This is a genomic window from Chryseobacterium sp. WG23 (genome assembly GCF_024586575.1).
Taxonomy (GTDB): Bacteria; Bacteroidota; Bacteroidia; order Flavobacteriales; family Weeksellaceae; genus Chryseobacterium.
Genome location: NZ_JALCZE010000019.1, coordinates 1 through 53,262, shown reverse-complemented (window position 1 = coordinate 53,262; position 53,262 = coordinate 1). Strand labels below are relative to the sequence as shown.

At 35.6% G+C, this 53,262-nt stretch carries 44 protein-coding genes; 19 read left to right on the top strand and 25 right to left on the bottom strand.

Annotated elements, in window-relative coordinates:
• Window positions 1–425: 425 nt before the first annotated feature.
• Window positions 426–674, top strand: coding sequence for a hypothetical protein (locus MP477_RS22485; RefSeq protein ID WP_257192254.1), 249 nt, complete (start codon window positions 426–428; stop codon window positions 672–674).
• A 439-nt stretch (window positions 675–1,113) separates the two neighbouring features.
• Complete coding sequence (locus tag MP477_RS22480) at window positions 1,114–3,981, top strand: pitrilysin family protein (protein ID WP_257192253.1); 2,868 nt, start codon at window positions 1,114–1,116, stop codon at window positions 3,979–3,981.
• Window positions 3,982–4,030: 49 nt separating this feature from the next.
• Here the strand turns inward: MP477_RS22480 and MP477_RS22475 are convergent, their stop codons facing one another.
• Both MP477_RS22475 and MP477_RS22470 read right to left on the bottom strand, forming a co-directional pair.
• Window positions 4,031–4,831: a hypothetical protein gene (locus MP477_RS22475; protein ID WP_257192252.1), complete on the bottom strand. Its 801-nt coding sequence runs from the start codon at window positions 4,829–4,831 to the stop codon at window positions 4,031–4,033.
• A gap of 171 nt (window positions 4,832–5,002) precedes the next feature.
• On the bottom strand, window positions 5,003–7,141 hold the full coding sequence (locus tag MP477_RS22470) for a S46 family peptidase (RefSeq protein WP_257192251.1): 2,139 nt from the start codon (window positions 7,139–7,141) through the stop codon (window positions 5,003–5,005).
• Window positions 7,142–7,595: 454 nt separating this feature from the next.
• On the opposite strand from MP477_RS22470, the gene MP477_RS22465 reads away from it, so the two are divergent.
• Complete coding sequence (locus tag MP477_RS22465) at window positions 7,596–8,084, top strand: copper resistance protein NlpE (RefSeq protein WP_257192250.1); 489 nt, start codon at window positions 7,596–7,598, stop codon at window positions 8,082–8,084.
• 30 nt (window positions 8,085–8,114) lie between these two features.
• Here the strand turns inward: MP477_RS22465 and MP477_RS22460 are convergent, their stop codons facing one another.
• Window positions 8,115–8,762: an MgtC/SapB family protein gene (locus MP477_RS22460; protein ID WP_230040857.1), complete on the bottom strand. Its 648-nt coding sequence runs from the start codon at window positions 8,760–8,762 to the stop codon at window positions 8,115–8,117.
• 146 nt (window positions 8,763–8,908) lie between these two features.
• Between MP477_RS22460 and MP477_RS22455 the strand changes: the two genes are divergently transcribed.
• Genes MP477_RS22455 through MP477_RS22435 form a run of 5 tightly spaced genes read left to right on the top strand, consistent with a single transcriptional unit; the run spans window position 8,909 to window position 11,776 of the window.
• Window positions 8,909–9,466 carry a YdeI family protein gene (locus MP477_RS22455; protein WP_230040858.1) on the top strand — a complete coding sequence of 186 codons (558 nt, stop codon included), beginning with the start codon at window positions 8,909–8,911 and terminating at the stop codon, window positions 9,464–9,466.
• Window positions 9,467–9,491: 25 nt separating this feature from the next.
• Window positions 9,492–9,890, top strand: a complete 399-nt coding sequence (locus MP477_RS22450) for an immunity 22 family protein (RefSeq protein ID WP_230040859.1) — start codon at window positions 9,492–9,494, stop codon at window positions 9,888–9,890.
• Between the two features lie 30 nt (window positions 9,891–9,920).
• Entirely contained in the window at window positions 9,921–10,547 is a 627-nt protein-coding gene (locus tag MP477_RS22445; protein WP_257192249.1) for a hypothetical protein, read from the top strand.
• Between the two features lie 27 nt (window positions 10,548–10,574).
• Window positions 10,575–11,039, top strand: a complete 465-nt coding sequence (locus MP477_RS22440) for a hypothetical protein (RefSeq protein WP_257192248.1) — start codon at window positions 10,575–10,577, stop codon at window positions 11,037–11,039.
• Between the two features lie 11 nt (window positions 11,040–11,050).
• The gene (locus MP477_RS22435; RefSeq protein ID WP_257192247.1) at window positions 11,051–11,776 is read left to right on the top strand and encodes a hypothetical protein; all 726 of its coding nucleotides are present in this window, start codon (window positions 11,051–11,053) and stop codon (window positions 11,774–11,776) included.
• Between the two features lie 93 nt (window positions 11,777–11,869).
• Here the strand turns inward: MP477_RS22435 and polA are convergent, their stop codons facing one another.
• From polA to tssO, 20 genes are all read right to left on the bottom strand, one after another.
• A complete protein-coding gene (polA, locus tag MP477_RS22430) occupies window positions 11,870–14,704 on the bottom strand; it encodes a DNA polymerase I (protein ID WP_257192246.1) in 2,835 nt (944 codons plus the stop codon).
• 591 nt (window positions 14,705–15,295) lie between these two features.
• Window positions 15,296–15,703, bottom strand: coding sequence for a type VI secretion system tube protein TssD (tssD, locus tag MP477_RS22425; RefSeq protein WP_257192245.1), 408 nt, complete (start codon window positions 15,701–15,703; stop codon window positions 15,296–15,298).
• A gap of 502 nt (window positions 15,704–16,205) precedes the next feature.
• Window positions 16,206–17,477: a PAAR-like protein gene (locus tag MP477_RS22420; protein WP_230040865.1), complete on the bottom strand. Its 1,272-nt coding sequence runs from the start codon at window positions 17,475–17,477 to the stop codon at window positions 16,206–16,208.
• Complete coding sequence (locus MP477_RS22415; protein WP_257192244.1) at window positions 17,474–18,454, bottom strand: hypothetical protein; 981 nt, start codon at window positions 18,452–18,454, stop codon at window positions 17,474–17,476. The genes MP477_RS22420 and MP477_RS22415 overlap by 4 nt, the downstream gene beginning before the upstream one ends.
• Window positions 18,455–18,479: 25 nt before the next feature.
• A complete protein-coding gene (locus MP477_RS22410) occupies window positions 18,480–19,532 on the bottom strand; it encodes a LysM domain-containing protein (protein ID WP_257192243.1) in 1,053 nt (350 codons plus the stop codon).
• A gap of 82 nt (window positions 19,533–19,614) precedes the next feature.
• Window positions 19,615–21,786 (bottom strand): type VI secretion system Vgr family protein, encoded by a 2,172-nt coding sequence (locus MP477_RS22405; protein WP_257192242.1) that lies wholly within the window; start codon window positions 21,784–21,786, stop codon window positions 19,615–19,617.
• Between the two features lie 214 nt (window positions 21,787–22,000).
• Window positions 22,001–22,414 carry a type VI secretion system tube protein TssD gene (gene tssD / locus MP477_RS22400; protein ID WP_230040876.1) on the bottom strand — a complete coding sequence of 138 codons (414 nt, stop codon included), beginning with the start codon at window positions 22,412–22,414 and terminating at the stop codon, window positions 22,001–22,003.
• Window positions 22,415–22,944: 530 nt separating this feature from the next.
• A complete protein-coding gene (locus tag MP477_RS22395; protein ID WP_230040878.1) occupies window positions 22,945–23,808 on the bottom strand; it encodes a lytic transglycosylase domain-containing protein in 864 nt (287 codons plus the stop codon).
• 71 nt (window positions 23,809–23,879) lie between these two features.
• Entirely contained in the window at window positions 23,880–26,378 is a 2,499-nt protein-coding gene (locus MP477_RS22390) for an ATP-dependent Clp protease ATP-binding subunit (protein WP_230040880.1), read from the bottom strand.
• A 231-nt stretch (window positions 26,379–26,609) separates the two neighbouring features.
• Window positions 26,610–27,281 carry a hypothetical protein gene (locus MP477_RS22385; RefSeq protein WP_257192239.1) on the bottom strand — a complete coding sequence of 224 codons (672 nt, stop codon included), beginning with the start codon at window positions 27,279–27,281 and terminating at the stop codon, window positions 26,610–26,612.
• Between the two features lie 216 nt (window positions 27,282–27,497).
• Window positions 27,498–28,121 carry a hypothetical protein gene (locus MP477_RS22380; RefSeq protein ID WP_257192238.1) on the bottom strand — a complete coding sequence of 208 codons (624 nt, stop codon included), beginning with the start codon at window positions 28,119–28,121 and terminating at the stop codon, window positions 27,498–27,500.
• Between the two features lie 53 nt (window positions 28,122–28,174).
• Window positions 28,175–28,795, bottom strand: coding sequence for a hypothetical protein (locus MP477_RS22375; RefSeq protein WP_257192237.1), 621 nt, complete (start codon window positions 28,793–28,795; stop codon window positions 28,175–28,177).
• A gap of 53 nt (window positions 28,796–28,848) precedes the next feature.
• A complete protein-coding gene (locus MP477_RS22370; protein ID WP_257192236.1) occupies window positions 28,849–29,475 on the bottom strand; it encodes a hypothetical protein in 627 nt (208 codons plus the stop codon).
• A gap of 6 nt (window positions 29,476–29,481) precedes the next feature.
• Window positions 29,482–30,939, bottom strand: a complete 1,458-nt coding sequence (locus MP477_RS22365; protein ID WP_257192235.1) for a hypothetical protein — start codon at window positions 30,937–30,939, stop codon at window positions 29,482–29,484.
• A gap of 2 nt (window positions 30,940–30,941) precedes the next feature.
• Entirely contained in the window at window positions 30,942–32,867 is a 1,926-nt protein-coding gene (locus tag MP477_RS22360; RefSeq protein WP_257192234.1) for a type VI secretion system Vgr family protein, read from the bottom strand.
• Window positions 32,868–33,040: 173 nt separating this feature from the next.
• Window positions 33,041–33,448: a type VI secretion system tube protein TssD gene (gene tssD / locus MP477_RS22355; RefSeq protein ID WP_047494621.1), complete on the bottom strand. Its 408-nt coding sequence runs from the start codon at window positions 33,446–33,448 to the stop codon at window positions 33,041–33,043.
• A 536-nt stretch (window positions 33,449–33,984) separates the two neighbouring features.
• Window positions 33,985–36,390: a type VI secretion system protein TssR domain-containing protein gene (gene tssR, locus MP477_RS22350; RefSeq protein WP_230040897.1), complete on the bottom strand. Its 2,406-nt coding sequence runs from the start codon at window positions 36,388–36,390 to the stop codon at window positions 33,985–33,987.
• A 48-nt stretch (window positions 36,391–36,438) separates the two neighbouring features.
• Window positions 36,439–37,350, bottom strand: a complete 912-nt coding sequence (locus MP477_RS22345; protein ID WP_230040899.1) for a PKD domain-containing protein — start codon at window positions 37,348–37,350, stop codon at window positions 36,439–36,441.
• 52 nt (window positions 37,351–37,402) lie between these two features.
• Window positions 37,403–37,927 carry a type VI secretion system transmembrane protein TssO gene (locus MP477_RS22340; protein ID WP_230040901.1) on the bottom strand — a complete coding sequence of 175 codons (525 nt, stop codon included), beginning with the start codon at window positions 37,925–37,927 and terminating at the stop codon, window positions 37,403–37,405.
• An 11-nt stretch (window positions 37,928–37,938) separates the two neighbouring features.
• Window positions 37,939–38,451, bottom strand: a complete 513-nt coding sequence (gene tssO / locus MP477_RS22335) for a type VI secretion system TssO (RefSeq protein ID WP_230040903.1) — start codon at window positions 38,449–38,451, stop codon at window positions 37,939–37,941.
• Window positions 38,452–38,654: 203 nt separating this feature from the next.
• Here tssO and MP477_RS22330 point away from each other — a divergent pair, with 203 nt between their 5' ends.
• The 11 genes from MP477_RS22330 to murC all read left to right on the top strand — a co-directional run bounded on the left by MP477_RS22330 (window position 38,655) and on the right by murC (window position 50,340).
• Window positions 38,655–39,326, top strand: coding sequence for a response regulator transcription factor (locus MP477_RS22330; RefSeq protein WP_230040905.1), 672 nt, complete (start codon window positions 38,655–38,657; stop codon window positions 39,324–39,326).
• Between the two features lie 249 nt (window positions 39,327–39,575).
• Window positions 39,576–39,866 (top strand): HU family DNA-binding protein, encoded by a 291-nt coding sequence (locus MP477_RS22325; RefSeq protein WP_002984212.1) that lies wholly within the window; start codon window positions 39,576–39,578, stop codon window positions 39,864–39,866.
• A gap of 367 nt (window positions 39,867–40,233) precedes the next feature.
• Window positions 40,234–41,793, top strand: a complete 1,560-nt coding sequence (locus MP477_RS22320; RefSeq protein ID WP_257192232.1) for a ribonuclease E/G — start codon at window positions 40,234–40,236, stop codon at window positions 41,791–41,793.
• A gap of 73 nt (window positions 41,794–41,866) precedes the next feature.
• A complete protein-coding gene (locus MP477_RS22315) occupies window positions 41,867–43,297 on the top strand; it encodes a T9SS type A sorting domain-containing protein (RefSeq protein ID WP_257192231.1) in 1,431 nt (476 codons plus the stop codon).
• Window positions 43,298–43,384: 87 nt separating this feature from the next.
• On the top strand, window positions 43,385–44,815 hold the full coding sequence (locus MP477_RS22310) for a T9SS type A sorting domain-containing protein (protein WP_230040917.1): 1,431 nt from the start codon (window positions 43,385–43,387) through the stop codon (window positions 44,813–44,815).
• 186 nt (window positions 44,816–45,001) lie between these two features.
• Entirely contained in the window at window positions 45,002–46,294 is a 1,293-nt protein-coding gene (locus MP477_RS22305; protein WP_257192230.1) for a T9SS type A sorting domain-containing protein, read from the top strand.
• Between the two features lie 97 nt (window positions 46,295–46,391).
• Window positions 46,392–46,868, top strand: coding sequence for an OsmC family protein (locus MP477_RS22300; protein WP_257192229.1), 477 nt, complete (start codon window positions 46,392–46,394; stop codon window positions 46,866–46,868).
• Window positions 46,869–47,078: 210 nt separating this feature from the next.
• Window positions 47,079–47,708, top strand: coding sequence for a CoA pyrophosphatase (locus MP477_RS22295; protein WP_257192228.1), 630 nt, complete (start codon window positions 47,079–47,081; stop codon window positions 47,706–47,708).
• A 27-nt stretch (window positions 47,709–47,735) separates the two neighbouring features.
• Entirely contained in the window at window positions 47,736–48,542 is an 807-nt protein-coding gene (locus MP477_RS22290) for a 1-acyl-sn-glycerol-3-phosphate acyltransferase (protein WP_047494666.1), read from the top strand.
• 16 nt (window positions 48,543–48,558) lie between these two features.
• The gene (locus MP477_RS22285) at window positions 48,559–48,996 is read left to right on the top strand and encodes a hypothetical protein (RefSeq protein ID WP_230040932.1); all 438 of its coding nucleotides are present in this window, start codon (window positions 48,559–48,561) and stop codon (window positions 48,994–48,996) included.
• Window positions 48,997–49,002: 6 nt separating this feature from the next.
• Window positions 49,003–50,340 (top strand): UDP-N-acetylmuramate--L-alanine ligase, encoded by a 1,338-nt coding sequence (murC, locus tag MP477_RS22280; protein ID WP_257192227.1) that lies wholly within the window; start codon window positions 49,003–49,005, stop codon window positions 50,338–50,340.
• Between the two features lie 152 nt (window positions 50,341–50,492).
• Here murC and MP477_RS22275 read toward each other — a convergent pair whose 3' ends face one another.
• Window positions 50,493–51,554 (bottom strand): nitronate monooxygenase family protein, encoded by a 1,062-nt coding sequence (locus MP477_RS22275; protein ID WP_257192226.1) that lies wholly within the window; start codon window positions 51,552–51,554, stop codon window positions 50,493–50,495.
• A 175-nt stretch (window positions 51,555–51,729) separates the two neighbouring features.
• Complete coding sequence (locus tag MP477_RS22270) at window positions 51,730–52,605, bottom strand: aldo/keto reductase (RefSeq protein WP_230040939.1); 876 nt, start codon at window positions 52,603–52,605, stop codon at window positions 51,730–51,732.
• Between the last annotated feature and the right edge of the window lie 657 nt (window positions 52,606–53,262).

Here is a 53,262-nt window from a genome sequence, read left to right as displayed (position 1 = left end):
TTCTATAACCCTTAATCTTCTATACTCCTGCGCTCCCGTATTGGGACTGCAAAGATACAAATCTTTTTTACTTCCGCAACTTTTATTTCTAAAAATTTTGAAGCCTTTTTTTAGACTTATTTTCTTTTCGAGTATACCGTTTTATGCTTATCTAAAAGCTCTTCTGCGCTTACTGAGTCTCTTTCGTTTTTCAGTGCGGCAAAGGTAAGCCAACTTACCTATACCAAACAAGTTTATGTAACACTAAATTCATATTACGTTCATTTTTTATCTTAACACGCTGGAAGGTAAGGTGAAAAGTTTTAAACAAATGTTTGAGGAGTTATGAGTTATGAGTTATGAGTTGTGAGTGATAGGTGATAGGTGATAGGTGATGGAAGTTATTCCATATATATGGTATTGTTCTTTTACTATATATTATTTATATGATCGGGTTGTCTTATCTGAAGGTCCTGGATTTGGTTTTGGCTAAAGCCAATGGATGGGGGTTGTTTTATGTGGGCGGGCTAAAGCCCATCCCTATTGAACAGGTGTTTCGGAAAGAATGGGTTTATTATTGGCGGATGGCTACTGGCGGATGGCTATTGATCATTCACTATTGGCTATTGACCATTGACCGTTCACTTACTACCTTTTTATCAGGTTTCTTTTGTAATGTATCACTCCTACCCTAGCCCCGATAGTAACGGGTACCCCGCAGCATAGCTTGGAAAATGGAGGGATACAGCGCAGGGAGCCATGGCGCGAGGAGTATGAGTGGATAGCGGGAAAAAGCTCCTCTTGAGTTCGAGAGTTCGAGAGTTTGAGAGTTCGAGAGTTGGAGGGTTGGAGAGTTGGAGGGTTGGAGAGTCTGAGAGTTGGAGAGGTTTGAGTCTGAGAATGAAAGGTGGAGGGGTTGGGAGTGAAATGAAGTTATATATATTATATAATAGTTTATTGATATATATGGTGTGTTATCCCCTGCTGTATACTTATATTGGCTATATGCTTTACTCTTATTCACTTTTTCAACGATCATAATAGATGTAATAGTCATAAAAAAGGGGAAACATTTTTTTTGATTGCTTACATTTGTAGTACATTCTGAATTTAAAGGATGAAATGAGTTTATCTATGATTGACAAGAAATATACGGAAACAGTTCATACAGATATGAACCACTACGAATATACTACAGTAACCCACGATGAAAATAAGGTAAGAGTCTACATGCTGAAGAATGGTTTAAAGGTTTTCCTTGCCCAAAATTTTGATGCACCAAGAATTCAGACTTTCATTCCGGTAAGAACGGGAAGCAATAATGATCCGGCAGACAATACGGGATTGGCCCACTACCTTGAACATATGATGTTTAAAGGTACTTCTAAGATAGGAACTCAGGACTGGGAAAAAGAAAAGAAACTTATTGATCAGATTTCAGCACTTTATGAAGCCCATAAAGCAGAGCAGGATCCTGAAAAAAAGAAGGAAATCTATAAAAAAATAGATCAGATCTCTCAGGAAGCCAGTCAATATGCTATCGCCAATGAGTATGACAAAGCTATTTCGTCTTTGGGTGCTAGCGGAACCAACGCCCATACCTGGTTTGATGAAACGGTTTATAAGAATAATATTCCCAACAACGAGCTTGAAAAATGGCTGAAAATAGAGAAGGAAAGGTTTTCTGAAATCGTATTACGCCTTTTCCATACGGAGCTGGAATCTGTATACGAAGAATTCAACAGAGCCCAGGATAATGATTCCAGACTGGTGAACTATGAACTGATGGATGCTTTGTTTCCCACCCATCCTAACGGGCAGCAAACTACCCTAGGTAAGCCGGAACATTTAAAAAACCCTTCTATGGAAGCTATTCATAAATATTTTGATGAATATTATGTTCCTAATAATTATGCAATGGTATTGGTTGGAGATTTTGATTTTGAAGAAACAATCCAATTAATTGATCAGTATTTTGGGGCTATTCCTTACAGAGAGCTTCCTGAGAAAACTCCGGTTATTGAAAAGCCCATCACTGAGGTTGTTACGAAAACGGTAAAAAGCCCCACTACTCCAAGGGTTCAGCTGGCCTGGAGAACGGATAGCTATGGTACAAGGGAAGCCATGCTTGCTGATATTGTAGCCAACATCCTTAGCAACAGAGGGGAGGCCGGTTTATTGGACCTCCATATTAATCAGACTCAAAAAATGTTGTGGGCACAGGCTTTTTCTGTAGGATTAAAACAATATGGCTATTTTTCTATTGTAGCTGTTCCCAAGGAAACACAGACGTTGGATGAAGCGAAGGAAATGGTGCTGGAAGAAATTGAACTGATCAAAAAGGGAGATTTCCCTGATTGGATGCTTCCTGCTATTATTAATGATTTCAAACTTCAAAGAATGAAGGGCCTTGAAACGGCAGAAGGCCTGGCCACGACTCTTTATGACACCTATATAAAGGGAAGAACCTGGGAACAGGAACTTAATGAAATGGATGAATATTCCAGTTTCACCAAGGAAGATGTGATACATTTTGCCCAGGCATTCTTCAAAAACAATTATGTTGTTGTTTATAAAGAAAAAGGGGTTAATGATAAATTGGTACGGGTAGAAAATCCAGGCATTACTCCTGTTAAAATCAACCGTGATGCCCAATCTGAATTTTTACAAGAGATTTTGGCTGACCAGCCTGAAGATATTAAACCTGAATTTATCGACTACCAAAAAGAAATTGCTACAGATCACGTTCGGGATAAAAAGCTAAGCTTTGTTAAAAATAAGCATAATGATATCGCCCAGGTACATTTCATTTTCCCTTTCGGAAGTGATAATGACAGAGATTTGGGAACTTCAACTCAATTTCTGCAATATGTGGGAACTCATAGGTTTTCTCCTGAAGATTTAAAGAAAGAATTCTTTAAAATAGGGGTCAGTAATGATTTTAAGACGACCAATAATCAGCTACTGGTCACGTTAAGCGGACTGGAGGAAAATATTGAAAAAGGGATCAGCCTTTTGCAGCACTGGATGTATGAAGTAAAACCGGATCAGGAGATTTATACTCAATTTGTGGATACTATCCTGGAAAACCGTGAGGCTGTAAAGAAGGATAAAAACCGAATTATGACCGCCTTAACCACCTACACCAAACTGGGTAGTACTTCCCGGTTTTTGGATATTATTTCCAAGGAGGAGCTTGAAAGCAGTAAAGCAGAAGTTTTTACTGACCGAATGAAGAATCTATTCAAATATCCATATGAAATTTTTTTCTATGGAAAAGATTTTGAAAACTTTAAAGGATATATTGGAAAGTATATAGAAGCTGAAAGTCTTCAGATTCCGGCACCGAAGCTTTATCCAGAACCCAATACAGGAGGAAACGTATTTTTCATTAATTATGACATGGTTCAGATGGAAATGAGCAAAGCAGGAAAGGGAAATCCTGTCAATCCATCCAATTTTGGGAAAGTAAATGTCTTCAATGAGTATTTTGGAAGAGGATTATCCTCCATTGTTTTCCAGGAAATCCGTGAAAGCAAGAGTCTTGCCTATTCTGCTTATGTTTCTTACAGTGCCCATTCAGAACTGAACCATCCTGATTATATTACCACTTATATTGGTACTCAGCCGGATAAACTGATGATTGCTGTAGATACGATGAATGATTTGATGAGTGAGCTTCCGGAAGTTCCCTCTCAGTTTGAAAATTCAAAGAATGCCGCTTTAAAACAAATCGCTTCAACAAGGGTTACAAGGACTAATATATTTTTCAATACATTAAGACTGAAAAAACTGAATATTACTCACGATTTCAGAAAAGACATCTATGAGCAGATTCAGGTGCTGAAGTTTGAAGACCTCAAAGAGTTTTATCAGGCAGAGATCAAACCTGTACATTTTAATACGGCTATTATCGGTAAAAAAGAAAACCTTAATATGGAAGCCGTAAGTAAAATGGGAACTTTTACAGAAGTAAGTTTACAGGATATTTTTGGACATTAATACATCTTCTATATTTAATAAAAAAGAACGGAAATATCTCCGTTCTTTTTTATTGATATTTAGCAAAAGAATCTTTCACAATTTCTTTGGCATTATTTTCTACATTTTGATAGGAATAGAAACCGTAAACTGTATCAAAGCTGAGCTCTTCAAATCGTTTTTCAATTCTTTTAATTTCATTCTGCGGGAGAGGAATTCTGTTCGGATAGCTTCTCATGGTCGCAAAATGCTTCATGGATGGGGATAAATACATCGTATCTCCAATTAAAAGCGTTCCTTTTTCACTCATCCAGGGAATTTCCAGGATCGAACTTCCATCAAAATGTCCACCTATATTATGAAGTGTTAGCTGATTCCAAAGCTTCATATGATCTCCTGTCCAGTATTCTACCAATCTTCCACCATTCACCACCCATTCTTTATCTTTTTCATGGATATAGATTTTACTGTTAAAAGTTTCTGCCCACATTTTCATAATTGAATAATAGTGAGGGTGAGAAATTGCAATCGCTTTTAATCCTCCTTTTGATTTAATAAATTCTACCACTCCTTCATCCAGTAATGGGATACAATCCCACAATATATTTCCATCTTCTGAAATCACAAAAAGAGCACGCTGACCAATAGAAAACCGAGGGTTTACCACAAACTCATACAGGTTATTATTGATTTTTTTTATTTTGACACTGTGCTCTTCTAAAAGTTTCTCGTGGCTGATCCAGGATTGCCCACTTTGGGGTACTGCCTGTCTTTCATCTTCACATATAATACAGGCATTATCCGTATAACTTTCCGGATATTGTGTACCACATTCAGCACACATTTTAAGTTTATTATCGCTCTTATTCATAAGATTTTTATTTAAAATTACATAGATATAATATATTGCAATTCACTTTATCCATAGAATTAACCTATACATAAAATCTTAAATTTCCCTTACGCATTAAAGATTACGATATCTTTATCAAATAAAAAAACCTATTTAATTTTTGATTAAATAGGTTCTTATCATTATTCTTTATTTGATTACTTTCATTTCATCAACAAGCCATTTTGAATCGGCAAATTTTTCAATGATGAACAGGATATATTTTGTATCCACCATGATGTTTCTGCTGAAACGGGGATCATAATTGATATCACTCATTGTACCCTCCCATTGCCTGTCAAAGTTAAGGCCTACTAAATTTCCGTTAGCATCCAGCGCAGGGCTTCCAGAATTTCCTCCGGTAGTATGGTTTGTTGCAGTAAATCCAACAGGAACATCTCCGGTCTTATCTTTATAGGCTCCAAAATCTTTCTTATTATAAAGATCGATCAGTTTTTTAGGAACATCAAATTCATAATCTCCCGGCACATACTTTTCTATTACTCCGGCTAAGTGAGTCTGATATCCGTAAGAAACAGCATCTCTTGGTGCAGAGCCTTTTACTTTTCCGTATGTTACACGAAGGGTAGAATTGGCATCCGGAAAGAATTTTCTGTCTTTATCTGTTTCCATTTGTTGTGCCATAAACTTCTTCTGCAAAGCATCAATCTTGGCCTGAAGTGAAGTATATTGCGGATCAGCAGTTTTCATGTAAGTTTCTCTCATAGAAACGTACAATTGATAAACAGGATCTTTCTTCAACATTTTAATCAGCTTATCCTGATTAGAGAATCCTTTTTCAATATCAGCAGTCAGGGCAGCCCCGTTTACTGCTGTTCTTCCTGTGATGATAGAGCTTTTAGACATCTCTTCCACTACAGGGATGTTTGCATTTTCGTCTTTAAATTTATTAAATCCTGCCGGCAAAAACTGGGGTGCTGTTTTATTGGCATATAAAGCCAATAATTTAGCCGTTACTTTAGAATCCAGTTCTGCACTGTAGTCTTTATAGAAAGAGGATAATTTTGTTTTTAATTTTGCAAGTTCCTTTTCATCCATTCTCCCTGCTTCTACAGCAGTTATAAAGTCATAATAGTCACCTGCAAGCTTCAATGTTTCAGCATTTTTTACAACTTCTGTATAATAAGCGTTGTTTAATGCGTAAGGAGCCTGATCATTGTAAAATTTATTCAATTGATCTAAAGTAGACTTGATCTCAGGGTTTTTAGCGACAAGAGAACCTTCATACATTACTTTCTTTTCTACTGCATTGGATTTTTTCAATCCTTCTACCTCACCGATCCATTTTTTCCAATAATTGGCTACTGATGCATATTTTGAAGCATATTTGATACGTGTTTCACTATCGACACGCATTTTTTCGTCCAATGTTTTTAAAGCCACATCACGTACAGCAATTCTTGCAGGATCAATATCCTTCATGATCTTCTCTACAGCTACTGCAGGAAGATATTCTGTAGTTTTCCCTGGGAATCCGAATACAAAAGTGAAGTCATTTTCGTTTTTGTCTTTTATAGAAACCGGTAAATAATGTTTGGGAACATAAGGAACGTTATCTTTTGAAAACTCCGCAGGCTTATTGTTTTTGTCTGCATAGATTCTGAACATTGAGAAATCTCCGGTATGTCTTGGCCAAACCCAGTTATCTGTATCGCTACCGAATTTTCCTATACTTTGTGGTGGAGCTCCTACAAGACGGATATCTTTATAGGTCTCGATGGTATAAGCGTAATACTTGTTTCCATAGTACATTGGCTTTACTAAGATCGATTGGTATGATTCAGTTTTCTGAGAGTTTTTGTAAACCTCAATATTGTTATTGATCTTTTTAGTAAGCTCAGGTTCTGTAAGGTTATCTGTACCCTCCAACACCTGGTATGTCACTTCTTTTATATCTACAATAAAGTCTACTTTTACTCCTGGATTAGGTAATTCACCAGTCATATTTTTAGCCCAGAAACCATTTGAAAGCAGGTCGTTCTGAACTGTAGAATGTGCCTGAATCTGCCCATAACCACAGTGGTGATTGGTAAGCAACAGTCCTTTAGGCGAAATAATTTCTGCGGTACATCCACCGTTAAACTGTACTACTGCATCTTTAATACTCGGCTTCTGAGGGTTGAAAATGTCTTTGGCAGAAATCTTCATTCCCAAATCCTTCATTTCCTTCTCATTCAGTTCTGTAGGAATCCACATTCCTCCATATTGTTGTGCAAATGCCATTGCAGCCGGCAAAAGAAATACGGATAAAAGTATCTTTTTTGTCATAATCATAATTTTGCCCGAATTTACGAAGAAAAATACGAACAGGCTTCATAAAACGGGTGTAAAGTTGGAATGGATATTTTTAGAGAATGGAGATAGTAAATTTCAGATGACAGACTTTTGAAATTGAGATAGAACTGAGGTATTGAATATGACCATATCAATAGTGAATTTTTTGCTCCGCAAAGTAAATAGTGAATGTAGTATCCGTAAAAATTCACAAGCGAAGCAAATTGACCATTGACCATTACCCATTCACACTGTAATTTTATCAATAGCGAATTTTTTGCTCCGCAAAGTAAATAGTGAATGTAGTTTCCGTAAAAATTCACAGGCGAAGCAAATTGACCATTCATCTACTCTCCCACTCTCAAACCCTCAAACTCTCCCACCTGATATGGCTTGGTTTTTGTTCGATGCCAGTCAGTTTAAAATTAACAATATTTAAATAATTATTATGATGAAAAACAAAATGTTTATCCTGGGAATCGGGGCTGCTTTATTTCTTGCTTCTTGTTCTAAAAAAGATACAACAACTGAAACAATAGGTTCTACAACAGATTCTACCAGTGTGCAACCTACTCCTACAGACAGTATTTCAAAGGCCACTCCTACTGCTGCGGGTGACACTTCTGAAAATGCATTGGATTGGAATGGTACTTATGAGGCTGTTGTTCCGTGTGCTGACTGCCCTGGTATCAAGACTTCTTTAACATTGAATAACGACAAAACATTTATTATCAATGAGGAGTATCTTGAAAGAAATTCAAAGAGTCAGGATAAAGGATCTTTTGAATGGGATACCACAGGAAGCATCATTACACTGAAAGGTAAAACAGCCAACTATAAATATAAGGTTGGAGAAAACATACTTATCCAGCTGGATATGGACGGAAAAGAAATTGACGGTCCCAATAAAGATCTATATGTCTTCAAGAAAAAATAAAGGCTCAGGCCTTTATTTTTTTGCTTTATATTAAAACTGATAGGCTATGATTTTCTCATCATCCATCAGGCAACTGATGACTTCTTCATGATGGTTATTTTTTCCTGTAAGTCTCCAGGTAACGGATAAATTCCCTTGTGTATACTGCTGTTTGATCATCATATATTGCAGGTGATGTTCTTTAAAAATAGCCTCACAATGTTTCACATCTTCCGAACCTGCTACTGATATTTTATACTCCCTGATCTTATGATAATTGTCTATAAAGGTCTGAAGATAGGTAAGAGAACTCAAAATCAAGAGAACAAGCACTGTTCCTAACAGGGAAAAATAAACATATCCTGATCCTACCGCCATTCCTATTGAGGCTGTAGCCCAAATTGTGGTGGCAGTGGTGATCCCATCGATCTTGTTATCGCCTTTAAAAATAACCCCGGCTCCCAGAAACCCAATTCCTGTAATAATATTGGCTGCAAGGCGGTCCGGATTGGCAACTCCTATTTTAATAGAAAGAATGGTGAATAGACAGGAACCAAAACAGACTAAAATAAATGTACGAAGGCCAGCCGACTTATTACGGTATTCACGTTCAGCACCAATCAGCAATCCAAGGATAACTGAAATAAAAATCAGTATAAGTTCGTTTTTAACGGTATAATGGTCCTGAAGAAATTCCATTTAAAAAAAATTAAGTGTAGAATAAAATTACGACAAAAAAATTTACGGAACTATTTTTGAATTCAGACTTTATCCGGATATTAAAAATTCCTTTTTAACGGAAAACTTTTGTAATATTACAGTCTCAATAGGAAGCCAATTATAGTATGGAAGCTACTTTTTTTGCTACAAAAGAAGAATTCAGAGAATGGTTGGAAAAACACCATACAGAAGAAAAAGAGCTGTTAGCAGGATTCTATAAAACCGGAAGTGGGAAACCTTCTATGAGCTGGTCTGAATCTGTAGATCAGGCTTTGTGTTTTGGCTGGATAGATGGTGTAAGAAAATCCATAGACCACGAAAGGTATTCTATACGGTTTACCCCAAGAAAATCCGGGAGTATCTGGAGTCTTATTAATATCAAAAAGGTAGAAGAGCTTTCAAAGGCAGGCCTTATGACCCCTTCAGGTCAACAGGCATTTGCACTTAGAAAAGAAGAAAAATCCGGTATTTATTCTCATGAAAAGGAGAATATACTGCTGGCTCCAGTTTATAAAGACCAGTTTATGGCTCATACAACTGCCTGGAATTTTTTTGAAGCCCAGCCTCCTTCTTATAAAAGGGTAATCATCCATTGGATTATGAGTGCAAAACAGGAAAAGACAAGGCTTTCAAGATTGGAAAAAGCAATTGACAAAAGTGGACAATTAAAAAGATTAGAATAAATTTACAATACAAAAAAAATAATTTATGGATAAGGAAACTTCTCACTTCTGGCTGGGATATTTTAAAAATGAGGAAGACTTTTATGACTTTGTAGAAGAGGATGAAAATTTTTATATAGAAGAAGAAACTGATGACCAATATGTTTCAAAATTTGCAGAATCACAGAATATAAAATGGTTTGATGACGATTTTATAGAGTATGGTTTTGAGAATGAAAATCTGGGAATTTATGAAAAGTTTTCAGAGTATTCGTATGCAGACCAATGGCTTCCTGTACTGGAAAGCAAACTCAATGAGCTTAGCCTCGATACTCCGGTCAACGCCATTATCTTTGCCAGCAGATTTGTGATTCCTAACCCTGTTTCTGTAGAGCAGGATGACAACAAGCTGTATTATATTGGTGAGATTGAGTTTGACGTTTAAATTACAACATAGGTTTTCACATCATTTCTTATGAACAGGAAATTCATACTTATTAATATCATCTTGATTCTGCTCATTATAGCGGTGTATATTTTTGAATATTATGTAGAGAATTATCCGATGGTGTTTAACCTCATCTATAGTAGTAAAGAATGCAGATTAGAATACCTGGCTGTAATACTAAGTGTTACAGCTTTGGTTTCTTATCTGATAAGCAGCTTGGATATTAAAGGTTTAAGTTTCAAAACTAAATTTTTAAGGATCTTTCCGATGGTCAATTTTCCGGTTCTGGCATTTTTTATTTATTTATCAATCAACGGATGGGTAGAAAAACAAAGAAAAGTCTCAGCAATAGAAAATAGGTATTCCCAACAGGCTGCCCAGGATATTAAAAATGATCAGGTTACTATACAATTTGGCGGAGGGTTTCCATTATTATTACATGACCCTGCAACGCTCAATAAAATTGACAGTATTCGGAAAAGGTATGGAGTAAGATATATCAATACCGGTTGTGTGATTGACGGCTTTGAAACCACAGGCCAGGAAAAATATTCAGAAATAGTATATCCCTATCTTGACCGGAGAAACGGCAAAGGGTGGGAAGACAGAATGCAGAAAGAGATTAACACTGTGAAGAAAAATTCTCATCCTTAAAGCCATCCGACTCATAAACATCTTATTTTGAAAAGTACAGCTTCTTCTAAAGCCCCAAGATTATTTCCTTTTTTACAGAGACTTTCTATTTCTATAGCTCTTATTTTCGCAATAACCAGTCTGCAGATTTACTGGTCTGTGGGACAGTTTTCCGACCATACCTCAAGTAGTTGTCTGGAATGCAGTCTCTTTGAAGATACTATTTACATGTCTGCTGTTACGAGTGTATTCTTATCGGCTATTTTCCTTTTATTTTCCTTTGTAAAAAAGATTTTCATTAAGGTAGCTATTGAGTTTCTATTATTAATAAGTCTGTGGATATTCTGGAACTACAGCATTTTTGTGGACAGAGAGTCTTCGTGGAGTACCTATGACTTTAGCTCGGAATTTTATTATACAATAGATCTTTCGGTTTTACCCGTTCTCAGCCTTGGATGTTTATGCATTTTATTGCTGCATTATAAAGAAATAAAAGTTAGATTTAGTTTATAAAAAATGATACCTTGAAAAACCTTATTCCTATTCTTACCTTGTTTTTTTTCATTCTTCTTTCTTGTGATAAAAATAAGGAAGCGGTGGATAACAAAAAGAATTCTGCCTCTCCTACAGTTAAAACCGATTCAGTACAATCTCATACATTGGCTCACCAGAAATTTTCAACAACAGGAAAACAGCCCTCGGATTTTGTTTCCAATACATATGAAGTTCAATATGAAACTGAAGGTGACCTCAACCTGGACGGCCTTACAGATATCGCTTTGGTTCTGAGAAAGAAAACGGATACCCTGGACCGCAGAAAGATGCTGATCCTTTTAAAAAATCCCGATAAAACCTATCGACTGGATAAAGCCTCTGATACTGTTTTTCCTGAAGAGTATAATGAAGCCGGTTATAGAATATATAACACGGAGGATATCAGTATCGATAAAGGAATATTAAATATCAATCTATATGATATAGGTCCCAATGGAAACCTCTTCAGTCAATTCAAATATTTTAATGGAGATCTTGTTCTCACTTCTATTGAAACCTATAATATGGGTGCAGGTTCTCATTCCGGGTTATATTATGAGCCTATGAAGGGTAAAGTAATAGAAGAAACAGTAAATACGATGGAGGAAAACATGCCCTCGGCATCTAAAAATTTTCAGGTAGCTAAAGAAAGGTTTTTATTTGAGGATGCATCGCCAAAGGATATTATTGTAAAAACCTATAATTCTATGAAATAAACAGACTCAGAAGATATCTGAAACAAAAACTCCCGCTTTTATAGGCGGAAGTTTATATGATGTAGCTGATTTTAAAAGTATACTGTCCTTCTTTTAATGCGCTTCCAGCCAGTTGTCTCCTACTCCAATTTCTACCAGTAAAGGAACCTGTGTTTTTAAGGCATTCTCCATTTCTTTTTTTATCAATTTTGAAGCCGCTTCTACTTCATCTGCAGGGGTTTCAAATACCAATTCGTCATGTACCTGAAGGAGCATCTTTGTTTTTAACTGCTGTTCTTCAAGTTCTCTGTCTATTTTGATCATCGCAATTTTTACAATGTCTGCTGCGCTTCCCTGAACCGGAGCATTAACGGCATTTCTTTCTGCATGTCCTCTTACAACAAAATTGTTGGAATTGATATCTTTTAAATGGCGTTTTCGCCCCAGAATAGTTTCTACATATCCCATTTCACGTGCTTTATTCACCTGTTCTGCCATATACTTCTTCAGTTTTGGATAGGTCTCAAAATAGGCTTCTATCATCTGCTTAGCTTCCGTACGGGACAATCCGGTCTGTTCTGCCAAAGCAAAAGCTCCCTGTCCGTAAATGATTCCAAAGTTTACCGTTTTTGCCTGGCTTCTCTGTACTTTAGACACTTCCTCCAATGGAATTTTAAATAGCTTAGCTGCTGTAGAAGCGTGAATATCTTCTCCGTCCTGGAAAGCTTTGATCATATTATCTTCTCCGGAAATCTCGGCAATAAGACGAAGTTCAATCTGTGAATAATCGGCAGAGATGATTTTCTTCCCTTCTCCGGAAACAAAAGCTCCACGAATCTGCTGGCCTCTTAATGTTCGGATCGGAATATTCTGAAGGTTAGGATTCACACTTGCCAGACGGCCTGTAGCGGCTGTAGTCTGTGAAAAATTGGTATGTACCCTGTTATCTTCTTTCTCAATCTGTGAAGGAAGAGCGTCTACATAAGTGGATTTTAATTTCTGATAGGTTCTGTATTCCAGGATATGCTTGATGATTTCATGTTTTGAAACCAGCTTTTGAAGTACATCTTCTGAGGTAGCATACTGTCCTGTTTTTGTTTTTTTAGCTTTAGGGTCAAGCTGCATTTTCTCAAAAAGAATTTCCCCGAGCTGTTTAGGTGAATTCATATTGAATTCTTCTCCTGAAAGTTTAAAGATGGCGCTTTCCAGCTGCTTCAGGTCATTTTCAAGATCAATACTTTCCTGTGCCAGCCACTTTTCATCCAAAGAAATTCCGGAAAGTTCCATTTTCGCGAGAACTTCCATCAGAGGCATTTCAATCGTATAGAAAAGCTCTTCTAAATTTTCTTTTTTCAGCTGTGGAGCAAACAGCTCATACAGCTGGAAGGTAACATCTGCATCTTCTGCAGCGTAATCTGTTTGTGTCCTAAGATCAGCATCTCTGAAAGTTCCCTGATTTTTACCTTTTTTTCCGATAATGGTTTCAATAGAAACTGGTTTATAGTTCAGATACACTTCTGAAAGATAATCCATACCATGCCTTCCATCCGGATTCAGCAGGTAATGGGCAATCATGGTATCGAACATAGCCCCTTTAACGGTGATGTCGTATTGTTTTAATATTTTATAATCAAACTTTAAGTTGTGAGCAATTTTCAGCAGATCTTCTTTTTCAAAAAACGGTCTGAAAATCTCCAGTGTTTGCAAGACTTCTCCTTTATCTTCAGACAAAGGAATATAATAAGCCAGACCTTTTTTATAAGAGAAACTCATTCCTACCAGTTCTGCTTCCAGTTCATTTAATGACGTGGTCTCTGTATCAAAGCAAACGGCCTGTTGTTTCAATAAATTATTAACCAGTGCCTTTTGGGCTTTTGGATTATCTACAAACTGATAAAGGTGGTCATTCTGCTCAATGGTGGATTTCGTGGAGGTTGCCTGATCCAGTTCTTCGAAATTAGCAAAAAGGTCAAGCTGCATGACCTGTCCTTTTACTTCAGTACCTGCCGGAGTTTGTTTTACTTCAATTTCGCTTACCACTACTGTTTCTGTTGCTGCAGGCGCAAAAGCTCTGTACAGGTTTTCATAGAGTCTTCGGAACTCAATTTCTTCAAAAACCTCCTTTACTTTTTCAAAATCCGGAGTCTCCAGGTCATATTGTTCCTGATGGAATTCTACAGGAGCATTACAAATAATAGTAGCCAGCTTTTTAGACAAAATTCCCCGCTCTGCAGAAGCTTCTACCTTTTCTTTTAATTTTCCCTTCAGTTTATCAGTGTTTGCCAATAAAGTTTCGATATTTCCGAATTCTTTCAGGAACTTCATTGCTGTTTTTTCTCCAACACCTTCCAGTCCCGGGATATTATCTACAGCATCTCCCATCATAGCAAGGAAATCGATAACCTGCTTGGGATCTTCAATTTCATATTTTGCCTTTACTTCTTCTACTCCCAGAATTTCTATATCTCCCCCTTTTAAACCCGGCTTATAAATTTTAATATGATCAGTAACCAGCTGTGCAAAATCTTTATCCGGTGTTACCATAAAGGTGGTATAGCCTTCTTTTTCTGCTTTGCAGGCAATAGTTCCTATCACGTCATCCGCTTCATAGCCTTCTACTCCCAAAATAGGAATATGCATCGCCTCCAAAATCCTGTGAATGTATGGAACAGCAATTTTGATTGCTTCAGGAGTTTCACTTCTGTTAGCTTTATAATCTGCAAAATCATCAGTTCTTACACTTGCTCTTCCTACATCAAAAACTACGGCCAGATGGCTTGGTTTTTCTCTTCTGATCAATTCAATCAAAGAATTTGTAAAACCGAAGATGGCAGAAGTATCCAAACCTTTGCTCGTGAGTCTCGGATTTCTGATCAGTGCGTAATATCCTCTGAAAATCATCGCATAAGCATCGATGAGAAATAGCCTTTTATCTTGTGTTGCGTCCATATTGTCTATAATGAACAAATATATGAAAATAGGAGCAAAATTCGAGATATGAGTTGTGAGGTTCGGGATGCGGGATGTGAGTTTTTGGTCTCCGTTTTTAAAATTTACAATAAAAGCTGTTGGTATTGGCTTCTATCTCTTATCTCGCACAGAAATCATAAAGTCACATAAGATTTACAACACTTTAGTTATCTGAGGTATCAGCTTTATGCATTAATAAAGTTGTGAAAATAATCTCACGTAATTTTAAAGAAAATCAAAGATTTTTTGCTTAAGTGTACTTTTTATTTTCAATCAGTTTAAACTTAAAATAAACTAAAGTGTTTATAGCATTTCACTCAGTTTTTGTGACTCAATTTTTAATTAGTTTAAACAGGTTGAGTATTATTACACTAATTAAAATGAAATAATGTTTTAGAATAAAGCTTTATGCTAAAAAACAGATGATCTGCAAGGTTCATTTTTTTACTTGGAAAAATTGTGACAGGTCTAAGCTATCCCCAGTTTAAAAAAAACCGTATACTGTTATAAAAAGCAAAACAGCATACTCAAGAGTACACTGTTCTGTATTATTTTTGTTTGGTTTATGGCTTATTTACCTGGCCATAATCCTGCATACTGAGAAGTACCGTAGTCGATTATTTCAGCACTTACTACGAAACTGATCAACATACTGTTGCTGTCTACTGCATCGAAGTCTACTTCGTGTTGAATTACATATCCGTTTTCCCAGTTCAAAGTAATTAATGTTCCTTCTTCGTGAGATTTGTTGAATGTAATTTCTCCTTTAGTAGGCTTATACTTTCCGTTCAATAAACTTTCAAGGATATCAGACTTTTCAGTTGCTTCTACTGTTACTTTAATTAATGCGTTAGAAGGATCTGATGCTACACGTCCGGATACATCAGTAGCTCTGGATACACTGTAGTTCATTTTTAATAATTTTTGTCCTTCGCCACCGTTGAATTTTAAAATTCCTCTTGAATTTCTTTCTGCCATGATTTGTAAATTTTAATCGTTAGTAATAAATTGTTATTCAATAATTATATAGCAAAGATAAAGACCCTGGTATGGAAAAAAAAGCTTTTGATAAGAAATCTGAAATTTTGTAGTAGTTCTACGATTTTATGTCGTAATTCTACGACAATAGAGTTAAATGGCTCCCCAATCGCTTATTAATAAATATTTTATCCATAATTCAAAAACAGCAATAACATATACATTAATACATTTTTATGGGAAATATTTTAATATAAAGACTCTATTATTTTGATTTTTAAAATTATTCTGGCGGGTACTTTTTGTACAGGTTTGGATAAAAGACAATATTTAAAATTGAATGTTTGAATACCCAATTATCTATTTAATAATTCTTATTCTTAAATATAAGGACCCCATCCAACTAAAAATATCTACCTTTTAATCTTGTCTATATGATTAAATTGAAGATTGCAAAAAAAATATTCTGATGCTTTATCTAAAATACAAAATATATTTATTGTTAATTTTGTTCGGCTTTGATTGTTACCCCACCTCCTGATTGGTTTTCAAATGAATCCGCTAATACATTAAAAGTCCATTCATTAAGAGGAGATACCAGTAAGGGAAGTATAAGCCCTACCCCATTTATTCCTCCAAAGCCTTTAGCGGTCTCAGCTTTCATGCCTTTGTTGGTTTCTGCCTTATGTTCATTAATTACTCTATTACCTTTATTGCTTGTTTTTATTCTTGGAAGAATTTTCCCGCTGTTTTTTCTCTTCATTGCTTCTACAGCCTGAGCTCCCGATCTGGTTTTCTTCATTTCAGCTACTATTTCCGCAATTCTCGCCTCACGTTGTGCACGGGTACCTTTCAGTTCCATGATTTCTTTGATATACTTTTCGTTCTGTTTTTGTCTGTACTTGTCATAAGAATGATAAAGAAGGTTTTCGGCTGCACTTGTTTGTGATGTCCCTATATATGGATCATCAGGTGTATCCACAGTAAAGGGTCCTTCTAATTCTTTACGGGAAGCCAGCATCTGATCGTAAGCAGTACTTTTGTCATCGCTACTGAACATTCCCTGCATTCCCTGTGCTTCCAAATAGGAAATGGGCTGAAATATAAGATATGCACCTACTATTCCTACTGCAGCTTCTTTTCCTCCTGCAAAAAGGCCTGCCCCTAATCCGCCACCGGTAGCAGTGAAGGCTGTTCCACCAGAAAATCCTATAGCGTAACCGAAAAGTCCACTGATTACAGCTGTTAAACTTACTTCGCCCCAATTTCTGAAAGCCACATTTTTCGCAGCAGCGTTCGCTTCTCCTTCATCTAAAAATGGTGTAAGAATTCCCGGGCCAGCAGAACAGGTAAGAAATGATTTTTGTGTAAGCGCTTTATGTCCTTCGAATTTAACACTTGCGTGAGGATTAACCCATTCTACAAGATTAGGATTACATTTTGTACTATTTGATGCTATAATCACTGTTGCCGCAACAGCCAGTGCTCCCAGAACGACAGCTCCCACTCCCAAAGTACAAACTGAAAACGCTACAGCAAGTCCAAGGGCTAAACCAGCCACTAAAAATGACCATGCAGCAGCTTTTCCCCAATTGCTTTTACACTCGAAATCATCCTTTAGTACCATATCTACTTCTGTAAGCAATGGTTGTTTTTCCGATTTATAGACAACAGAAAGATTCCACATTTTAGGATCTACAAGCAAAACTCCCGGGGAGGGATCCATCTGATAGCTACAGACTACATGTGTTTCCTGAGGAAGATACCTACTCATAATTTATAAATTTTCTTTATTTGGTTTTTATTTGTACCTACAGCAATTTCAGGGGAAAACACATTGAATTCCCAATAATCACTAATAGAATTTACAATCTTTGGAGTCACAAAATTCAATGAATATGTATTTTTATCTTTTGTATAAAACAATATCCGCAAAACTTTATGATCACCCGCATTCTCTACAATATGTACTTCATTTACCTTTTTTTTCGGTAAAATAATTTGCCCGGAACCTTTAAAAATCAATGTATCTGCTGACAGTTCAATAGTTTTAACTCCAGAAGTAAAATAAAAGTACAGATATACCAGAAAACAATATAAGAATAGGAAAGGAAGTGTTACCAAAATCTCTAAAAACACATTCCCAGTCCTTGTAATTACGCCAATATCATTTTTGAAAGGTTCCATTATATTCCTAAAAAGCAGCATAAATGCAAAGCCTGATACACAGAAAATAATGAACTTCATTTTTGGGTTTTTAATCAAAAAAGAACTCACCGGAATCTGCTCAGCACTGGTTATTGTCTTACTCGTTTTACCTCTCTGTAAATCCATTAAAAAGTCATTATATTCTTCTGCACTGCTTTGAAAAGGATGTTTTGAGACTGTAATTTTTTCGGCCTTCAATGGGAGAAGAATTTTATTATTCTCTATTTTTATTTCATTTTTGGATATTGTATAATTATTCTTTTTGTACTCAATACTGACTGATTGATCATCAACTTCCCTGATACTGCCGATTGGTGAAAAACTATAATCCAGAATTTTATAGAGAACAATACAGTGAAACAAATAAAACACAAAGAGTACAAAATACAGAAAAGTTCTATCTATTTTAAGACTTGGAGTATGAAGTACAAAATCAAGATATTCCCATCCCGGTACAAAATAAGAATATATAAGAACAATAAATAGTGCTGCAAGCACAACACCTATTTTTTTGCCATTGTTTAAAGTCTTTATAAAAATCATTTTTTTCTAGAATTATTAATGTTCCTTATATCTTTCTCAGATTAAATATGCATTCGGATTTTATATTATTCTCTATATTTTCAATAATTGACAATTCTGCTTTTTCCAGAGTTTTTGTCTTCAGATTATAAGTGAATAGATTTCTTAAATCCAGCTTATATTCAGAAAACTTATATTTTATAAGAGGCTGATGATACTTTTCATATCCTTTGGTTACTTTTTCCAAGAGTTCCTCAGATTCCACTGTTTCCCAAACTTTTCTAATAGTAATGAGGTCTTCTTCTTTTTTAATAATATCATATCTCACAGTCATAGGTACAAGTACATCAGGAAAAAGCTGAGATTGATAAGTGTATTCTTCTCTTTCCATATTTTCTTCGCTGCAATAAAGATATTTGTCCAATAATGTAAGGTAAAAAAGATCTCTGTTATAGTCCTTTTCATCATTATATTTATCAGAAAACTGAAAATCTCCTTCTTGCAGAAGCTTTACATATTCCTGCGGCTTGGTCTGTTTTATAACTTTTACAAATTCAATTTCATTGAGTCTTTCATTTTTAAATTTGTCCCAATTTACTTTTAATTTATCTTTATCAACAAGTCTGGAAAACCTCCCCAGCTTATCGATTTCTACCAAACAGTTATTTCTGATATAATCAACTTCAGACACGAAATCAAAAACACGTGACAATGCCGGTGGATTAAACTCATAAAAGAAGTCGCAAAGCTTAACCTGTACCAAGTGATGTGGCAGATTAAATTTCACATCATATTCTTTTTTAAGCTGGGAATAACTTTTTACCTCATCCTCAATTCTGGTTATATTCAGTTGTTCAGTTCTGTATCTGCTTTCTTGTTCAAATACGGTATAATCAATATTTTTTTTCTCCTCTTTATTCTTTTGATAAGGGATGATAACAGTCTTAATATGAATAGGCAGGTAATCCCCAAAAAATTGCTGGGTAAGGGGCGAATATAAATTATGAAAGGCTAGCAGCTCTTTGCCCGTCATCTGATATTTTTCTGCTATTGATTCTAATGTATCTCCTTTTTTTATCTGATGCGTACTGTATTCCATACAATGGATTTCTGGTTATTTTATAGTTAAAAATATGTATAAGATCAACGATATGTTTATCTGAAGATCTTATTTATATGCGTTAATTTATATCTACCTGGGTACCTTTGATTGTAACATTGTTATCTACAACCATTCCTGGACTTCCTTTTGCTTTTCCAACGTTGGTAATACTGACCCCCTCTATGTTCACTGTATCAGCTTTCACCGTTATCTGATCTTTTGTAATCTCAATGCTGCTACTTCCAACTTTTAAAGTAACTTTTTCTGCTCCTTTAAGATCAATTACACCATCATTTCCCATTGTCAGTATGCTTTGACCTTCTCCTACGTTTGTTGTATGTTTACAGCCTACATTGGTAGTATTTTTATTCTTAACTGTTTTTGTATTATCATTTCCTACGGTTACCGTTTTATTGTTATTTGTATTGGTTTCCGCATTTCCCGCTCCGTCAAAAAACATATTGGCTCCGCCCTGGTCTTTAAGATTCATTGATCCTGCTCCATTATCATATTTCAGTTCGGCTCCGCTTCTTCCGCTAAAGCTCATCACATTGTTTCCAGCTCCACCTCCTGCGCCGATGCCGCCATGAAACATTCCTCCCATCACGAATGGACGGTCAGGATGCTGATGTACAAAATTGATGATCACCTGGTCTCCCACTTCAGGAATTGACATAAAGCCCCGGTTTTTATTCACCTTATCACTGCTTCCGGCATCCGGAGACATTACGCGGATGAATTCTGTAGTATCAGGACCATTCTGCCAGTCAAACTGTACCTTAACCCGTCCCTGGTCTTGGGGATCTGTATTGGAAATTACTTTTGCAAACTGAGCTTCAGCTCTTGGAGTTTCAAATTCCGGGCGGGGGATAAATCCTGTATCTGCAGCAATGGCCTCAAATTTACCGTCATAATATCCTCTGGCATCTACTTCATGAGTGACTTCAAGAATCATCAGCTTGGTAAAATAGGACGTTTCATTGCTTCCGGATTTACGCATTTCAATATCAGCGGGGCATCCCGGATATAAGAACGGAACTGTGGTAGTTCCTGAAGTAATAAAAACTTCAGAAGCTTTACTTCCTGCCGTTCCTTTCTGAGAAGCATCGATATCCATAAAGGATGTAGCTTTTATAGGTGCTACTCTCAAAGAGGGTGTTGTAAATGTTTTTTCTGATATTTCGTAAGCACGCCGTGCAATATCTGAAGTATGGCTTATTTTTGAATTTCCGGTAATCAATTTTTCATTTTTGCTGCTGTTGTACCCATAAAATGTTGGGTTGACATGCTGTGCTCTCATTTTGACAGCAATATCACTCACACTGCTGCCATAGGTAAGTTTCACAGGTTTCTCCTGTGGTGGAAGCTTTCCAAAATGCAGTACTTCACCATCATAATAAAACTGTTCGCCATAGGCTTCAGCTATTCTGGCAAGATAGTTATAATGAGTCTCTTCATATTGAGAGCTGTAGGAAACGTTTCCATGCTGGGCATCTACCCGGAAATCAAATTTGTTCTGACCCAGTCCTTCTCTGATTACCTGATCTGCAATACTGTTCAGGCTGACAGGCTGACTTCCCCCAAAACTCTGGATATGGGGTGCAGCATCTAAAAGTACCGTAGGACTGTATCCTTTAAGGACAATATTTCCCAGGCTTCCTTTTTCCTGGCTGAAGCCTACTTCTGTAATGACTCCTACAAAGTTACGTTCAGCTCCTTTTTCAATATCTTTATATTTAAAGACTACTGTAATTCTTTTTCCCAGAAAATTCTGGGCTTCTTCTAAATTGTGGTTTTCCGCATTTCCTAAGGTATCATGAGCCAGTGTTAAGCTGAATTCATGATGTTTAGCAGCGCTCTGAACCAGCTTAAAATGTTTGAAATGCTTAATCATCCTCCCTTCAACAATAACATCCAGCTTTACCACACGGTTGATACCGGCAATAAAGCTTTCAGCAATGGCTGGAGCATTATGTATTTTTGAAGTGGGCTGTTTTGCCCATACTTTATTTTCAATGATTGAAGGTTTATTAGAAACCAGGGTCTGATTCATAAACATATCTGCACCCTGTGCAGCGCTTAAGCTTTGTTGTCCTGCTTTTGCTGCCTTCTTTACTTCTTCACCCGCTTTATTTAATTTTCCTTCTGCCTTTTGGATAGTTTTTTCCTTTACTGTGTTTTTCAACTTGCCGGCATCTGCCTTTGTTGTATGTTGGCCCTCTACTTTAATTGATTTATCATCCTGAAACATAGCGTCTTTGTTTGAATTAAATAATTATTGAATAAACTACTGCTGTACAGCATACATGGAATCAAAAATAGCAGAACATCTTATACTCTTTTTTTCTAAAAAATGATTCCTAATGTTCTTCTTAGTGTTTATAATGGAAAAAACAGAACAGCATACCCTCACGAGCGCGCTGTCCTGTACCAATTTTATTTTTACTAAGATGATGAATATCGGCTTATTTACCCGATGAAGGCCACAGTCCTGCGTACTGAGAAGTACCGTAATCAATTGTTTCTGCGCTTATCACGAAACTGATTAACATACTGTTGCTGTCTATAGCATCGAAGTCTACTTCATGCTGAATTACATATCCGTTTTCCCAGTTCAAAGTAATCAATGTTCCTTCTTCGTGAGATTTGTTGAATGTAATTTCTCCTTTAGTAGGCTTGTACTTTCCGTTCAATAAACTTTCAAGGATATCAGACTTTTCAGTAGCTTCTACTGTTACTTTTATTAAGGCATTAGAAGGATCTGATGCTACACGTCCGGATACATCGGTAGATCTCGATACGCTGTAGTTCATTTTTAATAATTTTTGTCCTTCGCCTCCGTTGAATTTTAAGATTCCTCTTGAATTTCTTTCTGCCATGATTTGTAAATTTTAATCGTTAATAATATTTTGTGATTCGGTGATTGTATAGCAAATATAGAGGGTCTTTTTTTCTAAAAAAAACTTTTGAATACAAATCTGAAATTTTGTAGTAGTTCTACGATTTTATGTCGTAATTCTACGACAATAGAGTTAACAATTATATATAAAAACATGATATACAATGATGTATAAATACATAAAAACATCGATCAAAATAGGCATTTTCCACAGCAATGAGAAATATTAAGGTTTTTTAATATAATTTAGCATGCTTTAACAGATCTGAATTATAAAAATTTCGAAAATATTATTCGTTTATTTTTTTTTAACCTTATAGATTTTAAAACCTCTAAGGCTGTGAACTGGCTGCAGGCTATTTTTACCAGGCTCCATTTTTACTGATCATATATTTGGCTCTTCAATTTCCATTTTACAGATTAGGTTTCAAAAAGATCGAATTAAAACAATACAAAATCTGACTATTATCATAATCAGATTCTTTACTTTTTGATATTTGCTATAAATTGTTACTGGGCACTTCCACCTTCTTTTATAGATCGCATAAGTATTTTATTTTTCCTCAAAAGAAAATCGGGCATAAGGTCTGTGGGAAGGTAGAAAGGACTTTCTCCTTTTTTCTGCAATTCTTCTACTATTCCCGGATTCCAGGCAAGGATTTTATCTACTTCCACATCCAGCTCATCTGCAACAACCTTTAAATTAAAGCCGGCATTGATTTCTGTTTCCGAAAGCGCTTCATTTGTTACATTGCTGCCGCCATTTTCAAAAAAGACTTTGTTAATTCTGGAGGCATTATAATTACTGAGGACACTCTGAAGTTCTCCTGTCGCATAGCAGGCGTTCAGGTATTTTTTTACATGGTTGATCGTCTCTTCGGGAAGGTATTTTGAAAACTCATGATATTGCGAAGAGCCTGCAGCCTGCATTGCTTTTGCTATATTTCCTTCTCCACAATTATAAGCTGCAACAACCGTTACCCAGTTGTTATACTTTTTATAAAGGTTTCCTAATGATAATACAGCTGTTTTTGTACTTTTATAGACATCGGTACGGTTCTGTTCTGTAAGTCCATATTGATTGGCATGTGCTGTCATAAGCTGCCAGATTCCTACTGCTCCGGCACCTGAGGTAATATTTCTGTTAAAATGGGACTCAATCAGGGCCAGGTTTCTCAGATGTTTGGGAAGTCCTTTCTGAAGGAGTAACTGCTCAATAAATTCCACAAGATCTTTATTAGAATTTATGATTCCTTTATATTTTTTCACGCTGCTTTCTGAAGTATCAGAGGCCGTTAAAAACTGTCCGTTTACAAATATACCGGTTCCTACCAGCATTAAACCTGTAAAGATATTTCTGACAATAGTTTTCATTTTAAATATGTTTATAAAGCTAAAAATAAAAAGGCTAAAGAGCAGATTTGCCAGTCAGCCTTTTTACTTTATTATGAGTCTACTTTCCAGCTCAGTTTGTCTTCTTCTGTATTCCAATCCACATGGATGGTCTGGCCGGATTTCACTTCTTCTCTTACAATCATTTTGGAGATAGGCCTTGCCAATTGGGCACGGATCACTCCGGAGATCTGTCTTGCTCCGTATTTACTGCTGAACCCTCCCAATGCAAGGTTTTTCACAGCCTCATCACTAATTTTTAAGGCTATTCCTAATCTCGTCAATGAAGTATGAAGTGATTTCAGCTGGATATTGAAAATTCTTTCTGCAATAGACTCTGTGATCGGTGCAAAAGGAATAATCTCTGTAATTCTTGCCAAAAACTCGGGTCTGAATCTTCCTGAACCTGACATGATCTGCATCAGTGAAGATGACTCCGGAATTTTTCCTTCTTCAAACTGTTTTACAATTTCTTCACTTCCGATATTGGATGTAAAGAGGATTAATGCATTACTGAAATCTCCTTCTTTTCCAAGTTTATCATGAACCTTTCCTTCGTCCATGATCTGAAGGAATACATCAAAAACAGAATGGTGAGCTTTTTCAATCTCATCAAATAAAACAACAGTATATGGCTGCTGTCTTATTTTGTTAACCAGCATACCTCCTTCTTCATATCCTACATATCCGGGAGGCGCACCGTATAGTAACGCGGCAGAATGTTCTTCTTTAAACTCTGACATATCAAAGCGTACCATTGCTTTTTCATCGTTGAAAAGCAATTCTGCCATTGATTTTGCAAGCTCAGTTTTACCGGTTCCTGTAGGTCCTAAAAGGAAGAACGAACCAATGGGCTGTCCCGGTTTATTCAATCCGCTTCGGTTTTCAACAATAGCATCGGAAAGGATTTTCAATGCATGATCCTGCCCTACTACTCTATTTAACAGAAGGGATTCCATGTTCAGGAGTTTTTCTTTTTCCTGAGCCTGAATTTTACCGATTGGGATATTGGTTTTAGCAGCCATCACAGCAGCCAGCTCTAATCTTCCTACTTTTTCTCTTTTCTTCGCTGCATGCTGCAGAAGCTCTTCGTAAGTATCATCAATAATTTTATGAATCTGCTCTACCGGCATTGAATTGTCAATAGCAGGTTGTTCGCTCAGTGATCCCCATAAAATAGGGCTTATTTTATCACGCAACAGATTATAAGTCCAGATCAATTCATCAGCCTGGTCTTTATTGTCTGTATATTCTTCTTTTAAAATCTCTTCATAGCTTGCTTTCCAGCTTTCCAGTTCTTTTTCTGAAAGTTCGTCAAGCATTTTAATAGCAGCCATGGTTCTGTCTAATAAATCGATGGCTGCATCGGGTAATTTTTTACCTTTTGCATATCTTTTAGCCAGACGTACACATTCCGGAATGGCAGTTTTTTCCACTTCAATACCATGGTGCTTTTTATAGCCATCAAGCAGTACATCGATCATTTTCACGCAAGTCTGCTCATCCGGTTCATTAACCGTCAGCACTTCAAAACGACGGTTGAAAGCCTGTTCCGGTTCTATAATTTTTCTATATTCTTCCTGGGTAGTAGCTCCAATGACCGTAATTTCACCTCTTGCCAATTCCGGTTTCAGAAGATTGGCAACGTTTCCTATGCTGCCTTTCGGGTCTAAAAGGGTATGAATTTCATCAATGAAAAGGATTGCTTTTTCAATTTTCTTACATTCATTGATTATTTTTTTGAGGCGGTCTTCTATTTCACCTTTATAAGAAGTTCCGGCCAGTAAAGCTCCTGTGTCCAGTTCTAAAAGAGTTCCGTTTTTAAGCATTTCAGGAACATTCCCTTTGGTGATTTCAATAGCAAAACCTTCTACTAAAGCTGTTTTTCCAACTCCCGGTTCACCAATAATAATGACATTCGGCTTACTTCTGCGGCAAAGAATCTCTACCAGCATTCTAAGTTCTTTGTCTCGTCCTATTATATTTTCCAGATCTCCGTTTCTGGCCTGTGCTGTTCTGTCTACACAATAGCTTTTAATAGATGGAAAAGAAGAGTCTGAAAAATCTGAACCATTTGAAAATAAAGAAGCAAAATCTCCATTTTCAGATACGGTGAAAGGAGTATCTTTTCTATACAGGTTAAATATCTCATGTTCTCTCAATGGAAGTGATTTCAGCTGCTGAAGAGTAAATACAACCTGTGGTTTTACAATAGCAGTAAGGATACAGATCGGTGTGATCTCATCCAAACCTAATTTTAAACGGATATCGTCTGCTTCTTCCACAAGGGTATCAATGGCATCATCCTGAGCCACTTCATCAGGAAGGTGGGCTGTTTTAGGATATTCTTCAATACGGACATCTGCCCATTCGTAGAAATATCCCGGATCTTTATCGATGCTTTTCAAAAATTCATTAAGTCCGATATCTTTGTGCATTAAAGCCTGAAGAATATGAGGTCCACCATAAGTAGCATTATAATTTTCCTTCGCTATAGACTGAGCAATATGAAATAGCTGTTTTACTGTTTCGTTGGTTACTAGTACTCCCATTTATAATTTTTCTTATATTAATATTTGCGCTCTGTTTTGTAAGACTTATGATCTCATGGCGGAGAATCAGAAGCCATTATTTTTTATCTGCCTAAAATTAAATATTTTATTCTAAAACGAGATAAAGATAGTTAATTCTTCAATTAGAGAAGTAACCATGCTATTTTTTAATTTTCAGGACAGGTCTGCGTTGTCAAATGATTGCCTTTTTTCTATGTAGAATACAACATTTTATATTTTTAGAAAATAAAGTAAAATTAAACTTACCCATTGCAGGCCAATAAAGATATAGAACAACATAGCAGAAGGCTCTGCCAGTTCCTGAAGTTTTTCAATAAGTGCCACTTTAATGATATCTGAAAAATCTGCATTATCCGCAGATAAGTTCAGTTCATCGAATTTTATTTTACCTAAAGCATAGCTTACAGCGCGTTTTACTATTTTATTTTCTGAGCTGTTTTTAAACTCATTCAACAGTTTGACTTTTGCAATGGCAAAATCTGAACCGGTCCGGATAACAGTAGGCTGCTTTGCCTTACATGTCCCAATCACCTTTTCAATAAAAGGAACTACAATGGTTTTGGAATGATCCTGCAACAGTTTACTGATCACCACAGACATCGCATATTTTGTGGCAAATATAACAGTAAAGAAAGGGGCTATGATGATCAGCAGATAGAAAATACCCGCAGAAACCGGTTTTGCCGTAATGGTAGCCACTAAAAAAGCCAGTGCACCACTGTGTCCTAATGACGAACCTAAACTGTCTGCTAAAATATAAATTCCCAGTACAAGGGTAATGATGGTGGAAAAAACTCCTATTGCGTAAATCTGCAGGACACTGAAAATAAATGCTGCAGATAGTTTTGAAAAGTATTTTAAATGGGTAGTAATGGTACTCATTGGCAGATTTTGTTTAATTGGTTTTATGGTTTTGTTTTTGTTGGCAATATAGTATAAAATAAAAAAAGAGATATAGAATAAATATTGGCTATGTAACCCTTTGATTCCGCTCTTCATATCAAATGGTATGGAGATTTTCCTTTTCATCACTGGAATCGTCGATATGGATTCTTCACCTACGTTTATCTTAATTAAAAATTCTTTGTTGAGATAAGATTAATTGTTAATAAACTTCGATTCTTTTCTCGAAATTTCTTTACCGGAAATACCATCTAAAATAATATTTTCAACTAAACTTGGCTTTTTAAGCCATTCTATCTCCCAAATAGGTTTTTCATTTTCTATTCTTCGGGTAATGATGGTATGAAAACCTGTACTTTGTAATACAGGACCTTTGGTTAAAGGAATTCCTTCTTTCATACAGAATTTTAAGATATCTTCAAATGAAAATTTGTAAGGTTTGTCATAATCTACTTCCTTGATTAAATTTCCCTTTTCATCAAATTCGAACCATTTACCAATTTGAAAACCATCTCCATTAAAACCAATTCCCTTTGACTTTATATTCCCATTAGAATAATATGATTTTGAGATTGTATAATAGGAATTCTTAAAAGTCTCAAGATAATATTTTCCTGAACTTGCAATATTAATTTCAATATAATTGCCATTTGGTAAAAACTCTCTTAATACATCAGAATTGTTTTGAGAAGATTTTTTTATCTTACTAGAGTCAAATTTTTCAAAATTATTATCAATTAAAGGCAACATATTTTTTGTATTTTGTGATTTGCAAGAAAGGATTATTAGTAAACTTAAAAAAACAATATTTTTTTTCATAAAATTCTGTTTTATATTATTATCGTTTATTCCTGTTCCTGTAACAACAAACATTAATTGTTAGTAAACTTCGATTCTTTTCTCGAAATTTCTTTGCCGGAAATACCATCTAAAATAATATTTTCAACTAAACTTGGCTTTTTAAGCCATTCTATCTCCCAAATAGGTTTTTCATTTTCTATTCTTCGGGTAATGATGGTATGAAAACCTGTACTTTGTAATATAGGACCTTTGGTTAAAGGAATCCCTTCTTTTTCACAGAATTTTAAGATATCTTCAAACGAAAATTTGTAAGGTTTGTCATAATCTACTTCATTGATTAAATTTCCTTTTTCATCAAATTCGTACCAAGTACCCTTAAGAAAGGTACTCCAGGGCAAATTAAGAGTTATACCTTTAGTCTGTATGATATTATTTAAGTAATATACTTTTACAATCTTGAATAACGAATTATTAGGTGTGAATTTATAGCTAATATTGGTTTTATTTTTCATTATTTCAATAAAACCAGAATCTGTCTTTTTATTTACATTTTCTAATTTATCAATATCAGGAAACTTATTTGCATTGAATATTTCACTATGATTATCTATTAAAGGCAACATACTTTTTTTATTTTGTGATTTACAAGAAAAGATCATTACTAAACTTAGAAAAAACATTATTCTTTTCATAAAATTCTGTTTTATATTATTATCGTTTATTCCTGTTCCTGTAACAACAAACATTAATTGTTAATAAACTTCGATTCTTTTCTCGAAATTTCTTTGCCGGAAATACCATCTAAAATAATATTTTCAACTAAACTTGGCTTTTTAAGCCATTCTATCTCCCAAATTGGTTTTTCTTTTTCCATTCTGCGGGTAATCGTTGTATGAAAACCTGTACTTTGTAATACAGGACCTTTGGTTAAAGGAATCCCTTCTTTTTCACAGAATCTTAAGATATCTTCAAATGAAAATTTGTAAGGTTTGTCATAATCTATTTCCTTTATTAAATTTCCTTTTTCATCAAATTCATACCAAGTACCTTTTTGAAAACCTCCCCACACATTAAACTTCAGCCCTTTTTTTCTTATATTATCAGAGGGATAAAAATCTTTAAAAATCATAAAATATGATTTTGGAGGTGATTCATAATAGGCAGATCCTGAGTTTATTTTAATCCTTTCTATAATTGTCCCATCATTTAGTTTTTCATAAACAGAACTTGATTTGTTCTGATGGAGTTCATTATATCTGATATTATCAAATGTTTCAAATTTATTATCAACAATAGGCAACATATTTTTTGTATTTTGTGATTTGCAAGAAAGGATTATTAGTAAATTTAAAAAAAACATTATTTTTTTCATAGAATTTTATTTTGCATTGTCATTAGCGATTATCCACTGCCACTTCCAAAGATTATAACGTGTTTCCGGAATGTGATGTGAATAGTCCATAATATTTTCTGTTTTGGCATATTCATAAGTAAATTGTGCCTTTGCATCAGCCTCTGAATTGGTAAAACTATGTGGCAATGCAAAACTATGTAGAAATTCGTGAGCTGCTGTTTGATTATTTTTTGTAGGAAATAATACCACAAAATTCCCAGAACTATACCCATTAAGCCCCCTAACATTTCCTGATGCATCAACAAAACCTCCATTTTCACCTAAATAAATAGCGACATAGTATTTGTTATATTTTGTTTCAGGAATATTATTACTTTTTAAGTTTTCTTTCACTTTATTGTAAACATAGTTTTGTAATGCAACAAATCCGGAAGGAGCATTGCCAGCAGGCTCATAATAAGCTGCTATTTTCCCTCCAATCACATATCTACCTCCAATTTGAAAATGAGCATCACCAGACATATCTACAGTTTCGGTTTCTACATCTGCTTCTATAAGTGCTTGTCTCAAGTAACTTTCAAATAATTCCTTTTGACCAGTAGAATTCCCTGCCTTTTTACCATTTATATCGGTTTCTAAATTAATAATAAGTATTTTTGATTTTTTCCTTTTTGCAGCATGATTAGCCCAAACATTTAATCTGCCCGCTACTTCAGAAACTTCAAGACCAGCACTGTCTTTCTTAACGGCAATCACTTCTATAATCTGATCATCTGAAAATTCTTCCAGACATTCTATAGTTACAAAATCTTTAAGATCATGTTTACCTTTTGTTTTAGGTGTAATCTCCATGGGAGAAATTTTAAAAAGTTTATTTTCTTTAAATCTTAAAGTATCCGGTTCCTCATCAACTTCAATATTCAGGCTTAAAATAGCTTTGGTATTTTTAAAATTGGAAGCGGTAAGCTGGTTCGTTTTAGTATCTTTAATTTGTGAAGGATAAAGTGATAGCCAGGAGCAGTAATAATTTTCAAGCGTACCATCCGCTTTTTTCTTCCACGGAATACTGTATACACCATATACCTGCTTTAGCTTAGAATATAAAGTAGGAGCCTTTTTAAAACTTCCATCATATTCATTAATATCTCTTTCTAATGTGGCATAAGTGGCATCTGTATATTGCTTCGCTACAATATCTTCATAATTAACATCACCAAAATTGGATGTTTCACCTAATCTCATCCAGTCAAAACCATATTCTTCACCTTTCCATCCATTTTTACTACGAAAATGTACAACACATTTTGCTTTTATTTCTGGAGGAGGAGGATCATTTGGTGTACCATGACTCACCCCTTTTTTATCACCTTTTTCTGTAAACCATTTATAGGCACGCGAAATAATATTCTCCTGAGAATACATATTGTGGTCTTCATGAGAGATTTTATTATAAGTACCTTTTACAATTCTTGTTCGGCTCATGATTAATGTGCTTTAGATTTCTCCCCACTATTATTTTGTACTTCCTTCTGTGCATGTTTATTAATCGAAGCATTAGAACTTATGTTCATTTCTTTTTCAGAAATCTCATTCCGTCCTTTCTTTGTTTCACTGTGCACATCTCCTTCAATAATTTCAGTCAGTTTTCCCGTAATAAATGTACTTGCATCACCCATTACGGAAGTCAGCTTCATTGCTCCCACACTTTTTGTATTATTCAGGCCAATACTGTCCGATTTATTCATCCCCACCGTTGTATTCATGCTTTCACTCACATTGATATTCATGTTCTTACAATTCAGGGTCATGGTTTCCGGTGCGGTAATATTAATATTGCTTCCTGTAGTATCCAGGTGAATCTCATTTCCGCTCTTATCCGTGATAATGATGCTTTCATCTTCTGTGAAAACTACCTTGTGGCCGCTTCTGGTTTGGATCGATTTTACACGGTTATCTGCTCCGCCTCCAAGGCCTATTCCCCCATGGAACATTCCGCCCATAACGAATGGTCTATCGGGGTGGCTGTGAACAAAATTAACCATCACCTGGTCTCCTACTTCAGGAATGGCTACATATCCCCGGTTTTGAGTAATTTGATCAGTTCCTCCCGCATCAGGACTCATCATTCTTATAAAATGGGTAGTATCATTCATCTGCCAGTCGAATCTTACCTGAACCCTTCCCTGTCCTTCAGGGTCGGCATTGGAAATGACTGTGGCAATCTGAGGTTGTGCGGCAGGTACTTTAAATTCCGGTTTCGGCAGGAAACCTGTATCGGCAGCTATAGATTCAAAACTGCCGGTATAATGTCCAATGGTATCAATTTCATGTACAGCTTCTGTCACCATCACTTTAGTAAAATAGGAGGTTTCATTGCTATCCGGTCTTCTCATATGGATATCTGCCACACATCCGGGGTGCAGAAAAGGGACTGTTGTAGATCCTGAAACTGAAAATACACTTACGGCTTCACTTCCGGAAGTACTTTTTTGGGAATGTTCTACATCCAAATGGGTAGATGCCTTTATAGGGGCTACCTGAAGTGCCGGAGTTTTATAAATTTTTTCGTTATGGCTGTATGCTGTCTTGGCAAGATCTCCCACATGGGTAACAGGTGTATCACCGGAAGTCAGTTTTTCATTTTTACTGCTGTTGTAGCCATAGTATTGAGGCTTGGTATGTACCGCTTTTAATTCTACTTTGATGTTATCTGCATTACTTCCGTAGATCAGTTTTATCGGTTTATTCTGTGGCGGGAGTTTTCCAAAGTGCAAAACTTCGCCGTCATAGTAAAACTGCTCGCCATAAGCTTCTGCCATTCTTGCAAGGTAGTTGTAATGGGTTTCATCATATTGGCTGCTGTAGATAATCTGGGAGTAATCGTTGGTATCAATTCTTATATCAAAACGTTCTTTGTCAATCCCCTGTTTGATAACATCTGCAGCAATAATTCCCATATTAACGGGCTGGCCTCCGCCAAAGCTCTGAATATGGGAAGCTCCATCCAATAATATGGTAGGACTATACCCTGACAATACAATATTTCCGAGGCTCATTTTATCCTGGCTGAAACCTACTTTTGTAATAATCCCCACAAAGTTTCTTTCCGGGCTTTTCTCAATGTCTTTATAGGATATAACTGCTGTAAGGCGTTTTCCTAAAAATTTATTAGCTTCTTCAAGGGTATGATTCTGCTGTTCTTCCAAAGCATCGTGGGCAAGGATAAGAGTAAATTCATGGTGACGATCTGCCCGTTGCTTAAGAGTGAAATGTTTATAGTATCTTATCATTTTACCTTCCACAACCAGTGATAATTTCACTAACCGGTTGATCCCTGCATGATGGTTTTCGGATATGGCATCTGCATTTTGTGACGGACGGAAGGAAGATCCGTTTAAGTCAGTTTTCATATGTATTTTGTGTTTGTGTTTGTTTAAAGATAGTAATATTTCACGAAATAATCATTTAGTATTTTCTATCGAAGTGATAAAAATGAATTTCCGTAAACCTTTATCTTAGAAAAAAAGACCGTCTTTGATAAGGACAGTCTTTTTTCGTATGAATGTGTGATAATGTGTCAATTTTAGCTGCTTGGCCAAAGTCCTGCATATTGAGAAGTACCGTAGTCGATTGTTTCAGCGCTTACTACGAAGCTGATCAACATACTGTTGCTGTCAATAGCATCAAATTCTACCTGGTGTTGGATGACATATCCGTTTTGCCAGTTCAAAGTAATTAATGTTCCTTCTTCGTGAGATTTGTTGAATGTAATTTCACCTACAGTAGGCTTATACTTACCATTCAGTAAACTTTCAAGAATATCAGACTTCTCTGTTGCTTCTACTGTTACTTTGATTAATGCGTTAGAAGGATCTGATGCTACACGTCCGGATACATCGGTAGATCTGGATACGCTATATTTCATTTTTAATAGCTTTTGTCCTTCTCCTCCATTGAATTTTAAGATTCCTCTCGAATTTCTTTCTGCCATGATTTGTAAATTTTAATCGTTAATAATATTTTGTGATTCGGTGATTGTTCAGCAAATATAGAGGGTCTTTTTCTCTAAAAAAAACTTTTGAATGTAAATCTGAAAAATTGTAGTAGTTCTACGATTTTGTGTAGTAATTCTACGACATTAGATTTATAAACATCCAGGTAACTCTCTCCAGTAAAGGGATTTAAATAATTTCAATTTTTAAGTTAAAAAAGTAATTTTCCACTTAAAAGAGAAATAGAACTCTTTTCAAGGCATAAAAATTAAATTTACAGCACTAAAATGAGCCTCTAAATTTGTTTTTTGATTAAGAATTATGAATCAATATTTAAATGTTACTTGATGTATCCATACATCCTAGTAGGTCAAGCAAAAAACTAATATTCAATCTTAGGTATATACCATATCCTGCCTCCCAACTCTTAACTCTTAACTCTTAACTCTTAACTCTTAACTCCCTTCCTCCCCAAACAGACACAAAAAAAGCAGAAGTAGGTCTCTTCTGCTTTTGATATTATAAAAATAAACAATTAATGTTTAGTGTATTCCGGCTGCTCTGTTGGAATTCTTGTTGGGGTAAAGTACTCGTTAAGCCAATAGAACGTCTGTCCGTTCTGCTGAATTTTCACTGCCGGGTTATTTCTGTTGGCAAGCATTCTATCTGCAAGGTCTTTATAATGATGGAAATAATTCTTCACGGTCTCACTAGGAACAATTTTAGATTTTCTCCAGCCTTTAAGCTTATATTTAGCCATCAGTTCTTCTTCTGTAAGATCAAATCCGGTACTCATTCCTATTGCATAAGACATCGGCTGTTCGTAAAGAGCTCCTTTATCAAGAAATTTTATTGTTGGATTGTATTTCTTCAGAAGTTTTACATATTCTTTAACCGCTTTTGACTGGTTAAATCCAGGCTTGTCAGCTTCTGTATTCCTGTATACTTCAGTATAGAAAGCTTTAAGATTATCATATTCCGATTCAGAAATAAGGATTCCTTTTTCTATTACCGGTGTGAATTCTTTTAAATCTTTCGGGATATATCCTTTTACCAGGAACGGGCTTCCATAGTTGATCAGCTGAGCTGCAATTCCTGCAGATACAGGATTGGTAAGTCCCGGATACAGATATTTATATTTTAAGTCAACATCCGTCTTTCCTGCTCCTACGGAAGAATGGAAATACTCATTAAGCGACTGGTCAATAGCCTCATTATCGGCAGTAACCTGTGCTATAAGGCTATCCACAGATTTTTTCAGGTATCCCGGAGTTGCAATATCCCCTTTTTTAGGAAAAATAACATAGCCCTGAGACATACTCTGCTTAGGATAGGCCAATGAGAAGAACCCTTCATCCCCTTCTACAAGGCTGAAATTATTCTTGGTAAGAACATCATATTGATTGATGATCTTTTGTTTTTTAAGCTCTGCAATATTTTTCGCCGTATTGGTTACTATATTTTCGGCCATCAATACGAAGTCGTTATAAGTATCTGATGATCTTGCGCTTGTCTGGAACATAATTAGCCTTGCCTGAGCCTGGGTAAGAGAACTGATCACACTGTACATATTTCCGCTTTGGTTGGCAGAAGTTCCTACAGTTACTACAATATTTGTTTCATCCGGAACGTTTGAAAGAAGATTTCCTGCCGCAGAAAGTGCCTCTCCTACCGGTTGATAACCACTATTACTGCTACAGTTCATTTCATTTGTTTTTTCAGTAATGAATGTTGTGATTTTACTGTAGTCTGCACTTAAGTTCGAAACTGAAGTATTGCTTCCGCAAGGGTTATTTTTATACAAAACCACTCCATACTTAACGTTACTGAAATAAGATGGTTTTTCAAATCTAAGCTGTAAATCCTGTAATAATGATTTTACAATAGGTGCGTATGGTGCATTAGGCGCACTTACATCCAGTGCAAAAACAATATTGATATTTTTATCCCTTTCTGTAATTTCCCTGTAACGGTCAAAATAAATAGGTTCACCTAAAACATTGTAAACATAGTTTTTACTGTAATCTAAAATATTGGTAAAATATTTTGTTTTGATATCAGGAGTAGGAGCTTCATCCAACGGCAGATTCACCGGATAAATATTTTCCAAAGGTGATCTTTTGTTGATATCTGAAATAAGAATAGCTGTTTTATTAGTGGCATCTGAGGCTGATCCACCCGGATAACCTTCATGTATCCCTAATTCGGAATCATTAATTCCTGTGGTGTTTTTCAGCTTTATAGCAGAACGTTCTCCCCATGTAGAGATTACATTGGAGCTCACCCATCCGTAAAGACCTGTACTGATACTGTCTATGTCAAGAGAAGGCTTTTTACCTACCAGAAACCTCTTATTATTCTCAGCCTGCTTATAAACATACACCATCTGTCCGTTAGGAATTTTCACATTGGCAGTTTCAATAAGACTTGGTGAGTTAAATACAATGATAGAGTCATTCTTATAGTATCTTTCGGCACTTCTGATCACCTCGCTGTTATTAGGTACTACAGCTGCTCTTACAGGATATCCTGTTCTTTCACTTTTTAAAGAATTGTTCCATAACAAAAGGTCAGACTCAGGAATCCAGCCATATGTCTTAATAGACTTTGATGAAACTTTCTTCATTAAAGCATCCGGAACATATTCGGCCACCTTTACCATTCCGTCTCTATGTTTTAAAACCATTAAAGGTTCTAAAAATTTAACTTCTTTATATGATTTTTCGTCATTTTTATCTAAATAAGCTGTATTTCTTGACCGGTCTGAAATCACAATCCATGGAACGGATTTCTTGGGATATCCATTGACAACAGTTGAATTATCTACCTTTCCATACTGAGATGGCTCGGGAGTTTTCTTTGACGGAAGCTTTACCTGGCAACTCGTCAACAATACTGAAAGTCCTATATAATATGCTGCTAGAGGAAATGTATTTCTCATCCTATTTTATCTTTTTATGATTGGCGCATCCGGCAGGGCCGGAAGGTATTATTTGCTTTGGTTAATATCTACTTTAGTTACACAGCTTTGTGTATCATCAAAATTCACCTTTACGGTTTGGATCACGGTATTCTTGTCAAACTGAAGACCTGCACAGTACATATAGAAATTATTTACTTTGCTGTCATTTACTTTTACCACGGTGTTCTCATTGTTGCACAGGTAAGTTTTCAGCAAGTAGTTGTAGTGCATATTAAAACTGTTTCCATTGGCAATCTGCTGTAAATGATATTTAAAGTCGTTATCTATTTTATCAAATACATCTCCTACAGATACTTCATCCTCTTCCAGAGCATTGTAAGCAGGAAGAATTTTGATATTGTGATAGATAGGTTCCTGATTTTCTTCAGTGTATAAAGTCACCAGGTAATCACCCGGTTTCTTATAAGAATAGATTGCCAGCTTATCTTTCGAATCTGTATTTCCAGTTTCTCCAAATTTCCACGCAAACTGTTTAGCTTCAGAAATGGCACGAAATTGTACGTTTTCATTCTGCATTGCCTGGGTAGGGGCTTCAATGGTCGATTTGATTTTTGAGGTATCTTTAGCCTTCTGAAGGCTTCTTGCTGCCACCATTACAGGGAAAGATTTCGTGTACTTATTGTCAACGATTAAGCTGACCTGATAATATCCCGGTCTGTTGTAAAAGTGAATACCACTATTTTTGTCAGAGGTTGTACCATCTCCAAAATTCCATCTTTTGGTTTTTGCAAATTGGGTTTTATCTTCAAATAGAAGTGTATCTCCCACAGACAATGAGGACGGATAAACCACCCCAACAATATCATCCGCAGAGTGAATCACCTTTTTCTGCAGCCATAGTGCAACGAGTGCTGCTATGAGCAATGTTGCGATAACACCAATGATAATGTTCTTTTTGTTCTTTTGAAAATAATTCATAGTTAATAATTGTGATGTTTTCTGTTTAAGTTCCTAATATTTTATTCTGAGACTATTGGGTTCGTGCTTTCAGTGCACTTTCACGCTCATAGAGTTTATTCTGTTTATCTTTAAAGCCAATTCTGCAGTCTTCAACCTGTTTTTCGAATCTTTTGATATCTTCAGTAGTTGTTGAAATTACTTTTTTGTCTTCAAAATACATTTTATAAAACCTGGCAATTTGAGGGTAAGCATCTTTTCGGATATCGGAAATATCATAGTTGCTAAAGTAGTTATTCAAATCGTTAATACCGACCTGAATATTGTTTTCCACAAAGGGCTGCGGGGCTTCATCCGTAAGTTTGGTGATCATCGTATAGGTACTGTCCATGATAGGCAGAACAATCTTCTGGTGCTGTTCGAATTCTGCTTTCTGCTCGAGATTCTGGATGCCTCTTACATCTTCATCTGAAAATGGAGATTCAAATCCCTTTAAAAAGATAATTCCCAGAAAAAGCATAGACATCACAAGCATCAGTATTAAATAAAAAAACTGATAATGCCTTTCCTTTTTAGATAATGTAATTTGTCCTTGCATTGTTTTCTTTTTTATTTTCTTCTTTTACTTCCGGTGAAATTTCTTGTAGGGTCTTTTCTCAGTTCGCTGTTGGCTCTTACCGTTTTACCCATGCATTCTTCAAGATCTCTGAAGACTATTTTCTTTTTATACTCTACTTCAATGATCTTACTTTTTAAATTCATGATAGATCCTATCTGTTTCATCAAAACAGCATAATGCTTAAGGCTTCCGGCACTATCCTTACTCATGATATTTTTGGCATCCCTTACATTATCCATAATACTGGTACGGAGAAAAACATCATTCTCCACCTTATTTATATTAAGTTGGGACATTTGGTCATAAATAATATCCACATGATTTTTCAGTACATCACTTCTTTGCATCAGTTCCTTATAGGCATCAGCTTCCTTGCTGATTCCCTCTCTCTGCATATCATAACTCTTAAAGAAGAGAAATAGACAGGCAAAAGAAACCACAGACAAAACGGCAAAAGATAGAATAAACTTCCAAATGCCCGTTCTGACGTCAGATTTGTTCAATTTTTTTTCCCGATTTGAAGACATAAATTGCGATTTGTTTGGCCTGTGAAAATATAAAAAAAAAATTTTATGCACAATACGTATTTTCCCCATGCTAATTTCGTGAAAACCCTGATTAACCCAATATTAATTTTCTCTTTGATAAGTTTTTCATAAATTAGGCCTCTGAATTTCAAATATCATTTGCCAAATCGATATTAAGAATGAGTAAAATATTATCTAATACCGTGCGTTTTTCCATTGCTGACAGCGATTTTTATTTTAAAAAAATAATGATCAAAACGCTTATGGAAAACCCTTTCTATATGCTTCTGAACGACTGTAATAACGGCCATGAGCTGGTAAACAGAATCTACAGAAGACAGGAAGACGTGTTCATTATAGAGCTCTTTATGCCGGTATTAAGCGGAATTGAAGCCATAAAATACATCAGAAAAAGTAATGCAGAAACTCCTATTGTTACTTATTCCGGAACCTTTCAGGAAGATATGGCCGAAATTCTTGCAAAGATTCCCAATACTTATTACTGTCAGAAAAAAAGCAATACGATTAAGGATATCATTAAAGGTACTATTGCTTCAGATGAGTTTGATTACCATACTTATTCCAAAGAATGGGAACAGCAGCCACTTGCCGTACAGGAATACATGGACAGGCAGAAAAAAAGCCAGGAAGAACTTTCTCCTGCAGAAATACAGCTGATGCGCTTCTGCTACGAAGGATACAGCAATAAAGAAATTGCAGAAAAGCTTAACTTAAGCACAAGAACTATTGACACTTACATCAACAGGCTTACAGAAAAACTGGGATTAAAAACAAAACTTCACCTCATCCGTTTTTGTGTAGAAAACGGATATTATAATTCCAGTATGTAAAAAAGTTTGAATAATTATAATGTGTTAAAGAGGAGTTATTATTGCACCGGCTAAGGATGCTTCTTTTTCACTTTAACCATTGTCATACCGCTATATTATTAATTTATTAAATCATCATAAGTCTGCCTTAATATAGTGTTTACAATAAAAACTCAACGATCAGAACAAAAATATTTCGCCACTAATTTGCTAGTATTCAATTTTTTTAACTAAATTTGCACACCTAAAATTTAAAATTAAAATAAGGAAATGACAAAGGCAGAATTGGTAAACACCATCTCAAATAAGTTGGGAACAGAAAAGAATGAAACACAGAAAGTTGTAGAAGCTTTTATGCAGGAGATCAGAACTTCTATGTATAATGGGGATAACGTTTATCTAAGAGGTTTTGGATCTTTCATCATTAAAACAAGAGCTGCTAAAACAGGAAGAAATATTTCTAAAAACACTGCAATTGAGATTCCTGCTCATAACATTCCTGCTTTCAAACCATCAAAATCTTTTGTGGAGAAAGTAAAAACTAAAGTCGCAGTAAAATAAGAACATTAACTGAATATTAACTAGTTACTAAAAAATTAAAATTATGCCAAGCGGAAAGAAAAGAAAAAGACACAAGGTTGCAACACACAAGAGAAAGAAAAGAAGAAGAGCAAACAGACATAAGAAAAAATAATCTCTTCTTCTCGAGATTTACAATATAATAATATAGTTGGTGGTTTTAAGTTTTAAGGCCCACCGACTATATTTTTATTTACAACTATAAGATTCCGCGGAAGACAGCCGGTTTCAAATATTATTTTAATAAAAATATAATGGTTTTCATTCTAAATCCTTATATTTATATTTATGAATTAACAGAGACACCAGCCAATTTCCTATAATCTTAACAATTTTATCTTATAACAAAATGAAGAAAGAACTAATAGTTTCGCATGAAGATGATCTTACAAAGATTGCACTGCTGGAAGACGGAAGACTATGTGAACTTCATGAGCAAGAGGACAAAAGCGATTTTATAGTTGGAGATCTGTTTATAGGAAAAGTAAAAAAACTGGCACCTAACCTGAATGCAGCATTCGTTAATATTGGATATGATAAAGATGCTTTTCTGCATTATCAGGATCTGGGCCCACAATATCTTACATACAGAAAGTTTTTAAAAGATACTATTTCTAAAAAACAAAGCACTTCAAGCTTAAAAAATTTCGAGATACAACCCGAAATAGACAAGAACGGAACGGTAGACAAAGTAATTGCAAAGGATGATTTGGTTCTTCTGCAGATTACTAAAGAACCTATTTCCACAAAAGGCCCCAGGATTTCTACCCAGGTTTCTTTGACAGGAAGATTTTTGGTTCTGATTCCTTTCGATAATAAAGTTTCCATTTCCAAAAAAATAAGAAGTTTTGAGGAAAAAGAAAGACTCAGAACCCTTATTGACAGTATAAAACCTGAAGGATTTGGAGTTATTATCAGAACGGTAGCCGAAGGAAAAAAAGTAGCTGACCTGCATAACGATATGAATCAGCTGATTCAAAAATGGGAAAGCACTTTTAAGAACATCCAGAAAAATAAAGTTCCGTCTAAAGTTTTAAGCGAAGAAGATAAAGCTTCCGCTATTTTAAGAGACAATTTTAATCAGGATTTCGTCAGTATTATCTGTGATGACGAACAGATGGTACAAGAGATGACCAATTACGTTGAAGTAATTGCTCCTGAAAGAAAAAATATTGTCCAGTTTTATGACTCTCATATTCCACTTCTGGAATATTACAATGTTGAAAAACAGCTTAAACAAAGCTTCGGTAAACACGTCAACATTCCAAGCTCAAAAGGAGCATATCTTGTTATTGAACACACAGAAGCACTCCATGTTGTGGATGTCAATTCCGGAAACAATATTACTACCGGAACTGCTGTCAATAAGGAGCACGCTCTAAAAGTGAACAAAATGGCAGCCACAGAGATTGCCAGACAGCTGCGTCTTCGAGATATGGGAGGTATTATTGTTATCGACTTCATCGATATGCCTAATGCCGACCACAGAAGAGATCTTTACGAGCATCTGAAAGAAGAGATGAAGCGTGACAAAGCACGCCACAAAATCTTACCTCCAAGTAAATTTGGACTGATCCAGATTACCAGACAAAGAAACCGTCCGGAAAAACAGATCGACACCAAAGAGGAAAACCCTAATAAAGATGGAGAAATTACCGCTCCTATTGTTATTGTGGAAAAAATGGGTGATACCATCAGAACCATTATGCAAAAAGAAAAAGGTAAACTCTACCTTCATGTACATCCATTTGTAGAAGCTTACCTTACTAAAGGCATCAAAAGCATTCAGATGAAATGGTTTATAAAGTACAAAAAATGGGTAACCATTATCCCAAGGGATTCTTTTAAGTATTTAGAATACCGGATTTACAATTCCAAAAAAGAAGAATTGATAGGACATTCTAATTAAATCAGAACAAAATTCAAACCTTCAGCAATGCTGAAGGTTTTTTTATTACATTTACGCCAAATTTATTTACACAATGAAAAAAAGTTTATTTCTTGTACTCATTCTGATTACTCAGAGTGTGTATTCCCAGATCATTTCTTATGACAACAGCTTTGCTGTAAACGGAAAATATGCTATTACAGCAGGCGCCAATGCCAGTTATCCCACTAAAATACTTCAACACACCGACGAAAACATTTATTTCACCTATGCCAGAGACAATGCTGTTTTAAGCAGCCCGGAATGTGTAGTATCAAAACTTAATCCTAATGGAACCCTTGATTCTGCTTTCGGAAATAATGGAGAAACCGTAATCAGTAATTATTTTGCAGGCATAGACAGCCAATTAGCTCAACAAGCAGATGGTAAACTGTTGATCTATGGTTTCAATACCGAGGGATCTGTTATCACAAGACTGCTATCCAACGGTCAGGTTGATGCTACTTTTGGAATAAATGGAGTTTCAAAAATTACCAATATTTTTACCGACTTCAATGGGTATGGATATGGTTTATATCTGCAAAATAACAACATCATTATTTATGGATTATCAACTGACGGACAATCCAATTTTTATAAAGCAATATGCAGGCTGAACAACAATGGAAGTATTGACCATACATTTGGCAATAACGGCTTGATCAAGACAGTGGGAAATTACATATTTCTAGACAGTCAGTCAAATATTGTAAGTCTGATTAGCGATCACAGCCACACCAATGCAGCTACTCTGTATCCCAACGGAGGTTTGGAAAAATACAGTCCGGATGGACAGCCTCTAACAAGTTTTGGAAGTAACGGAACTCTGGCTTTTAACAATTATCCGGGAATGGTAGGAAATGCCCTCATAGATAGCAATAACAATATTATCTGCTATAATATGAATAACGAAATTTTCAGAATTAATGCCAACGGAATCTATGACAGCTCTTTTGCATTTGACAGTACTAATTCCTATCCTTTTGCAATCATTAGCTTATCTTCTGTAATTGAAAAAAACAACAGTTATTATATTGCGGGACAGACAGGAGCAATGGGAGAAACTTTTTTCATTTCAAAACTGACGCCTTCAGGAACGGTAGATCCCGTTTTTAATTATTACTCCGAAACTACTCCCACTTCAGAAGGAATTGGTGACATGATTATCAATAACAATTCGATCATTGCAGAAAAAGGAACCAATATTTTAAAATTTTTATTAAGTAATTCAACATTAGGAACCGCTGCCAAAGTACCGGAAGCCGCTCTCCCTTTATTTTCATTTGAAAATCCTGTTAAGCAGAATCTGATTTACCATACAAAAGAAAGGTTGAAATCCATAGAAATATATAATTTAAACGGGAAGCGTATCAAAAATATAGAAAGCAACGGCACCAGTATTTCCGAGGTACCAAAAGGTGTTTATATGGTAAAAGTTGTCTTCGAGAATGAGAAGACGACCACAAAGAAGTTGATCAAGAATTAATACATACCTATTTTACAATATTTTCTAAAGTTTCTGCTTACTAACAACAGACACTTTTCATTTTTCAATTAAAAACTAAAAACTACAATGACAAAAAAATTATTTTTCGTACTGCTTCTTGCAGTACAGGCTGCTTTTGCACAAATTATCACTAAAGATCCAACATTTGCTTCAAATGGAGTCGCTGAAATCCCCAGCTATTCTATAAGTAACTCGTATCAAATGGTTCAAAATTCTAATGGAGAAATTTATTTCACTTATAATGTGGACGTTGCCACAGGAGTCACCCATGGATTTGTATCCAAGCTTACTCCTGATGGGGCCCTGGACCAATCTTTTGGAAATAATGGAACGGTTAAGCTAGCTTCCGAACCATTCATGAACCAAATAAAATTACAGACAGATGGGAAACTGTTAATTCTCGGTTTATGGGGCAATGCTCAAATACTAAGAATGCTCCCTAACGGTCAGCTGGATCCTTCATTTGGAACAAATGGTATTTCTCCTGAAATATATGCGGACCATGATGATTTTTATAATTCTTATGAATTTATTCTACAGAATGAAAAAATAATTGTGCATGGTATCCGGAGAGGTCAGAATCCGCATCATGCCATCTACCGGCTGAATACCAACGGAAGTATAGATCAAACTTTTGGTAGCAACGGATATGTAACCACACAGGGTAACATTACAGGCCGAACATTCGTATTCATTGATAATCAATCAAATATTATCAGTTTCAGTGATAACATCAGTATTGTTGAAAAATTTGACTCCAACGGACATACGATGACAAGTTTTGGAAATAATGGAGTGGCACAAATTAACATTAATGGCTCCCCTATAGGAAATGTTAGCACCGCAATGATAGACAGTGATAATAGAATTCTTTTCTCAACAAACGGGAATCATGGCATTTTCAGAATAAATCCGAGTGGAACCCTTGATACCACATTTAATTATGATTTATATACCAGTTTGGGCTTAAATTCAGGACCGGAGATTTTTAGTATACATGAAAAAAACGGATCTTATTATGTTGGAGGAAATGCTGGAAATACTTTATTTAATACTAATTATTTCATTTCAAAACTTAATCAAAATGGTTCTATGAATTCTACCTTCAACTATTATATAGAATCAAATTTCGCTGATCCTCCCTATCTTACTCCGCCTTTCTCAACAATAAGCGAAATGATTGTTAATAGCAATACTATTATCGTAAAAGGCAATAATTATATTGTAAAATACCTGCTTAATAATGCTACATTATCAGCAACAGATATTACAAAAACTGATTCTGATATTGCTTTTGAAAATCCAATTAAACAAAGCTTGGTTTACCATACAAAAGAAAAAGTACAATCCATAGAAATACATGATTTAAATGGGAAGCGTATCAAAAATATAGAACGTAACGGCACCAGCATTTCTGAGATACCAGAAGGTGTTTATATTGCAAAAGTTGTCTTCGAAAATGGGAAGACAGCCACAAAGAAGTTGATCAAAAACTAATATATATTTTCAACATTACCCTTAAAGTGTTTGATTACTATTAACAAGCACTTTTCATTTTCAATTAAAAACTAAAAATACAACAATGACAAAAAATTATTTCTCGTACTGCTTCTTGCTGTACAAACTGCTTTTGCACAAATTATTTCCAAAGATCCAACATTTGCTTCAAACGGAATATACACTATGTCTGGTAATAATGCCTGGTCGAGAATGATTCAAAACCCGGACGGCAGCATTTATTTCACCTATAATACCCATAACAGCAACACAGGAATTGAAAAATCTTTTTTATCTAAGCTTAGCCCCGGCGGAATTATAGATACTTCTTTTGGAATCAACGGGGAACTTCAGCTACCTTATTCTGCTACAGACAGCCAGTTAAAAAAACAATCTGATGGAAAGCTTGTGGTATTTGGTTTTTCAGACACGGGAGCATCTATATCAAGAATACTTCCAAACGGACAATTAGATCCTACTTTTGGCTCCAATGGCATTGCTTTCATAGCAGCACTTGGTAATGATGGAAATACCCGTTCCTACGGTCTTATCCTGCAAAACGAAAAAATAATTGTTCACGGCATTGACTACTCAAACGGTCAGGTTTATCAACACAGAATTTACAGGCTTACTGCCGCAGGAGCTATTGATAACACTTTTGGAAATAACGGTTCTGTATTCACTGAAGGAAGCTGGTCAAACGGAACATTTGTTCTTACAGATAATCAATCCAATATAGTGGTCATCACAAATACTGGTATTCTGAAAAAACTTACTGCAGACGGCCAGCCATTAGTAAGTTTTGGGAATAATGGCACTCTACAAATGACATCCGGTTTAAATCATGCAGGCTGTGTATTGATGGATACTAACAATAAAATTATTTATTCGAACATAAATGATGAAATTTTCAGAATTAATGCAGACGGCACTCCCGATACTACATTCAACTATGATTTATATTCACATTCCGGCATCAATGGTGGTGCATGGATTACAAGCATTATTGAAAAGGATGGGTATTATTACATTGGAGGAAGTGGTGAAGGAGATTTTAGACCTACTCATTTTATTTCCAAACTCAATCAAAATGGTAGTATAAATTCCAATTTCAGTTATTACTCCGAGACCAATCCGGAACTAACATTTATTGGTGATATGATTGTGAATGACACTAATATTATAGCTTGCGGAAACGGCTATGTTACTAAATATTTGCTAAACAATACGACTTTATCAACAACGGATATTACAAAAACGAACAGCATATTTTCTTTCGAAAACCCTGTTAAGAAAGATTTGGTTTTCAACACAAAAGAAAAAGTAATCAAAATAGAAATTTATTCTATGGACGGCAAAACCATAAAAGTTTTAAAAGACAATAATACTGATGTTTCAGATTTGTTAAAGGGGAATTATATTGCAAAAGTAATATTTGAAAGTGGAAAAACATCTGTAAAAAAACTTATAAAGGATTAATTTCCTTTTTAAATTTTTTCAGTCTGATAAAAGTATTTACTTACAGTTTAAGTAAATACTTTTTTGTTTTTAAGCTTAAACAAAATAAATTTACAGAATGAGTAAAGAGCACCACTACAAAACCATTGTCCAATGGACCGGAAATAAAGGAACCGGAACCAGCGGCTACAGAGATTATGAAAGAAGTCACACGATTTCAGCAGAAAACAAACCCAATATTGAAGGTTCATCCGACCCTTCTTTCCGGGGAGACAAAATGAAATATAACCCGGAAGAAATATTTTTGTCATCACTTTCCTCATGTCATATGCTTTGGTATCTCCATTTTTGTTCTGAAGCAGGCATTATTGTTATAGACTATACAGACGAAGCTACGGGAATAATGGCCGAAACATCCAATGGTAGCGGGCATTTCACCGGAGTAACACTACACCCCACAGTTATTGTAGCTGAAAAATCTATGATTGAAACTGCAGAAAAGCTCCATTATAAAGCCAATGAATATTGTTTTATTGCCAATTCCGTTAATTTCCCTGTAAAACACATCCCATTGGTTTCAGTTATTGGAAAATAAAGTATTGAGATCATGAATCTTCAATGGTCAATCCATTTCGCTTGTTAATTATGCACGTTCTATTCACTATTCATTTTGAGAAGCAAAAAATTCACTATTGACTTTGTGAAGCAAAAACTGACTCCTGCCAGTTCTATCACTCAAAAAACAACGTAGGTTAATTATTGTTAAGCCCTTTAATTCTTCAAGATATATTGTTAAATTTGAAGTATGGAAAATTTTGGAAAAGATTTATTGAGGAAAATAACTAATGTAGAGCTGCCTGGTGAGCACGCTCATGGGGTGTTCTCGCCCCCTTACCGTCCTGTTTTTACGTTTGATGAAGTACTGGCAAAGAATCCCAAATTTGCAGCAGTTAATATTGTATTGTATTTAAAAGACAATGAATGGTATTTTCCTCTGATCCAAAGAACCATTAATGAGCATGACAGACATAGCGGCCAGATTTCACTTCCCGGCGGAAAACGGGAGGAAATGGATCAGGATTTTGCTGAAACAGCCATTAGGGAAACGTCTGAAGAAATTGGAATCGATAAACATTATCTGAGGATTATCAGGGAAATGTCTCCTATCTATGTTCCACCGAGTAACTTTTATGTATATCCTTATATTTCGTATACTAAAAAGAACCCGCTTTTCGTTCTTCAGCAGAGCGAAGCCGTGGAAACCATTGAATTTCCTATCACCTCTTTTCTAAATCTGTCTGACATTCCGGAAATGATGGCTCTTCCCAGTGCAGGAGGCCATGAAGTTCCTGTGATTAATTTCAATGGATATATTATCTGGGGCGCTACAGCGATGATATTAAGTGAATTCAGCCAGTTGCTGAAAAATATGTAACTTTGCACAACCGTGTTTAATTGAGAGATGGCGAAGAAAAATATTTTCACCGATGCATTCGGAACACCTTATTTTTTAAAAAGGTTAGTTATTTTTATTTTAGGAATTGTATCCTATAGGCGATTCAATGGCTTTAATAAATTGAAGATAACCGGCACAGAGCACCTTGTGGATCTTCCGGACTCCAATGTACTTTTTGTGTGTAACCATCAAACCTATTTTGCGGATGTGGCAGCAATGTATCATGCATTCTGTGCCGTAAATAATGGCTATTTAAATACCATAAAAAACCCGATCTACCTGTTGAATCCAAAGATTGATTTTTACTATGTAGCAGCCGAAGAAACCATGAATAAAGGTATTCTTCCGAAAATTTTCAAAATTGCAGGAGCTGTAACCGTAAAAAGAACCTGGAGAGCAGAAGGTAAGAATGTCAACAGAATGGTAGATATGAGTGAAGTTGACAATATTATGAAGGCTTTGGACAATGGGTGGGTAGCCACTTTCCCACAGGGAACAACATCAGCTTTTGCCCAGGGAAGAAGAGGTACAGCCAAACTGGTGAAAAACCAGCGTCCTATTGTCATTCCCATTAAAATAAACGGGTTTAGAAGAGCTTTTGATAAAAAAGGCCTTCGTGTAAAAGTCACCGGAGTAAAGCCAACGATGGAATTCAAAGCCCCTCTGGATATCGACTATGATAATGAAAAAGCACCGGAAATTTTATTAAAAATTATGACTGCTATTGAGCAGACCGAGGATTTCAACCTCCTACACACTTATGATGAAGAACTTAAAGCTAAAAAATTAGAACAACAGGACCCTAATAATTAAAGTAAATTAAAAAATTATGAACAGAATAATAGGAATCTTATTCGCCATCATAGTATTAGTTTCGTGTAACAGCCAAAAAGTATATTCAGATTTTGATATAAGTTATTCCAAAAGTGGAGGATATGCACCGGTATATGAAAACCTGCTTATAAAAGGTAATAATGCACACTATTCTTTCGAAGGGCAGGGTAAAAAATACAAACAGGATTTTAAAATCTCAAACGAAGATTTAAAAAAACTGGATCAAACCCTTTCTCAGAACAATTTTAGAAGAATTCAGGAAAGCCGTAAAAAACTTTACGATAACATTACCACTTCTATCAACATCAAGAAAGGGCCCAATGAAGGCAGTAAAACAGATGCAAGCCTGATTGTTCCCAACTACCAAACCAATTGGGACAATATACTCCAGGCTTTCCAGGAGCTCATTAATAATAATGTTAAAAAACAGTAAATACAATTGAAAACCCACTTCATTGCCATTGGCGGAAGCGCTATGCATAATCTTGCTATTGCGCTAAAAGATAAAGGATATCAGGTTACAGGTTCAGATGATGCTATTTTTGAGCCTTCAAAATCCAGATTGGAAAAAAAAGGACTCCTGCCACAGGAAATGGGCTGGTTTCCGGAAAAAATAACCTCAGATATTGACGCTGTTATTCTGGGAATGCATGCTCACCAGGATAATCCTGAATTGGCAAAAGCAAAAGAATTGGGCTTAAAGATATATTCCTATCCGGAATTTTTATACGAACAGTCAAAAAATAAAACCAGAGTGGTAATTGCCGGTTCACATGGTAAGACAACCATCACTTCAATGATCCTTCATGTTCTGAACTTCCATCAGAAGGAAGTGGATTTCATGGTAGGAGCACAGTTGGAAGGTTTTGACTGTATGGTAAAACTTACTCAGGATAATGATTTTATGGTGCTGGAAGGTGATGAATACCTGTCCTCTCCTATTGACCTGCGTTCAAAGTTCTTATTATACCAACCGAATATCGCTTTAATGAGCGGTATTGCCTGGGACCACATCAATGTTTTCAAAACTTTTGATGATTATATTGAGCAGTTCAGAAAATTTGTGGCAAGTATTACTGCCGGCGGGGTTTTGGTTTACAACGAAGAAGACCCGGAAGTGGTAAAAGTAGTGGAAGATGCTGAAAATTATTTCAGAAAAATCCCTTACAAAACACCTGAATATGAAATCAATAATGGACAGGTATACTTACAAACTGAAATGGGAGATGTTCCTCTTTCTGTTTTCGGGGCACATAATCTATTAAATATGGAAGGGGCAAGACATATCTGCCGCCAGCTTGGGATTATGGACGAAGATTTCTATGAAGCAATTATGAGCTTCAAAGGAGCTTCCAAACGTCTTGAAAAAGTAGAAAGAGAAGATAAAGGAATCCTTTACAAAGATTTTGCCCATGCTCCAAGTAAAGTGAAGGCAGCGGTAAAAGCCTTCAAAGAACAATTTGAGAATAAAAAGAAATATGGGTTTCTTGAACTTCATACGTATTCCAGCTTAAATCCTGCCTTTTTAGAGCAATATGACCATGCAATGGATGGGTTGGAAGAAGCTATTGTATTTTATTCTGAAGACGCCCTAAAAATCAAAAGAATGGAACCTATCTCTCCCGAATTCATTAAAGAAAAATTCAAAAATGAAAATCTAAAGGTTTTCACCAATGCTGAAGATCTTCATGCCTACTGGAACACTTTAGATAAGACCAATGGTGTTTATTTGATGATGAGCTCCGGAAACTTCGGCGGCCTGGATCTTACGAAGTAATGCTAATCTGAAAATGAATTTCATTTCAGAATTCTGTATAAAACAAACCTCCTTTCAGCTGAAAGGAGGTTTTTCATTTAGTTAATTCGTTTAAAATACCTTTTCTTTTAATAACAGCTTGGGTTAATCTGGAAAGATAATAGTACTATTTTTTAAAGTTTACCTACTTCGGTAATGAGATTCCTCAGAATGTCTTCAGTAGAAAGCTCACTGTAATGATGAATGGACTGCCCTACCCAAAGTCCCAGAAAATCTGAGTTCTGTAAATATTTTGCAGCTTTACGCAGCTGATTGGTCAGTTTATTCTGATACGGATAAGGTAAAATATATTCCGAATTTTCAAGGACTTCAATGTATTTATTTTTAACCCCTCTGGCATATCTTCCTGAAAAACTTTTCGTTAAAACAATCTCGTTCTCTTTCACTTTCTTTAGACGCTCTTTTTCAAAAGGCTGCAGAGCACTTTCTGTAGACGCTAGCAAAAGATTACCTACCTGGAAACCCTGTGCTCCCAAATCATTGATTGCCTGTACTGTTTTAGCATTATAAATTCCTCCTGCATAAATCAAAGGAACATTCACATGATCATAAACCTGTGACAATAGAGACAAGCCTCCAATCTGGGGAATATCATCCGCATCAAAACTTCCTCTATGCCCTCCCGCTTCTATTCCCTGAACGCAAATCATATCAATTCCTGATTTCTCCAGAACTAAAGCTTCTTCTACAGAAGTACAGGTTCCAATAAGGGTTAGCCCATTTTCTTTTAGCTTCTGAATACTTTTATCATCTAAATTTCCAAAAGTAAAGCTTAGAATACTGCACTTCTCAGCTATTACAGCATCTACCTGCTCATGATAGGTGCTTAATTGAATAGCTTCAAGATCCGGAAGTCTGACTTCAATAGTATGCTCTCTGGCCAGCTGTTCTATGAACTCTTTGGTTTTTACAAATTTCGTTTTTAGATCTGCTGTGACTTCTGGAATAGAATGTACAAAAATATTTGCTGCAAAAGGCCTATCAGTAAGTTTCCGGGTTTCTCTGATCAGCTCAATAGACTGATCGGCTGAAAGATCAGCCAGCGCCAAAGATCCCAGGCAATTTGCTTTTGTTGCTGCTGCAACCATCTGTGGTGTACTTACTCCAAACATTGGAGCCTGAATTACAGGATATTTTGTCCCTAATTTTTTACTGATTGTATCCGGCCAAAACATAAGGATTATTTTTATTAGAAGTTACGGATAAGCAGACAATGCTCATTATTAAAATAATATGACATTGCTCACAAAGATAATTTTAATAAGAATCCCACAGATCCCACCGGGCATAAAGACCTTTTGAATCTTAAAATTTGTGGAATCTGTGGGGAATTATTTCAACTTTTTAGTACTAAATATCTGCTACAGCATTCAGCATCTTCTGTTCCCATTCCGGATCTTTCGGATCAAAAAACAGTCTTTTTCCTGTATCTAAAGAACGGACAGCATTCATCTCATCTTCCGTCAGCTCAAAGTCGAATACATTAAAATTTTCTTCAATCCTTGATGGAGTTACTGATTTGGGGATGACCACGAAACCTTCCTGTAAATGCCATCTTAAAATAACCTGAGCTACAGTTTTACCATATCTTTCGGCAATAGCCTTTAATTCAATATTGTTCAAAAGATTAGCATTTCCGTTTCCAAGCGGGCTCCAGGGTTGTGTTACAATATTATTTTCTCTGTCGTAAACCTGTAATTCTTTCTGTTGGAAGACTGGGTGTAGCTCAATCTGATTGATTACCGGTACAACAGCTGAATGAGCTTTTAATTCTTCCAGTTTCTCAACCGTAAAATTACAAACTCCTATTGCTTTAATTTTTCCTTCCTGATACAATTCTTCCAGAGCTTTCCAGGTTCCTAAAAAGTCTCCATAAGGCCAATGGATTAGATACATATCAAGATAGTCCATTTGTAATCGGTTTAATGTTCTCTGAAATGCACTGTTTGTTTTTTCATATCCATGATCCTGAACCCAAACCTTTGAAGTGATAAACAGCTCATCTCTATTGATTCCACTATTTTTCACAGCAGCTCCCACCGCAGTTTCATTCTGATAAATAGCAGCCGTATCAATCATTCTGTATCCTGTCTGAATAGCTTTAATGACTGCACTTTCACATTCCTTCAGGTCTTCCATCTGCCATACTCCAAATCCTAAAGCAGGAATATCTATCCCATTATTTAAGGTTACCACAGGCTGCCCTGTGTAGGTTTTCTTTTGCATAAACTCTTAGTTTTAATTTTTAATATAAAGTGATTAAACAAATTTGCAATAAAAAATTGAAATTTTCACCTACCATTTTTACTGGTTGTGTCAAGAATTGGTATTTAATAAGCTCTTTGAAACGTTATTTTTTGAGATCATAAAGTGTTGGAAAAACGCAAAGACGCAAAAGATTTTTACATACTTTATGCTATAAGACGCAAGGATTTTATCTTCGATACAATTGAATGCTGCTCATCTAAAGCAGTAATATCATAAAACTTGCTGAAAATCTTTGATTTTCTTGCGCCTTAAAAGCTGTTTATAATGAAATTTCTTTGCGCCTTCGCGTTTTTCCAACACTTTATAACATAAACCTCATTCAAATAATAGAATGTTGGAAACGCAAAGACGCAAAAGGTTTTACATACTTTATGCTATAAGACGCAAGGATTTTATCTATGATAAAATTGAGTGTTGCTCATCTAAAACCACAAATATTCATTTGATAAACCTTGCTGAAAATCCTTGATTTTCTTGCACCTTAAAACAACATATTATTTATTTTTTCTTTGCGTCTTTGCGTTTTTCCAACACATTATAACATAAACCTCATTCAGATAATAGAATGTTGGAAACGCAAAGGCGCAAAGGGTTTTTACATACTTTATGCTATAA

Coding starts and splice junctions, on each gene's coding strand:
- tssR (WP_230040897.1), bottom strand. CDS start 36,390: ATGAGAAATACATTTCCTCTAGCAGCATATTATATAGGACTTTCAGTA.
- MP477_RS22320 (WP_257192232.1), top strand. CDS start 40,234: ATGAAGAAAGAACTAATAGTTTCGCATGAAGATGATCTTACAAAGATT.
- MP477_RS22275 (WP_257192226.1), bottom strand. CDS start 51,554: ATGTTTTGGCCGGATACAATCAGTAAAAAATTAGGGACAAAATATCCT.
- MP477_RS22395 (WP_230040878.1), bottom strand. CDS start 23,808: ATGAAAACTATTGTCAGAAATATCTTTACAGGTTTAATGCTGGTAGGA.
- tssD (WP_047494621.1), bottom strand. CDS start 33,448: ATGGCAGAAAGAAATTCGAGAGGAATCTTAAAATTCAATGGAGGAGAA.
- MP477_RS22445 (WP_257192249.1), top strand. CDS start 9,921: ATGAACAGGAAATTCATACTTATTAATATCATCTTGATTCTGCTCATT.
- MP477_RS22475 (WP_257192252.1), bottom strand. CDS start 4,831: ATGAATAAGAGCGATAATAAACTTAAAATGTGTGCTGAATGTGGTACA.
- MP477_RS22310 (WP_230040917.1), top strand. CDS start 43,385: ATGACAAAAAAATTATTTTTCGTACTGCTTCTTGCAGTACAGGCTGCT.
- MP477_RS22375 (WP_257192237.1), bottom strand. CDS start 28,795: ATGAAAAGAATAATGTTTTTTCTAAGTTTAGTAATGATCTTTTCTTGT.
- tssD (WP_230040876.1), bottom strand. CDS start 22,414: ATGGCAGAAAGAAATTCAAGAGGAATCTTAAAATTCAACGGAGGCGAA.
- MP477_RS22470 (WP_257192251.1), bottom strand. CDS start 7,141: ATGACAAAAAAGATACTTTTATCCGTATTTCTTTTGCCGGCTGCAATG.
- MP477_RS22390 (WP_230040880.1), bottom strand. CDS start 26,378: ATGGGAGTACTAGTAACCAACGAAACAGTAAAACAGCTATTTCATATT.
- MP477_RS22295 (WP_257192228.1), top strand. CDS start 47,079: ATGGAAAATTTTGGAAAAGATTTATTGAGGAAAATAACTAATGTAGAG.
- MP477_RS22345 (WP_230040899.1), bottom strand. CDS start 37,350: ATGAATTATTTTCAAAAGAACAAAAAGAACATTATCATTGGTGTTATC.
- MP477_RS22360 (WP_257192234.1), bottom strand. CDS start 32,867: ATGAAAACTGACTTAAACGGATCTTCCTTCCGTCCGTCACAAAATGCA.
- MP477_RS22410 (WP_257192243.1), bottom strand. CDS start 19,532: ATGGAATACAGTACGCATCAGATAAAAAAAGGAGATACATTAGAATCA.
- polA (WP_257192246.1), bottom strand. CDS start 14,704: ATGGACGCAACACAAGATAAAAGGCTATTTCTCATCGATGCTTATGCG.
- tssD (WP_257192245.1), bottom strand. CDS start 15,703: ATGGCAGAAAGAAATTCAAGAGGAATTTTAAAATTCAACGGTGGCGAA.
- MP477_RS22415 (WP_257192244.1), bottom strand. CDS start 18,454: ATGATTTTTATAAAGACTTTAAACAATGGCAAAAAAATAGGTGTTGTG.
- MP477_RS22340 (WP_230040901.1), bottom strand. CDS start 37,927: ATGCAAGGACAAATTACATTATCTAAAAAGGAAAGGCATTATCAGTTT.
- MP477_RS22270 (WP_230040939.1), bottom strand. CDS start 52,605: ATGCAAAAGAAAACCTACACAGGGCAGCCTGTGGTAACCTTAAATAAT.
- MP477_RS22380 (WP_257192238.1), bottom strand. CDS start 28,121: ATGAAAAAAAATATTGTTTTTTTAAGTTTACTAATAATCCTTTCTTGC.
- MP477_RS22370 (WP_257192236.1), bottom strand. CDS start 29,475: ATGAAAAAAATAATGTTTTTTTTAAATTTACTAATAATCCTTTCTTGC.
- MP477_RS22420 (WP_230040865.1), bottom strand. CDS start 17,477: ATGAGTAGGTATCTTCCTCAGGAAACACATGTAGTCTGTAGCTATCAG.
- MP477_RS22485 (WP_257192254.1), top strand. CDS start 426: ATGATCGGGTTGTCTTATCTGAAGGTCCTGGATTTGGTTTTGGCTAAA.
- MP477_RS22460 (WP_230040857.1), bottom strand. CDS start 8,762: ATGGAATTTCTTCAGGACCATTATACCGTTAAAAACGAACTTATACTG.
- MP477_RS22465 (WP_257192250.1), top strand. CDS start 7,596: ATGATGAAAAACAAAATGTTTATCCTGGGAATCGGGGCTGCTTTATTT.
- MP477_RS22305 (WP_257192230.1), top strand. CDS start 45,002: ATGTCTGGTAATAATGCCTGGTCGAGAATGATTCAAAACCCGGACGGC.
- MP477_RS22450 (WP_230040859.1), top strand. CDS start 9,492: ATGGATAAGGAAACTTCTCACTTCTGGCTGGGATATTTTAAAAATGAG.
- MP477_RS22385 (WP_257192239.1), bottom strand. CDS start 27,281: ATGAGTACCATTACTACCCATTTAAAATACTTTTCAAAACTATCTGCA.
- MP477_RS22315 (WP_257192231.1), top strand. CDS start 41,867: ATGAAAAAAAGTTTATTTCTTGTACTCATTCTGATTACTCAGAGTGTG.
- MP477_RS22405 (WP_257192242.1), bottom strand. CDS start 21,786: ATGTTTCAGGATGATAAATCAATTAAAGTAGAGGGCCAACATACAACA.
- MP477_RS22325 (WP_002984212.1), top strand. CDS start 39,576: ATGACAAAGGCAGAATTGGTAAACACCATCTCAAATAAGTTGGGAACA.
- MP477_RS22285 (WP_230040932.1), top strand. CDS start 48,559: ATGAACAGAATAATAGGAATCTTATTCGCCATCATAGTATTAGTTTCG.
- MP477_RS22480 (WP_257192253.1), top strand. CDS start 1,114: ATGATTGACAAGAAATATACGGAAACAGTTCATACAGATATGAACCAC.
- MP477_RS22300 (WP_257192229.1), top strand. CDS start 46,392: ATGAGTAAAGAGCACCACTACAAAACCATTGTCCAATGGACCGGAAAT.
- MP477_RS22330 (WP_230040905.1), top strand. CDS start 38,655: ATGAGTAAAATATTATCTAATACCGTGCGTTTTTCCATTGCTGACAGC.
- MP477_RS22455 (WP_230040858.1), top strand. CDS start 8,909: ATGGAAGCTACTTTTTTTGCTACAAAAGAAGAATTCAGAGAATGGTTG.
- MP477_RS22365 (WP_257192235.1), bottom strand. CDS start 30,939: ATGAGCCGAACAAGAATTGTAAAAGGTACTTATAATAAAATCTCTCAT.
- MP477_RS22290 (WP_047494666.1), top strand. CDS start 47,736: ATGGCGAAGAAAAATATTTTCACCGATGCATTCGGAACACCTTATTTT.